53 protein-coding genes (1 of these 53 running past the window's edge) are annotated in these 57,671 nt (G+C 46.5%); 26 read left to right on the top strand and 27 right to left on the bottom strand.

The window, feature by feature from the left end:
- Both QUA36_RS14435 and gloA2 read right to left on the bottom strand, forming a co-directional pair.
- Window positions 1-206: the start of an endonuclease/exonuclease/phosphatase family protein gene (locus QUA36_RS14435; RefSeq protein ID WP_333458172.1), read on the bottom strand. It extends 1,084 nt beyond the left edge of the window; the window shows 206 of its 1,290 coding nt (coding positions 1-206); the start codon lies at window positions 204-206; the stop codon falls past the left edge of the window.
- A 110-nt stretch (window positions 207-316) separates the two neighbouring features.
- Window positions 317-703, bottom strand: a complete 387-nt coding sequence (gene gloA2, locus QUA36_RS14430) for an SMU1112c/YaeR family gloxylase I-like metalloprotein (protein ID WP_333458171.1) — start codon at window positions 701-703, stop codon at window positions 317-319.
- A gap of 179 nt (window positions 704-882) precedes the next feature.
- Here gloA2 and ilvC point away from each other — a divergent pair, with 179 nt between their 5' ends.
- Window positions 883-1,932, top strand: a complete 1,050-nt coding sequence (gene ilvC, locus QUA36_RS14425) for a ketol-acid reductoisomerase (protein ID WP_333338932.1) — start codon at window positions 883-885, stop codon at window positions 1,930-1,932.
- An 834-nt stretch (window positions 1,933-2,766) separates the two neighbouring features.
- Here the strand turns inward: ilvC and QUA36_RS14420 are convergent.
- From QUA36_RS14420 to QUA36_RS14410, 3 genes are all read right to left on the bottom strand, one after another.
- Window positions 2,767-4,425, bottom strand: a complete 1,659-nt coding sequence (locus tag QUA36_RS14420) for an alpha/beta hydrolase (RefSeq protein ID WP_333458170.1) — start codon at window positions 4,423-4,425, stop codon at window positions 2,767-2,769.
- A 614-nt stretch (window positions 4,426-5,039) separates the two neighbouring features.
- Window positions 5,040-7,043: a cation:proton antiporter domain-containing protein gene (locus QUA36_RS14415; RefSeq protein ID WP_333458169.1), complete on the bottom strand. Its 2,004-nt coding sequence runs from the start codon at window positions 7,041-7,043 to the stop codon at window positions 5,040-5,042.
- Between the two features lie 271 nt (window positions 7,044-7,314).
- Window positions 7,315-8,712 (bottom strand): amidase, encoded by a 1,398-nt coding sequence (locus QUA36_RS14410; protein ID WP_333452523.1) that lies wholly within the window; start codon window positions 8,710-8,712, stop codon window positions 7,315-7,317.
- Window positions 8,713-9,017: 305 nt separating this feature from the next.
- Between QUA36_RS14410 and QUA36_RS14405 the strand changes: the two genes are divergently transcribed.
- Both QUA36_RS14405 and QUA36_RS14400 read left to right on the top strand, forming a co-directional pair.
- Window positions 9,018-10,277: a type IV pilus twitching motility protein PilT gene (locus QUA36_RS14405; protein ID WP_333158853.1), complete on the top strand. Its 1,260-nt coding sequence runs from the start codon at window positions 9,018-9,020 to the stop codon at window positions 10,275-10,277.
- A 68-nt stretch (window positions 10,278-10,345) separates the two neighbouring features.
- A complete protein-coding gene (locus tag QUA36_RS14400) occupies window positions 10,346-11,146 on the top strand; it encodes a circadian clock KaiB family protein (RefSeq protein ID WP_333458168.1) in 801 nt (266 codons plus the stop codon).
- 172 nt (window positions 11,147-11,318) lie between these two features.
- Here QUA36_RS14400 and QUA36_RS14395 read toward each other — a convergent pair whose 3' ends face one another.
- The 6 genes from QUA36_RS14395 to QUA36_RS14370 all read right to left on the bottom strand — a co-directional run bounded on the left by QUA36_RS14395 (window position 11,319) and on the right by QUA36_RS14370 (window position 18,482).
- Window positions 11,319-12,959, bottom strand: a complete 1,641-nt coding sequence (locus tag QUA36_RS14395) for a thioredoxin-like domain-containing protein (protein ID WP_333458167.1) — start codon at window positions 12,957-12,959, stop codon at window positions 11,319-11,321.
- Between the two features lie 180 nt (window positions 12,960-13,139).
- Entirely contained in the window at window positions 13,140-14,138 is a 999-nt protein-coding gene (locus QUA36_RS14390; protein ID WP_333458166.1) for a type II restriction endonuclease, read from the bottom strand.
- A complete protein-coding gene (locus QUA36_RS14385) occupies window positions 14,119-15,552 on the bottom strand; it encodes a site-specific DNA-methyltransferase (protein ID WP_333458165.1) in 1,434 nt (477 codons plus the stop codon). The genes QUA36_RS14390 and QUA36_RS14385 overlap by 20 nt, the downstream gene beginning before the upstream one ends.
- A 118-nt stretch (window positions 15,553-15,670) precedes the next feature.
- The gene (locus tag QUA36_RS14380; RefSeq protein ID WP_333454020.1) at window positions 15,671-15,796 is read right to left on the bottom strand and encodes a hypothetical protein; all 126 of its coding nucleotides are present in this window, start codon (window positions 15,794-15,796) and stop codon (window positions 15,671-15,673) included.
- 7 nt (window positions 15,797-15,803) lie between these two features.
- Entirely contained in the window at window positions 15,804-16,772 is a 969-nt protein-coding gene (gene arsM / locus QUA36_RS14375; RefSeq protein WP_333454019.1) for an arsenosugar biosynthesis arsenite methyltransferase ArsM, read from the bottom strand.
- Between the two features lie 81 nt (window positions 16,773-16,853).
- Window positions 16,854-18,482, bottom strand: coding sequence for a hypothetical protein (locus QUA36_RS14370; RefSeq protein WP_333458162.1), 1,629 nt, complete (start codon window positions 18,480-18,482; stop codon window positions 16,854-16,856).
- A gap of 644 nt (window positions 18,483-19,126) precedes the next feature.
- On the opposite strand from QUA36_RS14370, the gene psaA reads away from it, so the two are divergent.
- From psaA to QUA36_RS14345, 5 genes are all read left to right on the top strand, one after another.
- Window positions 19,127-21,421: a photosystem I core protein PsaA gene (gene psaA, locus QUA36_RS14365; RefSeq protein ID WP_333057330.1), complete on the top strand. Its 2,295-nt coding sequence runs from the start codon at window positions 19,127-19,129 to the stop codon at window positions 21,419-21,421.
- A gap of 110 nt (window positions 21,422-21,531) precedes the next feature.
- Entirely contained in the window at window positions 21,532-23,760 is a 2,229-nt protein-coding gene (gene psaB / locus QUA36_RS14360; protein ID WP_333037061.1) for a photosystem I core protein PsaB, read from the top strand.
- Window positions 23,761-23,904: 144 nt separating this feature from the next.
- Complete coding sequence (locus QUA36_RS14355; protein WP_333458160.1) at window positions 23,905-24,936, top strand: DMT family transporter; 1,032 nt, start codon at window positions 23,905-23,907, stop codon at window positions 24,934-24,936.
- 242 nt (window positions 24,937-25,178) lie between these two features.
- On the top strand, window positions 25,179-26,534 hold the full coding sequence (locus QUA36_RS14350) for an AAA family ATPase (RefSeq protein ID WP_333457215.1): 1,356 nt from the start codon (window positions 25,179-25,181) through the stop codon (window positions 26,532-26,534).
- Between the two features lies 1 nt (window position 26,535).
- On the top strand, window positions 26,536-27,072 hold the full coding sequence (locus tag QUA36_RS14345; RefSeq protein ID WP_333457213.1) for a hypothetical protein: 537 nt from the start codon (window positions 26,536-26,538) through the stop codon (window positions 27,070-27,072).
- Between the two features lie 78 nt (window positions 27,073-27,150).
- On the opposite strand, the gene QUA36_RS14340 is transcribed toward QUA36_RS14345, so the two are convergent.
- The 3 genes from QUA36_RS14340 to QUA36_RS14330 form a co-directional block, all read right to left on the bottom strand.
- Window positions 27,151-27,345: a hypothetical protein gene (locus QUA36_RS14340; RefSeq protein ID WP_333458157.1), complete on the bottom strand. Its 195-nt coding sequence runs from the start codon at window positions 27,343-27,345 to the stop codon at window positions 27,151-27,153.
- Window positions 27,346-27,487: 142 nt separating this feature from the next.
- Window positions 27,488-27,706 (bottom strand): helix-turn-helix transcriptional regulator, encoded by a 219-nt coding sequence (locus QUA36_RS14335; protein ID WP_333158825.1) that lies wholly within the window; start codon window positions 27,704-27,706, stop codon window positions 27,488-27,490.
- 76 nt (window positions 27,707-27,782) lie between these two features.
- Window positions 27,783-27,950, bottom strand: coding sequence for a hypothetical protein (locus tag QUA36_RS14330; RefSeq protein WP_333458187.1), 168 nt, complete (start codon window positions 27,948-27,950; stop codon window positions 27,783-27,785).
- Here QUA36_RS14330 and QUA36_RS14325 point away from each other — a divergent pair.
- A complete protein-coding gene (locus QUA36_RS14325) occupies window positions 27,904-28,308 on the top strand; it encodes a hypothetical protein (RefSeq protein WP_333458186.1) in 405 nt (134 codons plus the stop codon). The genes QUA36_RS14330 and QUA36_RS14325 overlap by 47 nt on opposite strands.
- A 41-nt stretch (window positions 28,309-28,349) precedes the next feature.
- On the opposite strand, the gene QUA36_RS14320 is transcribed toward QUA36_RS14325, so the two are convergent.
- The 8 genes from QUA36_RS14320 to QUA36_RS14285 form a co-directional block, all read right to left on the bottom strand.
- Window positions 28,350-28,556, bottom strand: a complete 207-nt coding sequence (locus tag QUA36_RS14320; RefSeq protein ID WP_333458155.1) for a hypothetical protein — start codon at window positions 28,554-28,556, stop codon at window positions 28,350-28,352.
- A gap of 189 nt (window positions 28,557-28,745) precedes the next feature.
- Window positions 28,746-30,068: a CO2 hydration protein gene (locus QUA36_RS14315; RefSeq protein ID WP_333158821.1), complete on the bottom strand. Its 1,323-nt coding sequence runs from the start codon at window positions 30,066-30,068 to the stop codon at window positions 28,746-28,748.
- 174 nt (window positions 30,069-30,242) lie between these two features.
- A complete protein-coding gene (locus QUA36_RS14310; protein WP_333158818.1) occupies window positions 30,243-31,796 on the bottom strand; it encodes an NADH-quinone oxidoreductase subunit M in 1,554 nt (517 codons plus the stop codon).
- Between the two features lie 240 nt (window positions 31,797-32,036).
- A complete protein-coding gene (locus QUA36_RS14305; protein ID WP_333458153.1) occupies window positions 32,037-32,756 on the bottom strand; it encodes a carbonic anhydrase in 720 nt (239 codons plus the stop codon).
- Between the two features lie 96 nt (window positions 32,757-32,852).
- Window positions 32,853-34,712, bottom strand: coding sequence for an NAD(P)H-quinone oxidoreductase subunit F (locus tag QUA36_RS14300; RefSeq protein WP_333458152.1), 1,860 nt, complete (start codon window positions 34,710-34,712; stop codon window positions 32,853-32,855).
- Window positions 34,713-35,046: 334 nt separating this feature from the next.
- The gene (locus QUA36_RS14295; protein WP_333158813.1) at window positions 35,047-35,991 is read right to left on the bottom strand and encodes a glycosyltransferase; all 945 of its coding nucleotides are present in this window, start codon (window positions 35,989-35,991) and stop codon (window positions 35,047-35,049) included.
- A gap of 326 nt (window positions 35,992-36,317) precedes the next feature.
- Window positions 36,318-37,433: a phospho-N-acetylmuramoyl-pentapeptide-transferase gene (mraY, locus tag QUA36_RS14290; RefSeq protein WP_333458150.1), complete on the bottom strand. Its 1,116-nt coding sequence runs from the start codon at window positions 37,431-37,433 to the stop codon at window positions 36,318-36,320.
- 129 nt (window positions 37,434-37,562) lie between these two features.
- Window positions 37,563-37,802 carry a DUF3134 domain-containing protein gene (locus QUA36_RS14285; RefSeq protein ID WP_006631296.1) on the bottom strand — a complete coding sequence of 80 codons (240 nt, stop codon included), beginning with the start codon at window positions 37,800-37,802 and terminating at the stop codon, window positions 37,563-37,565.
- Between the two features lie 412 nt (window positions 37,803-38,214).
- Here QUA36_RS14285 and QUA36_RS14280 point away from each other — a divergent pair, with 412 nt between their 5' ends.
- Together QUA36_RS14280 and QUA36_RS14275 are read left to right on the top strand one after the other, a co-directional pair.
- Window positions 38,215-39,891, top strand: coding sequence for a glycosyltransferase family 4 protein (locus QUA36_RS14280; protein WP_333458148.1), 1,677 nt, complete (start codon window positions 38,215-38,217; stop codon window positions 39,889-39,891).
- 140 nt (window positions 39,892-40,031) lie between these two features.
- Window positions 40,032-40,616, top strand: coding sequence for a PAP/fibrillin family protein (locus QUA36_RS14275; protein ID WP_333248249.1), 585 nt, complete (start codon window positions 40,032-40,034; stop codon window positions 40,614-40,616).
- Window positions 40,617-40,760: 144 nt separating this feature from the next.
- On the opposite strand, the gene QUA36_RS14270 is transcribed toward QUA36_RS14275, so the two are convergent.
- Complete coding sequence (locus QUA36_RS14270; RefSeq protein ID WP_333228438.1) at window positions 40,761-41,000, bottom strand: helix-turn-helix transcriptional regulator; 240 nt, start codon at window positions 40,998-41,000, stop codon at window positions 40,761-40,763.
- A 164-nt stretch (window positions 41,001-41,164) separates the two neighbouring features.
- On the opposite strand from QUA36_RS14270, the gene QUA36_RS14265 reads away from it, so the two are divergent.
- The 6 genes from QUA36_RS14265 (at window position 41,165) to QUA36_RS14240 (ending at window position 43,837) form a co-directional block, all read left to right on the top strand.
- Window positions 41,165-41,425 (top strand): hypothetical protein, encoded by a 261-nt coding sequence (locus QUA36_RS14265; RefSeq protein ID WP_333458147.1) that lies wholly within the window; start codon window positions 41,165-41,167, stop codon window positions 41,423-41,425.
- A 230-nt stretch (window positions 41,426-41,655) separates the two neighbouring features.
- The gene (locus tag QUA36_RS14260) at window positions 41,656-42,324 is read left to right on the top strand and encodes a Uma2 family endonuclease (RefSeq protein ID WP_333204657.1); all 669 of its coding nucleotides are present in this window, start codon (window positions 41,656-41,658) and stop codon (window positions 42,322-42,324) included.
- Window positions 42,325-42,509: 185 nt separating this feature from the next.
- The gene (locus tag QUA36_RS14255; RefSeq protein WP_333158800.1) at window positions 42,510-42,764 is read left to right on the top strand and encodes a type II toxin-antitoxin system ParD family antitoxin; all 255 of its coding nucleotides are present in this window, start codon (window positions 42,510-42,512) and stop codon (window positions 42,762-42,764) included.
- Window positions 42,761-43,066 carry a type II toxin-antitoxin system RelE/ParE family toxin gene (locus tag QUA36_RS14250; protein ID WP_333158798.1) on the top strand — a complete coding sequence of 102 codons (306 nt, stop codon included), beginning with the start codon at window positions 42,761-42,763 and terminating at the stop codon, window positions 43,064-43,066. Before QUA36_RS14255 ends, QUA36_RS14250 begins: the two co-directional genes overlap by 4 nt.
- A gap of 136 nt (window positions 43,067-43,202) precedes the next feature.
- Window positions 43,203-43,496: a DUF433 domain-containing protein gene (locus QUA36_RS14245; protein ID WP_333027232.1), complete on the top strand. Its 294-nt coding sequence runs from the start codon at window positions 43,203-43,205 to the stop codon at window positions 43,494-43,496.
- Entirely contained in the window at window positions 43,493-43,837 is a 345-nt protein-coding gene (locus QUA36_RS14240) for a DUF5615 family PIN-like protein (RefSeq protein WP_333158795.1), read from the top strand. Before QUA36_RS14245 ends, QUA36_RS14240 begins: the two co-directional genes overlap by 4 nt.
- A gap of 5 nt (window positions 43,838-43,842) precedes the next feature.
- On the opposite strand, the gene QUA36_RS14235 is transcribed toward QUA36_RS14240, so the two are convergent.
- Window positions 43,843-43,992, bottom strand: a complete 150-nt coding sequence (locus QUA36_RS14235) for a hypothetical protein (RefSeq protein ID WP_333458144.1) — start codon at window positions 43,990-43,992, stop codon at window positions 43,843-43,845.
- 6 nt (window positions 43,993-43,998) lie between these two features.
- On the opposite strand from QUA36_RS14235, the gene QUA36_RS14230 reads away from it, so the two are divergent.
- The 5 genes from QUA36_RS14230 (at window position 43,999) to QUA36_RS14210 (ending at window position 52,233) form a co-directional block, all read left to right on the top strand.
- Complete coding sequence (locus QUA36_RS14230; protein WP_333458142.1) at window positions 43,999-44,814, top strand: PD-(D/E)XK nuclease family protein; 816 nt, start codon at window positions 43,999-44,001, stop codon at window positions 44,812-44,814.
- 119 nt (window positions 44,815-44,933) lie between these two features.
- Window positions 44,934-47,489, top strand: a complete 2,556-nt coding sequence (locus tag QUA36_RS14225; RefSeq protein ID WP_333458140.1) for a DHH family phosphoesterase — start codon at window positions 44,934-44,936, stop codon at window positions 47,487-47,489.
- 408 nt (window positions 47,490-47,897) lie between these two features.
- On the top strand, window positions 47,898-50,180 hold the full coding sequence (locus tag QUA36_RS14220; protein WP_333458138.1) for a serine/threonine phosphatase: 2,283 nt from the start codon (window positions 47,898-47,900) through the stop codon (window positions 50,178-50,180).
- Window positions 50,181-50,567: 387 nt separating this feature from the next.
- Complete coding sequence (locus tag QUA36_RS14215) at window positions 50,568-50,774, top strand: hypothetical protein (RefSeq protein ID WP_333450946.1); 207 nt, start codon at window positions 50,568-50,570, stop codon at window positions 50,772-50,774.
- A 217-nt stretch (window positions 50,775-50,991) separates the two neighbouring features.
- On the top strand, window positions 50,992-52,233 hold the full coding sequence (locus QUA36_RS14210; protein WP_333450947.1) for a protein kinase domain-containing protein: 1,242 nt from the start codon (window positions 50,992-50,994) through the stop codon (window positions 52,231-52,233).
- Between the two features lie 152 nt (window positions 52,234-52,385).
- Here the strand turns inward: QUA36_RS14210 and QUA36_RS14205 are convergent, their stop codons facing one another.
- Window positions 52,386-52,604 carry a DUF4327 family protein gene (locus tag QUA36_RS14205; RefSeq protein ID WP_193973492.1) on the bottom strand — a complete coding sequence of 73 codons (219 nt, stop codon included), beginning with the start codon at window positions 52,602-52,604 and terminating at the stop codon, window positions 52,386-52,388.
- 638 nt (window positions 52,605-53,242) lie between these two features.
- On the opposite strand from QUA36_RS14205, the gene QUA36_RS14200 reads away from it, so the two are divergent.
- Complete coding sequence (locus QUA36_RS14200) at window positions 53,243-54,223, top strand: aspartate carbamoyltransferase catalytic subunit (RefSeq protein WP_333158785.1); 981 nt, start codon at window positions 53,243-53,245, stop codon at window positions 54,221-54,223.
- 137 nt (window positions 54,224-54,360) lie between these two features.
- Here QUA36_RS14200 and QUA36_RS14195 read toward each other — a convergent pair whose 3' ends face one another.
- Both QUA36_RS14195 and QUA36_RS14190 read right to left on the bottom strand, forming a co-directional pair.
- Window positions 54,361-54,744: an SH3 domain-containing protein gene (locus QUA36_RS14195; protein ID WP_333458136.1), complete on the bottom strand. Its 384-nt coding sequence runs from the start codon at window positions 54,742-54,744 to the stop codon at window positions 54,361-54,363.
- Between the two features lie 439 nt (window positions 54,745-55,183).
- Window positions 55,184-55,411 carry a hypothetical protein gene (locus QUA36_RS14190; RefSeq protein ID WP_333458134.1) on the bottom strand — a complete coding sequence of 76 codons (228 nt, stop codon included), beginning with the start codon at window positions 55,409-55,411 and terminating at the stop codon, window positions 55,184-55,186.
- On the opposite strand from QUA36_RS14190, the gene QUA36_RS14185 reads away from it, so the two are divergent.
- The 3 genes from QUA36_RS14185 (at window position 55,380) to QUA36_RS14175 (ending at window position 57,366) form a co-directional block, all read left to right on the top strand.
- Window positions 55,380-55,871, top strand: a complete 492-nt coding sequence (locus QUA36_RS14185; protein ID WP_333228440.1) for a molybdenum cofactor biosynthesis protein MoaE — start codon at window positions 55,380-55,382, stop codon at window positions 55,869-55,871. The two genes, QUA36_RS14190 and QUA36_RS14185, sit on opposite strands and share 32 nt — an antisense overlap.
- Window positions 55,872-55,978: 107 nt before the next feature.
- Window positions 55,979-56,638 (top strand): sigma-70 family RNA polymerase sigma factor, encoded by a 660-nt coding sequence (locus QUA36_RS14180; RefSeq protein ID WP_041622468.1) that lies wholly within the window; start codon window positions 55,979-55,981, stop codon window positions 56,636-56,638.
- A gap of 140 nt (window positions 56,639-56,778) precedes the next feature.
- Window positions 56,779-57,366 carry a transcriptional regulator gene (locus tag QUA36_RS14175; protein ID WP_333458132.1) on the top strand — a complete coding sequence of 196 codons (588 nt, stop codon included), beginning with the start codon at window positions 56,779-56,781 and terminating at the stop codon, window positions 57,364-57,366.
- The last annotated feature ends 305 nt before the right edge of the window (window positions 57,367-57,671 follow it).

Raw genomic sequence — 57,671 nt, 5'->3', positions numbered from 1 at the left:
TCTACCACAAAATAACTAAAATAATTGGCAACAAATCCTACAAATACCAACACACCTAAACCGATCAGCATACCAAAGGAACCGCCTACTTTCCTCAAAGCCGACCAAGTGGCTGCGTCACCTGTTTTACCTGTCGCTACTCTCGCTATTAATAGCATTAAAGTAGGCAATCCGATCGTGATTATGTTTCTGATGATATAGTCCATTATACAATTTTAGATTTTAGATTTTAGATTGGGAATGAATGATGCAGTTTGTCTAGTCAGCACTACGGACTGGTTGACTTAATAACGGCTTGACAAAATAGAGAGACTCCTTAATTTTCATAAATTTCTAACGGTAAGTTATCGGGATCTCTGAAAAATGTAAACCGTTTTTCTGTAATCTCGTCCAGGCGAATTTCTTCTACTTCTACTTGTTGGGATTTTAAGTAAGCAACTGATGCTTCTATGTCCTCAACTGCAAAAGCTAAATGTCTCAAACCGCAAGCTTCAGGATTGTTAACTCTTTCAGGAGGGTGGGGAAATGAGAAAAGCTCTATGGTGTCGCCGTTTCCGACTTGCAAATCTAGTTTGTAAGAATTCCTCTCGGTTCGGAAAGTTTCTTTGATAATTGAACATCCCAATACTTCTACATAAAATTTTTTCGAGGCTTCGTAATCCGAGCAAATAATCGCCACATGATGTATTGCTTTTATTTTCATCTTAAAAAAGTTAGTTAGTTGCGTTTTTGCAAATGCACAGCACGCTATTGACAATTATATTTGACGATCGCAGACTCTGCGAGAAACCCTGCTAAATTCAGGGCGAGATCCCTTTATTTTCCCCCGCCCAAATCTTAATCGGAAAAATTTCTGCAAAAAAAGTACCCTACTTTGATAAAATGAGAGTTTTGCAGTCAATCACCCAATTTGCATCTCAGGAGACAAGCATTATGGCCCGTATGTATTACGACACCGACGCGAACCTAGACCTCTTAGCCAACAAAACGATTGCTATCATCGGCTACGGTTCCCAAGGACACGCCCACGCCCTTAACCTCAAAGACAGTGGCATGAATGTCGTTGTCGGTTTGTATCCCGGTAGCAAATCTGCCGCCAAAGCAACCGACGCGGGTTTAACAGTTCACCCGGTAGACAAAGCAGCAGCCGCTGCTGACTTCATCATGATTTTATTGCCCGATGAAGTTCAAAAAACTATTTACAAAGAACAAATCGAACCGAACCTTTCTGAAGGAAATGTTTTAGCATTTGCTCACGGTTTTAACATTCACTTCGGCCAAGTTGTTCCCCCTGCCAATGTAGACGTAGTAATGGTTGCCCCCAAAGGCCCCGGACACTTGGTGCGACGGACTTATGAACAAGGGGAAGGTGTTCCGAGTTTGTTTGCAGTATATCAAGATGCTTCCGGTCAAGCGCGCGATCGGGCAATGGCCTATGCTAAAGGTATTGGCGGCACCAGAGCCGGCATCCTGGAAACCACTTTCCGCGAAGAAACAGAAACGGATCTTTTTGGCGAACAAGTAGTTTTGTGCGGCGGTTTGAGCGCATTAATTAAAGCTGGATTTGAAACTTTAGTTGACGCCGGATATCAACCGGAATTAGCTTATTTTGAATGTTTGCACGAAGTTAAACTTATCGTTGACTTAGTAGTAGAAGGAGGCCTCGCCAAAATGCGCGACAGCATCTCCAATACCGCAGAATACGGCGATTTAACTCGCGGCCCCCGCATCGTCACGGATCAAACCCGCGCCGAAATGCGTAAAATTCTCAGCGAAATTCAATCCGGTCAATTTGCCCGCGAATTCGTTCTGGAAAACCAAGCCGGCAAACCGGGCTTTACCTCCATGCGCCGTCAGGAAGCTGAACATCCTATTGAAGAAGTTGGTAAAGATTTGCGAGCTATGTTTAGCTGGTTGAAAAAGCACGCCTAATCAATTTTAGATTTTAGATTTTAGATGGGAAGACCAATCTAAAACAGTCCTGGAGGCATAACCTCTATCTGTAGGGTGTGCAATGCACACCTTACTGGTTTGAGAAAAATCTAAAATCTCAAGTTTAATCGATTTGAGATTGGAGGAAAAATCTCAAATCTACAATCTCAAATCGTCATGGTTGGTTGTGCTTCGCTTAACCCAACCTACAAGAAAATGGCTAGGTATTATTAGAGAAACCGGGTTTCTCGGTGGTAGCTCAAAACTATCGCTTCGGGCTAGGACTTTTTTGCAATTTATCAATATCCTGTTGCCTTTGCTCGTTGAAATCTCTCGGTCTCAACCAATCTGGCCATAACCCGACGAAGAACTTTCGACTGGCCACGCTAGTATCTCTTACAGGTTTGGGGAGAAAAGTTAAAGTGTCACCGTAAAGGGTAAACAGCGCTATAAACAGAAGCAACAGCGGGATAAGATTTTTTTTAAGCATGGCAGTTTGGGAGTAGAGTTTGTGAAAGCGCTTTGTTATATTTTGCCCTTGCACGAACAAAATATATCAGAAACAGCTTAAGAAGAAAATACACCTCTGGGGCTAAGGGGCGCCGCCTACACAAGGAAAAACTGCTAGTCGCAATATCATGTCCCCTCGAACTCCCACTACAAACACCTTTATTATAGGTGTTGGAGCGGACATCAGATTATTAGCTAATGACTAATAGTGGTAAGGTTCGCACTGCGAACCCTACATAATTATGTTCTGGGTCTAGAACTCTACCAAATACTATGGTTTTTTGGCGCTTACCTACTTAACGACTAAGGACTAATGAATAATGACTACTTATTCCCTTGAATAAAAGTTTGTACTACTGCATTAGTTTCCGGGGAAAATTCTGTTAACAGCCGAACCGGGATTACGGATGTGGAAGCAAAGTACGCGTATTCTGGTGTTAGAAAGACTGCATATTTGTCAGCTTCAGCAGTCAGTTGAGCGGCAGTAGCCAAACTTACAGCTTTAATATAATTGCGTATGCTAACAGCTTGGTCGCCGACAACTTCATCGCCAGTAATTATTGTGCTCGGTCTGCGAACTTGGTGTAAAGTTGTACTCGGATCTTTGACGCTTAAGTGGGTTCCTCCTACAAAACCAACTAGCCATTTAGGAGATGGAATTTTCGGAAAACCGGCAATTTGTTCGGCTAAGGCGGGAGTTGTTTTGTCGGCAGAAGATGCTACTATTAAGGTAGGAATTTGAATTGTACTTAAACCCGTTTCTCCAAATAGTAATGATGTGATCGGATTCATGGCGATCGCCCTTTTAATCCTCCCATCCCGCAATTGATAACGTTCTTCGGGCAATCCGGCCGCCGCGCACTGAATGCCTTCGCCTAAGCTGAACCCAATCAAATCCCCCTGACACCGCTGTTTGAGTCCGCTCAATTGCAGTTCGGCGCCGGCCAAGGACAAGGCTGTAGCGCCGCCGAAGGAATAGCCAATTATTACCGATCGGTCGATCGCGATTTTCCCCTGCAAATTATCATCAGTTTGGTTCAATTTTGTCAGTTCGTCGAGTACAAAACTGATGTCTTTGGGACGGTCTAAAAACTCTTGAGGAGCTAACAAGGGAGACTTCCCCGCCATCGCAGCATTGGTGTTAGTCTCGTTGCTGCCCGGATGTTCTAAAGCTGCTACCACATAACCGTGAGACGCCAAATGCTCGGCTAAGTAGCGCAAATCCGTGCGGACGGAACCCAAACCGTGAGAAAAGACGATCGCCGGTTTGTCGGCTGTGGCAGCTCTCGACCAGTACACATCAACCGGAATATGTCGATTGCGGGCGCTATCGTTCAAATCTAGCGCCCGTACCTGCACCGAATTAGGGCCTGGCTGGGTAGGATCGAAAGGCAGGTTAAACGCGGGTTTAACTGGTGCTAACTGAGGTGCGATCGCCGCCATAAAGCGCTGAGTTTGCCAAAAACTAGCGTTCATATTTCCCAAAACTGCGAAAGCTCGATCGAGATCCACCACGACCCGCGAGCTGGGATAAGATTCAATGAAACTCAGTACCGATAAGCCTTCCGGCGCGTTTGCTCCCTGCACCAGAGCGGCTCGCAGCGCTTCCACACCCCCACCGTCGCGCCTGGGTATCACAGTAGTCAAATCCGTCAGGATGCCAGTGCCGATGCCCGTATTTAGCAAGTTGCTCAGGCCGACTACATTTAGGGGAATTTTTGCTTGCAGCGCCCGAAAAATTTTACTCCGCTGTTCCTCAGACAGGAGATTGGCATAAGCTTGCAGTTTGGCGGGGACTTTTCCTGTTTCTGCGAGTTCACGCAAATCCGCAACCGATATTGACGATTCTAAAATACCTTTGCGGACAACAACCGTTTCTGCTGCTTTTACAGAGGATGTCGCGCCGCTCAAAGGGCCGATCGAAATCGAACCCAAAACACTCGCCACTGAAGAAAACCATCTGAAATTTGGTCTAATGCTCATTTTTACTTTATTGAACTAGAGGGGGGTAGATCACCATATTCTCAAAATTCTCCCAGATACCGAGATATTGTTCTAGATGCCGAGAAATTGGCGGCATCGGAGTGCGATCGTCAAGGCCTCTACGCATATTTACTTGCCGAGCTCACATTCCGTACCTAAGTGCACTTCTTATGCGGGTGCTAATGATGATGAGTTGAAGGATTTTTTAATCGGCAGCCCAAAAAATACAAACTTCGCGAGTAAAAAGAGCCATCTAGTATATTTCCAATCCGCGCAAAGGTGCGGAATTTTTCCTAGCAATTCCGTTGAATTAGGATTAAATATAGGACTTACACAATTGTCACAAATAGGGCTTAAATTTTAGGTATATAGTTGCACTTGTGCGCTCTTTGTTAGGAAAAAGCGCACAAGCGCAACTATAGCCGTTCTCAAGCTTTGTGAGGTAGAGGGGCGAGCCCTATGCCTATGTCCTATGCCCTATGCCCGCGAGAGAACCTCATGTTACTGAGAAAGGCTATACATACCTTTGTTTAATGTGCCAGTTGGCTTTAGTCCTAAAATATTAACTGCAGATGAATGCAGATTCATAACATCATCTGCGGTTAAAATATTCCTCAAGATACAGGAAAATAAACAACCAGCATCGAAATATTTGGGTGAGTCCGGGCGATCGCTTCCGGTTCTTTGAGAGTTCCCGGTTTGTCCCACATATTCTGTTGCTGAGAAATTGTTGTTAAAATCAGCAAATCATGTTCTAACAAATTCTGCGAAACTAGCTTGATAAAATTTCCCCGCACCCGATTTACTGGTATCTCAGCAAGAATTGCCAACTCCGCCGCACTTTTCTCGCTTTTTTCCCGTTGTGCCGTCACCAACAACACTTGCAAATTCGCCTTAAGTTCCTCGGCCAAACTCTTAGCAATATCCACGGTTTCCTGAAATCCAAACCGAGTCAACTCGCTGTCAGTTACCGCCAAAATAATTCTGGCTGTATTCTGGAGAGGATCGGGAAATCGAGCAATCAGTACGGGTACGGGCGCTCGCCTTACCACATTGTCAATGATGCTGCCAAAAAAATTCTCGCGAGTCGTGGAAAATCCCTTCCAGCCGCAAACTATTAAACTAGCCTCTCGTTCGGTTGCACTCCGCAGAATTCCGCGATCGATCGCATCATCTATCCTCGCGATCGGTTCAACCGCACAAGCAGCGGCATGGGCGACAGTTTCCGCAGCCGTCAAAAGTTGAGTTTGCTGCATTTTATCTGCCGGTGAAATTGCTTCGCCGCGATCGGACAAAATATGCAGCGGTAGCAAAGTTCCCTGAGATGTTTTTGCTAAAATCAAAGCCAAACGCAGCAAATTATCTTCCGTATTCGGATTAGCAACAGGCACTAAAACTCGATCTCCCCATGAATGCTTTCCCGAAGTAGGAACCGGCAAACTCGACCCCGGCGGCTGCATTTCTTGACCCCACCGAGATACAATCCAAGGAGAAGCGACACAACTTACTAAAATCATGGCAATGATGCCATTCACCGTTACGCGATCGACCAATTTAATCTCAAAAGCAACCGTAATCGCCGCCAAAGTAGAAGCAGCTTGAGCAACAGAAAGACCGAACATTACCATAATGTTGGGAAACTCAAAACGAAATAATTTCCCCGGTAGCCAAGCTGCCAAAAACTTGCTCACCACCTCTGCCAAAATCATCACCGCCGCCACCAACAAAGACTGCGGCTGCTTTACCAAAATTAGCGGGTCAATCAACATCCCCACAGAAATCAGAAAAAACGGCACAAACAGCGTATTGCCAATAAACTCAATCCGATTCATCAGCGGACTCATTTTGGGAATAATTTGAGTTATGGCAATTCCCGATAAAAATGCACCAATAATTGCCTCAATTTCAATTAATTCTGCTGCGTAAGAAACTAGAAATAGGGTAGCCAATACAAATATAAATTCGGCATTCTCGTCATGTCCAAATTTCTTAAAAAACCAGCGACCGATTTTGGGGACTCCCCACAAAGTAGCAAAAGTGTAGATAGCAAGAGATGGAATGAGAACCAGCCAAAAATCGAGAGTAAGATTTCCTTTGTAAGCTTTGACAACAATTGCCAGCACCAACAGTCCCAACACGTTCGTAATTAAAGTCCCGCCCAAAGTTGCAGTAATAGTCTGAGTTCGCATCAATCCCAATTTTGTGAGAATTGGCAGCGCTAAAAGCGTGTGCGTAGCAAAACAAGAAGCGACTAAAATTGCAGCCAGCCAGCTATATCCCAACAGCAGCATCGCTCCTGTCCCCAATATCATCGGTAGCGCAAAAGTAGCCAGCCCAAAGATGACCGCTTTGTCCGCATTGAGTTTGAGGTCGTCGAGGCTAGTTTCCAGTCCCGCTAGGAACATCAAAAATAGCAATCCTACAGTACCTAACAAAACAATAGTAGCGTCCCGTTGCAGCAAATTGAGACCGTTGGGCCCGACAATTACGCCAGCAATAATTAAACCAACTATTCCCGGCAGTCGCAAGCGCTCAAATAACAGCGGCGCAAGTAGCATGATTGCTAAAAGAACTAGAAAAACGGGAACGGGAGCGGTAATCGGCCCGGAAGTTAACATGAATTTTTCACCCTACATATTGGCAGCGAACTGCTACCAGTTTTAAAATAAAACCATCAAAATATCTATCAATCTAAAGAGGTATTCTCAATATTTTACAGCGTAATTGGTAATAAGTAAGACTGGGCGGGAGTAACTCGGTTTATTGGTAAAATATGGGTTGAATGACTAGAATTTTTTGCAAAAAAACGGGTTTATAGTTCCCCGCGCACAAGTCTTGATTTGGCATACCCATAAAAAAGGAAAACGTGTTTTTATCCCTTGCTATTGCCTATTTAAAATCTAAAACGGGGAAAGGTTTTGCCGCTTCCATCTGCGCCGCTAAAGCAATTAAAGTTGCTTCTGCCGCTGGCCGCCCGATAATTTGAATTCCCACGGGCAAACCGTTGTTATCTAAAATAGCAGGAAGTGCGATCGCAGGCAAACCGCTAGCATTAAACGGCGGACAAGGAGCTACCCAATTAATAATGCGCTGCAAAGTTTCTTCAAAACTCAAATCCGCCCACTCCCCAACCCGGATTGGCGAGTGCATATAAGTTGGCAAAACTAACACATCAAATTTTTCAAAGAATCCCACAATTCGCCGTGAAATAACCTGCATTTGATTCACCGCCCGCAAATATTCCCCAGCGGAAATAGTTCTTTCTAACAGCCAGCGATTCATCGGTTCCAAAGCAGGGCCTGGAATGCCACTTGCCGCCGCCCCCGACTGCCAAATTGCGATAAACGGTTCGATTAAACCTGTAAAATCTGGGCATCCAGGTTCGACATCATGACCCAAATCTGTCAGTAACTTGACGGTTTCGAGTACCGCTTGCTGACAGATAGGCGCAGCCTCGCCCACAGGGGAAATAGTCGTAGAAAACGCAATTCGCAGCTTGGCTTGCTTTTGACGGGAAGCCTCTAAAAATGTCGGATTTGAATCAGGTAGCCAATACGGATCGCCTGTTGTGTAGCCTGACATCACATCCAAAAGTGCGGCGGCGTCAGCTACTGTGCGCGCCAATGGGCCGTTGGCAGAAATGCCGCTGAGGTAATCTCCGACAGGTGCCCAGGAAACTCGCCCCCGCGAGGGTTTAATGCCCACTAAACCGCAGCAGGAAGCTGGGCCTCGAATCGAACCGCCGCCGTCTGAACCTTGGGCGATCGCGCACAAACCCGCCGCTACAGCGGCCGCTGAGCCTCCACTGGAACCTCCGGGCGTATAGTCTAAATTCCAGGGATTGCGCGCCGGTGGGAAACCTTCTGGTTCGGTGTAAGGTAATGAGCCAATTTGAGAGGTTGCTGTTTTGCCCAGAATGTTAAATCCCGCTGCTTTGATCCGCCATACTACTGACTCGTCGTAGGCAGAGATGTTACCCAGCAAAGCCTGAGTGCCGTAAGTACAGGGAAGGCCGGTAACGGGTGTCAAGTCTTTAATGGCGATCGGCACTCCGAAAAAAGGTGGCAATTCCTGTGGCTTGTTTAACCCAGCTAGTTTTTCGGTTTGAGATTTAGCCAGGGCGATCGCCCGCTCGGCCGTTACAGTAAAATAACTGCCCAGCTCAGGGTTTAATCGCTCAATGCGTTCCAAGTAGAGATTGACAATTTCTAAAGGCGACACTTCCAGGGTGCGGATCGACTCCGCCAACGAGAGAGCTGGAGTAAAAGCCCGATCGACAGAATTCATCGGTTTAAGTCCTTAATAGTTGGATGAAGTATCAATTTATACTGCTTGCTTGCGGAAAACTCTTTTCATTAAAAAAATTATCCAAAAAAGTCGAAAATCCATATTCGAGCGTATATCGAAAGTGATCGCATCCTCCAATTGGCAGAATATTTCCTTAGTAGTGCAGCATTATGACCCCCTCTTAGGATAGACTGAGTACAACAGTTAAGCTTTTGTGCAAGACGCGCACAATGGCGATCGGCATTGTTCAACTCCCACAAATCATCTGTTCGAGTCAGCCTTCTCACCAACTTAAGGTAGCGCATATGACACAACAGCATCCGCCAGCTCCTCGGCCGCCCGTACCCGGAGCCCCCCCACCGCCAGGAATGCCCCGCCCTCCAGCTCCCGGAATGCCCCCCAGAGCAGCAGGAATGCCACCAGCACCGCCCCCCGCACCAGCGCCAGCACCAGCACCCCCGCCGCAATCATTCGCCACACCTAAAGGCCAGAACTCTAGCGGCGGAGTTCCGAGTTTGAAAGAGCTAGTAATCCGAGCCAAAGATGAAGGAGTATCCGACCTTCACCTGGGAGTAAACGAAGTTCCCCGCTTCCGCACCCGGGGAGAGATTGCCGACATCGGCTATCCACCGACCGATTTAGATACGTTTTTTGGCTGGTTGCGGGAGTGCATGAGCGATGAAGAAATTGAAATTTTCCAAAAAACCCTAGACTTTGACGGCGCTTTCGACTTCGGATTCGTGCGGATTCGGATCAGTTGCATGGACTCCTTGGCCGGCCCGGCAATGGTGCTGCGGCTAATTCCTGCCAAAATAATGACACTGGAGGAATTGAAGCTGCCGGAGGTATTTAGGAAAATATGTGGCTACCACAAAGGGCTGATTTTGGTGACAGGCCCGACAGGTTCGGGTAAGTCTACCACGTTGGCCGCGATGATCGACTACATCAATAAGAATAAAGCCTACAACATCATCACGATCGAAGACCCGGTAGAATTTGTACACGAAAGCAAAAAATCCTTGATTAAGCACCGGGAAGTCGGCAGGCACACCCTCAAGTTTATGAGCGCTCTCAAAGGCGCTCTGCGACAAGACCCGGATATGCTGCTAGTAGGAGAAATTCGGGACAGAGAGACGGTGGAAATCGCCCTCAAAGCCTCTCAAACCGGTCACTTAGTTGCAGGAACCCTGCACACCAACAGTGCGGTTAAGACCCTGAACCGGATTCTTGATATGTTCGGGGCGGAAGAACAGGATGCCATACGGGTTTCAATTTCCGAATCCCTAGTGGCGATTATTGCTCAACTGCTGTGCAAAACCACAGACGGAAAGCGGGCTGCTTTCCACGACGTTATGATCAATACCGACGTGGTTAAGGAATACATTCTGAAGGGGCAGAATGAGGAAATTAATCAAATCATGATCAAAGATACTTATGAAGGCATGACGACGATGAATAAGTCGCTCTACGGCCTTTATCAAGAAGGTCGGATTACGGAAGAACTTTGTGTAGAGAACTCGCCGTTCCCGAACGAAATGGCTCAGATGCTCCGAGGTCGAGTCTAAAGGTCGAGTGTTAACAGTTAGCAGTTAAAAGTTAACTGTTAACTGTTAACTTTTATTGGTGTACTGAATTGAAAGTCGATCGCCCGATTTTGCCGGAATTTTTCAAAGGCATTGCCCTGTTTACACCCGGGGGAGACTTAATCTATTGCATAGACCCCCGCAAGCAGACTCAGTGGCATTTGCAGTTGTGCGTAGCTCTACAGGAGATCCTCGGTTTGTCGGAACCGCCACATTTTCTGATACCTTGCTACACGGCAACCGTTGACTGCTGGCTCGATCCAGGCGATCGGCAGGTGCGGCTTGCTGCCGAGGCTTACCCCCCCGTGCTGCGACATCAAACGCTGCTGAACGCCATTTTTGGGACTGGCGACTTAGTGTGGCATCCCCGGAGCGAAGAAATGTGCGAACCGATGGCGATTGCTACTTATCACGAACAATTCCCCGAACTTTGGCAAAATCACGACTTAGTTGTACAGTATGCCAGCCCCGAAGCTCGATCGGACTGGAGCAGTTCGACAGTAACTCCCTTGGGCTTTCCGCAATCGCAGCAGACTCGGCTTCCCAAACCAACAGCACCCACCCCACCGCCACAAACTCAAGGGTACGTTTTGCGTCTGTTTGTTTCCGGCAGCAACCCCAGTACCGAACGCACCCTCGAAACTTTACACCAGTTCTTAGAGAAATGCCTCGATCGTCCCTACACTTTAAAAGTAATTGATGTTTTGAAACATCCAGACCAAGCTGAGGCAGATCAGATTTCAGCAACTCCTACTTTGATTAAAATCTGGCCGAAACCCGTGCGACGAATTGTCGGGGAACTGAACGATGATGAAAAAATAGTGCGGCTGCTGAGCTATTCGGAATTTTAGATGGGGGCGAGGATTTTTGCGATTATTTAATACGGGCGATCGCGGTTTTAGGTTAACTTACTTGGCTTTAAAATTGTGGTAAGGTGCGCCGAAGAGCACCCTACTTTACCACAATCAATCTGGCAATCAGGAGAATTGAAAACCTTGCCTGATGTCAAAAAGGTCGATCGACTTAATCAGGAATACAAACATCCGGAGCGCACAAACTGGGGAAATCCAAAGTTGTGACTTCCAGCGTATCCAACTCAACTCTCCGAATTACATGATTGTTCGTATCAGCAACAAACAAATGAGGCCCGATCGCACTCAACCCTGAAGGTTCAAAAAATCGAGCCTTGAGACCTTTAGCATCAACCAAACCTGCTTTACCGTCTCCAATCATTGTTCTGCACGTACCGCCCCGGTGGTCGATCCGCTTAATTTTGTGATTGTAAGTATCAGCCACCCAGAGGTAATTTTGAGCGTATTCAACACCCAAACAGTGCTGCAACCTGACCTCATCACCGCGACCATCTTTATCCCCAAAACCAAACAATTCACCGCTACCGCAGACTGTACGCACCTTCGGGTCTTCATCAATACCAACAGCGCGAATCGAACTAATTTCGCTGTCAGCAACAAACAACTCCGATCGATCGGTCGCGAGGCCGCTGGGCTGAGAAAAAGCAGATTCTGCAAGATTCCCGTCCACACAGGATTCTCGGCCAATACCTGCATAAGTGCCGATCGTGCCAGTGTCTAACTGCATTTCCCAAATTTGGTGGGAACCCGCCATTGCAATAAAAAGTCTATTTCCAACTCTTTCTAAATCCCAAGGCGAATTCAATTGCGTTTCTAAACCCTTGCCGCTGCGGGGTGAAATTTCGTGACTTTGTTCGCCCGTACCAGCAACAGTTTCTACCCGTTGAGTCGTAAAATCAATTTTTCTGAGAGCATGATTTTCCGTATCAGCAACATATAGAATTTGACTTTCTGCATCAAAAGCCATACCTTGAGGTGCAAAAAACTCAGCCTCTTCAAAGTCCCCATCAGTTAAACCCGGTTTGCCGCTACCGATGACGTGCAGCACCTCACCTTCGAGGGTGCTGACAACAATCCTATTGTGTCCTGAATCGGCAATAAATAAGCAAGAACCGACTAAGTTTTGTATAACTGAATTAGCAGGCCCGGGCAATACAGTTTCATCTACAGATTCATTCTCCTGACTCATTTCGCCCAAAAGCGCGCCCTGTTGGTGAAGCTGTTTTGCCTCCGTTGCAGCGATCGCAAATGCCAGCACTTTACCGGGAAAAGCCAGCGGTGTTGATACAGGTTTGCGCTGTTTTTCTAACCTAAAACTGAGTTGTTTAAAGTTGAGCACCTTTTTATCTTTGTATTCAGCAATTAACTTGCCAACTAACTCATCAAGTGCTTCTCTATTGCCTTCGCCGGAAACAAAGCCGACGACATAACTTTCAGGATCGATCACCATTAAAGTCGGCCAAGCGCGAACCGCGTAGCTTTGCCAAACTTTCATGCCGCTGTCTACGATTACGGGATGTTCGATATCGTAGCGGAGGATAGCTTGGCGGATGTTTTCTACTTCTTTTTCGTTTTCAAATTTAGCAGAGTGAACGCCGATAACCGTTAGGGAATCTTTATATTTTTGTTCGAGGTATTTTAAGTCGGGCAGGACGTGCAAGCAGTTGATGCAGCAGTACGTCCAGAAGTCGAGGAGGACAACGCGCCCTTTTAAGGATTCAATGGATAAAGGTTTGTCGGTGTTTAACCAGGGGTAGTTTCCGGGGAATTCTGGTGCTCTGACGCGGGGCATGGCATCTCCTGGGTAGGATGTGAATGATTTTTTTACTTCTTTAATTTAGCGGGAAGTTTGGCAGGATGGGGAGAAAGCTTACTAAAGCAGGGTTTTTCGAGACAGCCAAGATGGCTGTGTCACAAGAGGGGGGCAAGGGAGGATGTTAAAACAGACACTGAGTCAAAACGGTTTTTGCTTTTATAAATTACATAACCAACGACAAATAGATGCAACTTGATTCTCCTCATTCAGATTGGCAGCATTAGTGAGAGTCCCGTTTTCCAGTTGATGCCAAATTTCACCCGCCATCCTTGTCGCCACCGCTGAACCCACAAAGAAAGTCAGAGGTGAATGTCCAACCCGGAAAAAAGCTTCGCGTATGCGATTTAGTGCCGCTTGTGCCGTTTTCCAATGCTCATCTGCACCGGCAGGATCGATTCCGCCTTTAAGTTCGCCCAATGCAATAACATAAGGTGCCACTATAGATGGGTCAATTGCGCTGGATTGACTGGCTACCAACTCCGTCGGGGCAAGATTAAATAAACATAAATCCACATTGCTCCTGACTAGCGGAACAGTTAGGTTATAAATCAATGTGCGATTACCCAGCTCGCTCTCCCAACTTATTCCACGTAAAGACAACTCAATTTCTGTGTCATCATTTGTCATTGCTATCCACTTTTTTGTCTTTGAGTGTTGCCAGTAATATTTCTTACCAGCAATGGTGAGAGTCGAGAGGATAGCACGAGTTAGTTTTCTTTGTGCTAATGCTCCGCCAACATTACGCATTGAGCCACCAAGCGTGTCACCACGAGTCAGTAGAAATCTAAAGACCAATTCCTCCACAAAATTTGTGCCTGCTGGCTCAAGAAAATTCCTAATTAGACCATTGATAGCTTCAATTTTATCATTTGGCATCAAATGAGCAAGAGACTTGTCAGATAATCCTGCTGCAGTCAACAATCCCATTTCAATGCCCTTAACATTTAACAAATCAGTAGGACTCTCAGCTTGACCCGCAGCTTCTTGAAGTGCTCTTGCTTGGGCGACGTAAGGGGTAGCGCGTCGATTTTTTTCAAGGGCAAGTGCAACAAAACCCGCACGAGTGTCTTCATATGTTGTGACAAGATCGTCACTGGATTGAAGGTGGTTACGATAAACACACATAGGTTTCCAGTTATTGTTTTTTCCATACATAAACGCACTTCCTCAAAGGAGCGCGTCCATAGTTGCCCATCTGTTGACTACTATTCCCCTTATCACCTGGTAAGACGAGAATATTTTCCGTAAAAAAGCCTAGCTTTTCAGCAAAATCAGAAAGAATCATGTCCACTGAAATGCTTATACCTGCGTAGCGCACATTGTCATTAACCATAAACAAAAATGCCCCAGGTTTAAGAATACGACAGCTTTCTTGTATTACGCAAGCCATTTCATAGAAATATCCTCTTACCATTCTTGGTATACCATTGTTGTTCAATATACCCTGTGACTTTTGGCTGTCCAAATATCTTAATATAGCCTGCAATAGAGTTTGCGAATTAGCAATACTTAAAGCTACTTCCCAAGCCTGATTGATAGCCAATAAATCTTTGGGGTGATTCTCAACCGTACAACTTAGCATTTCCTGACGCAGATTAATTAATTCCTTTTCAGAAATTCCTAGTAAAGCTAGCTCTAGTGCATAGGTGCGAGTATAGTCATATCGATTGCAGTAGGGTGGAGATGTAATGATTGCATCGTATGTAGAGTCCGGCAAACCGGGCATTATCTTCAGACAAGAACCTTGATGCAAATTAATTTTGCCTTGATTATTCTGAGTTTGAAAAAGCTCAAGTTGTTGTGTAGGAGGTTCTAAGTCGTTAACAAGTTCATTGAATTTTTGGGTAATAGCTTTACTGAACTCAAGAACCTCACCTTTATTGAAGGACTTCTTTGAATGACCATGATCTGAACGGTAATCCCAACGAAGATACTGTCCATCTTTGCGTGTATAGCTTACGGATTCTAAAACACACAGTAAAATCAAGACTAAAACTGATTGAAGCTTAATATTTTCTTGATAACAAGCTCCCAGATATTGCTCAATTTCTATTTTATTTTTTTCGGGGTAAGCTCCCTTAGTGATTCTCAATTCTGGCAGAGTGACTTGGCCCTCAAATTGTTTCCATATTTGCCCATTAAACCATGTCTTTAGCCGCTCAAAATCATCAAAAGTGAATGCAGTGTCTAAAAGGATTTTGGTATTAATTATATGCTGACCGATAGGTAACAATTCAATACCCTCACCATCTATTCCCAAGTCACTAGCAGCAAATAAAGCAGTTCCACTACCTGTAAAAGGATCAAAAATCTTGCCTTGAATGACTTGATATTTTTTAAATAAAAACTCGACCAGAGAAACGGAAAAAGCTTCCTTGTACTTGTACCATCGATAGATTGGTCTAGTTTTGTTAGCCTGAAAACTAACCAAAAGTCTGGTCAGGGTGGGCTGGACTACAAACTTGTCTTGAAAGCGATCATGTAATTGCCTGTCAAGGTTATCAATCTCTCCCAGAAAGTCACTTTCCACTTCAGAGGCCATATTGGAGATGCTTGACATATTTACCATGACTACAAATTATTAAATAACTAACTGTCATCGTAGTATACCAGTATGTCCAATCAAAGAACCGGCAGAGGTCGCTACCCTTGTAAATTCTCTCTGACGAACCAGAGAATTCACCGCTTCAGAAATTCGACCCTCTTACTGAACCCCAATTTTCTCCTTGGTTTTCCCGGCTGCTATTTTCCAGCATCACCAATACACCGTTAATTTTATTCGGGTCGATCGCACTTGCGATCGACTTAACCACATAAAATCTAACAGCAACCGCCGCCGTTATAATGCCAAGTCGAATCAGTAATCAACACCTTATCCGGCATTAATCCGCCCAACTTCCCAGCAGTTTTATCGCACACCGCCGCAGGAACTCCCCGCTGCAAAACGTGACCCGCCCCATCATCAAACAGCTCTTCAGACCCGGTATAAATCGCCGTCTTGCCCGTGAAAATGCAAGCTCCGTCATCCGGTACATCCACTTTGAAAGACACCGAATCCAGGCTTTCTAACAGCAAATCCGCTTCCAATTGATAATTGTGTTTGTCAAGCAATCGGTAAGGACGGCGCGCCCGCACTTCGACTTGCCCAAAACCCACGTCTACAAGGTGTTGAACGTATTCTGCGTATGTCAAAGCGCCGGACAAACACAAGGCCCGCAAGCGTTGGTCTTCCTTTAAATGCTGCGGAATGGGGCGAGTTGCGATCGGATCGCTCATCAACAATCTGCCACCCGGTTTTAACACGCGATAAGTCTCTTTTAATGCTTTAGCTAAATCCGCCGGTTCAAAGATATTAAACAAGCAATTTTGGGCTACAACATCTACAGAAGCATCGGGCACCGGCAACGCAAAAGCATCGCCTTCTATAATTTCCACAAAATTAGCATCAAACCAATCATTTTCGTGGGCGGCTATTTGCAAGTTTCGTGCCGCCGCGTCTCGCATTGCTGGAACCGGATCGACGGCAATAACCGCTCCTTTGTGTCTAGAAAAATAGGCAAATTGTAGTGCTTCCAAGCCGCCGCCGACGCCTACATAAAGCACGAAGGGATTGCCTACAAGTTCAGCGGCGTGAACGGTTGTGCCGCAGCCGTAATTCATTTCCTGCATTTGTTCGGGAATTTTTAATCCTGGCAATTGCAAGGGATTGCTTTGGACGCAGCAAAGTCCGATTTGGGGTGTTTCGGCAACATCACTGTAGAATTTGGCTGCTGTTTCGAGGTAGGTCATTTTTTAGTGTTCTTTAATTGTTAACTGCAGATAGATCACGGGCGCGACGCCGATGCAACGAAGAAGCCCAGAAAGTTTTTGTTAGGTGGCAAATTCGACTTTTTGTTCGGATTTGGGCGGATTTTCGGGTTCGGAAACAGTTGTTTCGGGAGGGGCTAATTCGCTGGTTGGCTGGCTAGGAGTTTCAGCGGCAACTGGTGGCGTTGGCGGTACAAGATTGGGAGACTCTTCTGGTATCGCGGGAGCGACTACTTTTGGTACTGGAGCTTTTCCTGTTATTTCTGGCAGGGTTGGTGGCTCTGAAAAATTAGCAGGTTGCGGTTCTTCACGCAAGAAGTTGCGGAACCGATTGTAGTATCCTTTATATTCCTGTTTTTTTGTTTGGGGAGATGCTGTTGGGGTCGGTTCTATTACTTGAACTGGTTCTACAGTTTTCGGGATTTCTAACTGTGGAGTTGCTACCGGTGTCGGTTCTATTACTTGAACTGGTTCTACAGTTTTCGGCGCTTCGAGTTGAGGGGTTGCTGTCGGTGTCGGTTCTATTTCTTGAATTGGTTCTACAATTTTCGGCGCTTCGAGTTGGGGGGTTGCTGTTGGTGTCGGTTCTATTTCTTGAATGGGAGGAACTTCGGGAGCGACTGTTGGCTCTAAGCTGGGTTCGGTAACAGGGGTTTCTGGAACCGCTGGTGAGGGTTGGACAACTGGTGTTTTTTCTAATGCAGGTGTCGGTGTCGGTTCGGGGGTTGGGGTTGGTGTCGGATCGGGGGCTTGGTAGGTGCGATCGACTATACCGCGAGTTTCTGCTGCTGTTAGTTCGCCCCGCACTAATTTTGAAAGAGGATCTTGACCGAGCGGTTGGAAAATGATCAGTCTGACTGTATTATTAAAGGCGTTTTTGACGATATTTCCCCGTTCGTCAATTAATTCTAGCTGTACCCAGTTTTTCCCTGGTTTAAATCCTTTAAGGTATATAGGTTGCCACTGGTCGATCGCAAAGCTTTGGCCGTTGACTGTGGCTCGAATTTTCCAATCGAGTATTTCATCTTGGGAATTTTCTTGCGCCACTTCGTGCGGAGGGGCATTTGTCAAGTAAAAGTCGAGCAGGATGGGTTCTGCCCCATAGCTGCCTTGGGGGCTGTTGTACGTTAATAGGGGCAATGTTCGATCGGGATTATTGTCGTCTGTTTTGGTAAAAACGTGAAAGGTGGTTTGAGCTGCGGCACCTTCGTTTTTAAAGCTTTCTTCCCAAGGGCGGGCGGCGAACACCTGCAGGGTATGGGTTCCGGGTTCTAAGTCGGAGAGCGTTAAAGGTTGGTTGATGTCGTAAACTGCTGCATAAGGTTGGTTGTCTAATAAAACTTGCAGATGGGGGCCCAAACCCAAGTTTGCATCTTTGAAAATGGGCAAGTCCTTCACTTGGAACTGAACAGACACATTTATATCCTGAAGCACTTCGTCAGGTTTTGGATTCAAAATACTAATTTGAGGCTGGTAGATTTCTAGAGCCTGACGCAGTTGTTGGATGGCTTCTGGGGGAGAAACCTCTGAGATTCTGTTTACTGGGGCGGTAGCTGAGCCGCTCTTGTTCCCTGATTTGGGCAATTCGGGATGGCCGGCGCCACAACTTGCTAAACCCAAAATTAATACTGCTACTGCGAACAATGCCAGCAGCCTGCCCACAACCGTTCTGTGCCAATTGATCCCAATCACGCAACGATACTCCTAGAAGCCTTCTCATAGGGAACTATAGCCCAAAAATGAATTTAGTATTGGGGAATTCTACCTCATGAATTCCAAAGCCGCGTAGGAACCCGGATTGAGGCAGCAGCGGGCAACCCATCCTCTCCCACTCTTAATTCCCGCAGCCTTTTTCCAAAACATATATCTACAAATGAGTAATCCTAAATTACCTTATCTTTGAGTTTTGTAAAGTTAATGGCAGTACCCCTTGACTTTTTCGAGGGACTGTGGGATTTAAAGGCGTTATTACATCAAGAATTGAGCCTTTTTTAAGTATTGTTAACAAGCGATTAATACTTCTCTAGCAAGCTTATAATTCATAAAACTCCCTCAAAAGAAGCAGCCGTATCAAGTCTGAATCAAGGACGCGATCGGCGGCTGCAGATAGCGAGAAGAGTTAGCAGTACCCAGTCACATTGTTAGCGACACTGGGAAACTGGCTTCTTCACAGAAGCAAAATGCTTGGGGAGACGATGCACCTGCGTCTAGCTCTGCAAAGAGTAAAGTGCAGTGAAGTGTCGGCTTTTTCGAGAATCCCCCGCCTAATCAAGCGTGGGGAGTGTCCGGTACAGTGTTCAGTTCTCGTTCCTTGTCTTACCGAGAGGAGAGTCTTCATGACCATTAGTCCTCCAGAGCGAGAGGTAAAAGCTAGGGTAGTAGTCGATAAAAATCCGGTTCCAACTTCTTTCGAGAAGTGGTCAAAACCCGGTCATTTTGATCGCACTCTAGCTAAGGGGCCAAAAACCACCACTTGGATTTGGAACCTCCACGCTAACGCTCACGACTTTGACAGTCATACAAGTGACTTAGAAGACGTTTCGCGCAAAATCTTTAGCGCTCACTTCGGCCACTTGGCAGTAATCTTCGTATGGTTGAGCGGCGCATATTTCCACGGCGCTAAATTTTCCAATTACGAAGCTTGGCTGACAAATCCTACAGCCATCAAGCCCAGCGCTCAAGTGGTCTGGCCGATTTTTGGTCAAGAAATTTTAAATGCAGATGTAGGCGGCGGCTTTCACGGGATTCAGATCACCTCTGGTCTATTCCAATTGTGGCGCGCCAACGGCATCACTAACTCATACCAGCTATATTGCACTGCGATCGGCGCCCTGGTAATGGCAGCTTTGATGCTGTTTGCCGGTTGGTTCCACTATCACGTCCGCGCTCCGAAACTGGAATGGTTCCAGAACGTGGAATCGATGATGAACCACCACTTGGCAGTTTTGTTAGGCTGCGGGTGCTTGGGCTTCGCAGGACAACAAATTCACGTTGCTCTGCCGATCAATGCTTGCATGGACGCGATCGATGCAGGTGCACCGCTGACAGTCGGCGGTAAGCTGATCAAAACAGTTGCCGACATCCCCCTGCCGCACGAGTGGATTTTGACACCGGGCTTGATGGCTGACATCTACCCGAGTTTCGCTAAAGGTTTAACCCCCTTCTTCACCCTCAACTGGGGCGCATATACAGACTTCCTGACCTTCAAAGGCGGTCTGAACCCCACCACAGGCGGTTTGTGGCTGACTGATACAGCACACCACCACTTAGCTTTGGCAGTGCTATTCATCGTCGCTGGTCATATGTACCGGACGAACTGGGGCATCGGCCACAGCATGAAAGAAATCCTAGAGAACCACAAAGGCCCCTTCACTGGTGAAGGTCACAAAGGTCTCTACGAAATCCTGACTAATTCTTGGCACGCGCAACTGTCGATTAACTTGGCACTGATGGGCTCTTTGAGCATCATCGTAGCCCAACATATGTACGCGATGCCTCCCTATCCGTACATCGCGACCGACTACCCGACTCAGCTATCCCTGTTCACCCACCACATGTGGATTGGCGGATTCCTGATTGTTGGAGCAGCCGCTCACGGAGCAATCTTCATGGTTCGGGATTACGATCCCGCTGGAAATGTCAACAACTTGTTGGATCGCGTGATCCGTCATAGAGATGCGATCATTTCCCACCTGAACTGGGTTTGTATATTCTTGGGCTTCCACAGCTTCGGTTTGTACGTTCACAACGACACGATGCGCGCTTTCGGTCGTCCTCAAGATTTGTTCTCGGATACCGGGATTCAGTTGCGTCCGATATTTGCCCAGTGGGTGCAAAACATCCACGCTTTGGCTCCGGGCACAACAGCGCCTAATGCTACGGAAATCGTTAGCCACGCTTTTGGCGGCGGTGCAGTAGTAGTAGCCGGCAAAGTAGCGATGATGCCGATCGAGTTGGGTACGGCGGATTTCATGATCCACCACATCCACGCTTTCACCATTCACGTTACAGTCCTGATTCTTTTGAAAGGCGTGTTGTTTGCACGCAGTTCTCGCTTGGTTCCTGACAAAGGCAACTTGGGCTTCCGGTTCCCTTGCGACGGCCCCGGCCGTGGCGGCACCTGCCAAGTTTCTGGTTGGGATCACGTGTTCCTAGGCTTGTTCTGGATGTACAACTGCATCTCGATCGTGATTTTCCACTTTAGCTGGAAAATGCAGTCGGACGTGTGGGGAACAGTATCGCCAGACGGCACAATTTCTCACATTACCGGTGGCAACTTCGCACAAAGTGCGATCACGATTAACGGCTGGCTGCGGGACTTCCTTTGGGCGCAAGCTTCTCAGGTCATTCAGTCCTACGGTTCGGCACTGTCGGCCTACGGTTTGATGTTCCTAGCTGGACACTTCGTCTTCGCCTTCAGCTTGATGTTCCTGTTCAGTGGCCGTGGCTACTGGCAAGAACTGATTGAGTCGATTGTTTGGGCTCACAACAAGCTCAAGGTAGCTCCGTCGATTCAGCCTCGCGCTCTGAGCATTATTCAGGGTCGGGCTGTGGGTGTAGCTCACTACCTCCTAGGAGGAATTGTCACTACGTGGGCATTTTTCCTAGCGCGAATCATTTCGGTAGGGTAAACTACCCCTAGGTTTTGGATTCTCGATTTGGGAGGAATCTCAAATCGAGAATCCAAACTCCGAACCGAATCCCTTCAATTTTGTTCAGGATTCAGGATTAATCAAGGCTTATGGCAACGAAATTTCCAAAATTTAGCCAAGACCTTGCCCAAGACCCGACCACACGGCGGATCTGGTACGGGATTGCCACAGCACACGACTTTGAAAGCCACGATGGCATGACCGAAGAAAATCTTTACCAAAAGATTTTTGCTTCTCACTTCGGCCACCTAGCAATCATTTTCTTGTGGACATCGGGCAGCCTGTTCCACGTAGCATGGCAAGGTAACTTTGAACAGTGGATTAAAGACCCTCTAAACGTCCGCCCGATCGCTCACGCGATTTGGGACCCGCAATTCGGCGCTCCTGCTGTAGAAGCTTTCACTCAAGGGGGCGCTTCTAACCCGGTGGATATCTCTTACTCTGGTGTCTACCATTGGTGGTTCACCCAAGGGATTCGGACAAACGCCGACCTGTATCAAGGAGCTATCTTCTTGCTACTACTGGCGGCTGTCTTCCTGTTCGCAGGTTGGTTGCACCTCCAGCCCAAGTACCGCCCCAGCTTGTCTTGGTTCAAAAACGCTGAATCTCGCCTCAACCACCACTTGGCTGGTTTGTTCGGTGTCAGCTCTTTGGCTTGGACTGGTCACATGGTTCACGTTGCTATCCCCGAATCTCGCGGACAGCACGTAGGTTGGGACAACTTCTTGTCTACCCCGCCTCACCCGGCCGGTTTGGCTCCGTTCTTCACTGGTAACTGGGGCGTATACGCCGAGAATCCAGATGCAGCGAGCCATGTCTTCGGTACTTCCGAAGGCGCTGGAACCGCAATTCTGACTTTCTTGGGTGGCTTCCACCCTCAAACAGAATCCCTGTGGCTGACAGACATCGCTCACCACCATTTGGCGATCGCAGTTCTGTTTATCGTTGCCGGTCATATGTACCGGACTAACTTCGGTATCGGTCACAGCATCAAAGAGATGTTGGATTCTAAGGCTGGTTTGGTCGGCGGTAAGAGTGAAGGACAGTTCAACTTGCCTCACCAAGGCTTGTATGAAACCTACAACAACTCGCTGCACTTCCAACTGGCATTTCACCTAGCTGCTTTGGGCGTAATTACCTCCCTGGTAGCACAGCATATGTACGCGATGCCTCCCTACGCTTTCATAGGTAAGGACTTCACGACTCAGGCTGCGCTTTACACCCACCACCAGTACATCGCTGGATTCATCATGGTCGGCGCTTTCGCCCACGGAGCTATCTTCTTGGTGCGGGACTACGATCCTGAAGCAAACAAAGGCAACGTGCTCGATCGCGTGTTGCAGCACAAAGAAGCGATTATCTCTCACTTGAGCTGGGTGTCGCTGTTCTTGGGCTTCCACACTCTCGGCTTGTACGTTCACAATGACGTTGTAGTTGCTTTCGGAACTCCTGAAAAGCAAATCTTGATTGAACCAGTGTTCGCACAGTTCATCCAAGCTGCTCACGGAAAAGCTCTCTACGGCATGGACGTGCTGTTGTCTAACCCTGACAGCATTGCTTCTACCGCTTGGCCCAACTACGGCAACGTATGGCTCCCAGGCTGGTTGGATGCGATTAACAGCGGTACTAATTCTCTGTTCTTGGCGATCGGACCTGGCGATTTCTTGGTTCACCATGCGATCGCACTAGGCTTGCACACCACCACCTTGATCTTGGTCAAGGGCGCTCTGGATGCACGCGGTTCTAAGCTGATGCCGGACAAAAAAGACTTCGGTTATGCTTTCCCTTGCGACGGCCCCGGCCGTGGCGGTACTTGCGACATCTCTGCTTGGGACGCGATGTACCTGTCTGTATTCTGGATGTTGAACACCCTAGCTTGGGTAACGTTCTACTGGCACTGGAAGCACCTGGGCATCTGGCAAGGTAACGTGGCTCAGTTCAATGAGTCTTCTACCTACCTGATGGGCTGGTTCCGCGATTACCTCTGGCTGTATTCTTCTCAGTTGATCAACGGTTACAACCCGTATGGTACTAACAACTTGTCAGTCTGGGCTTGGATGTTCTTATTCGGACACCTTGTTTGGGCAACTGGTTTCATGTTCCTGATCTCTTGGAGAGGTTACTGGCAAGAGTTGATCGAGACTTTGGTTTGGGCTCACGAGCGCACTCCTTTGGCTAACTTGGTTCGCTGGAAAGACAAGCCTGTTGCTTTGTCGATCGTCCAAGGTCGTTTGGTTGGCTTAGTTCACTTTACTGTGGGCAACGTCCTCACTTACGCGGCCTTTGTAATTGCCTCGACGGCCGGGAAATTCGGGTAACTCTGAACTCTGGTTTCTAGGTAATTAAATGAAATCCCCTGCCTTCTGGCGGGGGATTTTTTTGTATATTTCTGTAAGGAATTACCGCATAGGAAACAGTGGTATAAAGAAGAGAAGGCATCATATATTCATGTTCCTATTATCGTGTCTCAATTATTCAACCGCATCCCTGGACGAACCTATTTATTACTAGCAATCATTATTTTTGCTGCCTCTAACTCTGTCATTCGCAAACTGACCGATTTAGGAGCCCAGAACGCAATCGACGGCAGAAATGTGATTTCACTTTGTAATGTTTTATTTGTAGGGAATCTCTGCGCCTTAGCAGTTTTATTCCTGGTTTATCGCCAGCAATGTACGGTGCAAAATTTCCGATCGATTCCCAGTAAAACATGGTGGGGATTGATCGGAATTTCTTTGCTCTCTGGGGCATTGGCTCCAGCCTTAACTTTTATGGCGTTGGATTTAACCGCTGTCAATAATGTGGTACTGATTGGACGCATCGAGCCGCCTCTGATTTTAGCGCTGTCCATTCTAATTTTGGGCGATCGCGTCAATCTTTGGGTGATTGCGGGGGCGATGGTTTCGTTTGTCGGTGTTGCACTGACTATTTTATTGCAAGCACCGACTACCGATATGATGGGCATGGGCGGATTGACGATCGGCCGAGGCGAATTCATGGCAGCATCCGGGGCGATCGCGTTAGCTATTTCGACGATTATTAGTAAAGTCACGCTCAAGCAAATTCCGTTAGGATTGTTCTCTATTATCAGAACAACACTGGGAACAGTTGTTTTCTTTATTGCCGTTTTAATCTTATATACTCCCACCCACTTTATCGATGTTTTTGCGCCCTTCCTCTGGCAGTGGATGCTCGTCTATGGTGCGATTATTGTTGTTGGCGGACAACTGTGCTGGTTTACCGGACTAAAAACGACGGGCGCTGCAGATGTATCCCTCGCCAGTTCGTTTAGTCCGATCGCCGGGATTTTAACCGCCTATTTGATTTTATCGGAAACGCCAACCACAGCTCAATACATCGGCGGCAGCATCATTTTAATCGGGATCGTTCTCAATCAAATTGGCGTTTTTCGCAAGCAAACCCAATCCGCGCCTCAACCTCCTGTAAGTCCGGCAAAAGAGATGGATCTGGAAGTGGGATTCAAAGGCATTTAATGGTTACTACCCAGCTTTAGTTCAGGGGCGATCGAGTCAAAATTTAAAAGGGATTGGAACATACTACAGATTCTTAGTTACAATAAGTAACCCTAGAAGTTGATATTCGCAACAGTCCGATTAATGTTCGTCGGCGGGAGAATGCGAAGCGGTTGGCTGAGTCTGTCAAGCAGAAATAAAAGTGCGATCGATCCTTTAAACCTCTTTTTGCGTAATAATAGAGAAAAGCCTGAGTCTTCAACATGGTTCAACTGTCTTCTGACTGGAATAATGAGGCTTATGTGTCTCTGCATCTGGTTCAGACCATGCTAGAGATGACGGGTTTGCCTCGCAAGAGTAGTTATTCTCACTGGATTCCTGAGTTTAAGGTGAAAGTACCTAGGCTAACTGCCAACGCTCTGATAGTTTGGACTCAAAAAGAAGTTGATTTCTTAGTAGAAGACGTGAGCCGGTATATTAACTTTCTGGTTGAAATTAAGACAGCTAAAACTAGACTTGATGAAGCAGCTCGCACTCAGTTAGGAACGTATCTGAAATACTCTCATACAAGATTTGGGATACTAATTGACCCATTTTCAGTAGAGATTTACGAATATACACAAGGGTCAGCGACTCTAAAGTGCAAGCACAATATAGAAAACCCAGAACAAGTTCAACCAGTAGCAAATTTCGTTAGAAATTTTTTGGATACAGTTAAAATGCGTACAATTGCAATTTACACAGCTAAGGGTGGAGTTGGCAAAACCACCTTAGTCGTTAACATAGCTTATGAATTAGCCAAAATGGGTAATAGAGTTTTAGTTGTTGACTTGGATGATCAAGCTAATGCTAGTTTATCTTTAGGAGTTAATAAAGCTGATGAGTTAGATAATGCTACAAATTTGAAAGAGTTTGTCACAATTTTGGAGTCCTTTAAAGAGCGAAAAGAACTCATTGAATTTTTAGAATACTACTCAGCCAATTTGAGCTATAAGGAATGTATTCAGCCTTCATCTTTAAATAAAATTATCAGTATTGCTAATGCTACAAAGGGAAGAATAGATGTTATTCCAAGCAGTTACAAAACGACAGACAGTAACATTTTAAGATTAGGTGCTTTTTCGCATAAAAAACTTGACAATGCCCTTTGGAAATCAGGTTTGTCAAACGATTATGACTATGTAGTTATTGATACGCCCCCTAGTTTTACTGCTGTTACTCAGAATGGTCTCATTGCTGCTCAGTATGTCATTATACCTTCGCAAATGGAGTATCTCTCAGTATATGCAATTAGGAAACCCATAAAAGAGGCAAAAGAAATTCAAGACAATACCAATGGTACGAGAGGCAATATCTTAGGAATAGTTCCTATGATGGTTGAAAATGTCAAGCTACACACTACTATAAAAGCTTTAGTTTCTAAGATATTCCGAGATATTCCTCTTCTTCCAGAGATAAAGCGAGCTACCGCTGTTGGTCAAGCTTCTCATGCTCGCCAACCTCTTTCTTTATTTGCTGAGCAGAATAAAGCAGCGAGTAGTGTAGCAACACAATTTTCAACTTTGACCGAACAAATCGTCAAACAAATAGATCACTTAGAAAGGAATAGCAGTAAGTAACATGGTCAACTTTTACAAAAAACTTGAGAGCCAACCTGCTCTTTTATTCTTAAATCAGATAGAAGTTTCTCAAGAAAAGTCAGGCACTTCAACCTCACTCCTCAAAAAAATTTCCCAATCTGTTAGAGATTGGAACTTTAACCTGTCTCTGCCTATTGTTTGTCTCACCGATGAAGAAGATCAATACCATTTACTCACAGGTTTACCGATTTATGAAGCAACTAAGGAAGCTAATCTAATCAGGCTGTGGGTGTTTGTGATTGCGACCAAACAACCAGAAGCAGAAAAGGCTATTGAACAAGCTGTTTTGCAGTCAAAGCTGAACGAAAGAGTTGTTGAGCCTCAAGACGTTACAGATTTCTTGGATTTCATTAACAATCCCCAATCTGACCTTACCTCAATCCCTGGAGTTAAAGATGGATACGCAAAGCTGATCCGCGATAAGCGTGTTTACAGTTCTCTGGAAGATATGCAGAAAAAACTAGGTGCTAAGCGGGGCTTAAATTGGCTAAGAGCATACAAGCAATCAAAAAGCTAACTCGCCAGTTATTGAAGTTTTGAGAAGTGCGATCGCCCCGAACCTCACTTCACCAAAATGGCGATCGACCTCATCGCCTCAAATTTCACCATTCACCTGCATCTGATGCGCCTGATCAGCCAATTCTTGCAAGCGCTTTTCGTCCAACTCGTCGATCGCCAGCATCCCGACATAGATGATTTCCTTCAGCGTTAGCCGGGTTGCTAGCGCCTTTTTCTGCACAAGTTCCTTAATTATGGGGCTGACTCCAATGGCGGTACTGGCTCTAGTCACAAAACTAACCGGAGATTAACAACTTTGACTAAATCTTAGCACCTTTAAGCTGAGCTTTTATCTGCGATGCAAAATGCTTAAGCGCGTCTTGACAAGACGAAACAAAAAAGTTTATAGTAGAAACGTGGAAAGGTCGATCGACCTACTCCTCTAAAATCTCCACCAAATCCTCAATCATAATATCGAAAATGCGAGCCAGCCTGTGCAAGTAGGCAAAATTAACGGTTGTCATGCCTTGACATTGGGCGTAGTTTCTAATGGTGCTGTAACCAACACCCGATCGATCTGAAACTTCCTTAAGTGTCCAGCCGTTCTGGTCTGCAAACTCCCGAATCCGCAACCTCACCAAGCCTTTGCTCATACTTACTTGACAAATGACAATCTGCTGTCGTTTAATATTAGATATCTGAAAAAGCGATCGCCTCACGTCTGGACAACTAAGGGCGATCGCCTTCAAAAATTAAATAGACAGTTACTAGCTGTCTACCAGCAATGATAGCATCATCCCAGCTAAAATCAAGCACCCTCACCTGCTCAAAAATTCTCCACAAATCGCCAATCCTGCATCCGCTGGCGAGATTCGTTACCGAAGAAACAGTGGCCATGCTGTTCAATATCGCAGCAGATGAGATTTACCGCATCGAATGCTGCCGCTACATGGTTTACGTGCACGCCAAAGGCATCAGCCGCTTTGTCAGCTACGCCGATTTTCCCCCTATTTTAGAAGTACAGCCGATCGCACTTCAAGATTTTGGCAGATGGTACAAACGCTGGAAAAGCAAGCAAGCACCAGCATTTTGGACGAAATTCTACACATATAAGTTCAAAAAAGCTGTTTCAGTTGATAGCTTGCTGGAGTGGGGCCAATTGGTAGCTACTGTTAAATCGGTCATTTCTGGAACCGCGCTGCAACAGCTACGAGATGTCTATGCCCAAGAAAAAAATTTGATGGATAAATTTTAAAGTGCGATCGACTTAATCCTACTTGAACTTTCAATTAAATTTTAAAACACTTCATCCTCGATTCCCAGCCACCATTCCCCCAGATTCATTAAATCTTTGTGAAGGTCTGTAAGTTCTGTCATATACTCTTCAGCAGAAATCTCCGATCGCCTTTCTTGCAATTTTTTTAGTCGCAGTTGCACCAACAGCCAAGGTTTGGAAATCCCATCGGTTGCTTCGATATATTTGGCTAGCTCTTTGCTGTCCATAGTTATTGGGGAATGGGGCATAGGGCATAGGGCATAGGGCATTGGACATTGGACAATTTTACATTTTAGATTTTAGATCAATTAGTAATTTTAATCTAAAATCGGATGGGGCATAGTAATCGGTAATCATTAGGAGTTTTTGCAATAACAAATTTCCGATTACTATGCCCCATTCCCAATGCCCGATGACTACCTATAATCTGAAGTCTGAATGTTCTTCAACTTCGCTGCGTATTTCATGCCGTATTCCGGGCGGCAGAAGCGATCGATCTGAGACTCGAAAAACGCCCGATTCGCCTTCAAATGCTTCGGATTTGGATCGTCCAAAGGATACAGTAGGGCAACCCGCAAAGCTTGAATCACCCCCGAAGTAACGCAGTACATCGATCGCTGGAACGTTACGCCAATTTGATTTAGAATATCATCCTCGCCGCGACACCGCTGTTTGTAGAAATCCATCAAATAAGGCGGCAGGAAGTGCAGCATATCTTGTGCTAGCAAAGTCGGCGGAATTCCGGCAGTACCTACTGGGAATTTATCTGCATACAAAACTCCGTAGTGGAAGTCTTTTTGATCGTCGGGAACTTCCTTGGCTTGCGCGTTGTACGATTTGGTTCCCCGGAACGGCGAAGTGCGGTAAAATATAGCTTCTACATAAGGTAGCGCTGCTTCGTACAGCCAAGTGAAACCTTTAGATTTCGGGATTATTTCGTAGGTTTCCCCGTCGATGACAACGTGGTGGTAAATCGGGCGACCGGCGATCGCAAATATGCCATTTGTGATGAAATCCATCGCCTGCGGGACTGTGGTAACTTTGCCTTCGTCGTACAAGTCGGAAACTTCAAAAAACACCGGGGCCATTACTTCCCAAAACAAGCCGAGATTGCTGTAATAAGACATTTGGCGGCACTGTTCTAAAAACAAATCCGGGAATGCTTTGTGCAGCGCCAGCATGAACGGATCTTTTTTGAAGTAAGCTTTAATGGCGCGATCGGCATTAGCTTTGTATTCGTCGGTGTCGAGATAAGGGTCAAATTGATTGACGGGAACGTACATCCCCCGGTGCCAAAGCATCGACCTCATGACCTCTTCGGCAAATTCCATGTTAATGCGATCGTGCCACAAATGGTGCATAAATCGAGGAAGTTTACCAGTTTCTCCCTTTTCCATGAACTCCAAAAGTTCCGGGTGAACGCTTCCAGTACCGCGCCAGATTCGCAAATCTGCACCGTCGCCTGCATAGTGATTTTGCAAGTCTAAATACTCTTGGGGTAAAAAGTATTTAAAGAAAGGAAGCGGGTGTAAAAATACTCGTTCGGCGATGTAGAGCAAATCCCGCCAGTAAAAGTCCATCGGCACCGCGTAAGCTTTCCAGATAGCGATGATTTGCATCAGATTTTCCGGCGTATCTGGAATCATCGCCCCACCAGCTTCCAGCCTGTGAATTACTTCGGCAAATTCGTGTTTTGAAGGGGGTAGTTTAGTTGCTGGTTTATTAGGGGTTTGTACCATTGTTTCTTCCTTTGATTGAGTGAATCTAAATATTTTGAAGTATTGCAAAAAGCTGCGATTCTTTAACGTCCAGGCTAGAGCCGGGGAACCGATATCCAGGCCGGCGAGCCGGAAAATTGGAGGCAGAGCCTCCGGACTTGCGTTCCCAGGTAGAGCCTGGAAACGAGTAGATTCTTAGTCTGCGGAGGCGGACTTCGTTTGTGTAGACGCGATTTCAAGATCCGAGTGTTCTAGGCGATAGCTAATAGCAACTTGGGTATTTCTGTCAGCCGGCAGAGTAGCAACGATCGCATTTGTAGTCGATTCGCTCCACTTGAGCAGCCAAGCAGGTTGAATTCCCAACACGAAAATGATGCCCGCCAAAACCAGCGCCGGCATATTTTCAGCAAACGTAACTGCAGGGTAGTAAGCCGTGGCATTGTCCAACTTTCCAAAACAGGTGCGGTTGAGCAGAATCACAAAGTAAACTGCTGTTAAACCAGAAGCTAAAATGCAGAGTAAAGTTGGAATTGGAAAGATCGAGAAACTGCCTTGAAACACTAAAAACTCGGCAATAAAACCCACCAAACCAGGAATTCCGGCGCTTGCCATGCCGCCCAAAACTAACAGGGAACTGGCAGTGGGTAAACCCCGCATCGGGTTCATCAAACCGTTGAGCACGTCCAAATCCCGCGTGCCAACTTTGGTTTCGATGATGCCTACCAAATAAAATAGCAAAGCTAAAATCAAGCCGTGGCTTACCATTTGCCCGACAGCACCGATTAAGGCGAGTTTCGTGCCGGCGGCGCAAGCAACGAGGATGTAGCCCATATGCCCGATCGAACTATAGGCTACCATGCGTTTGATGTCTTTTTGGGCGATCGCGCTCAAAGCCCCGTACATCACGCTCACAGTCCCGATAATCGCTAAACCGGGAGCTATAATCGACCAAGTTTCGGGAAACATCTGCAAGCCAAACCGCACTAAACCGTAAGTTCCCAACTTCGCCAGAATCCCTCCCAGCAAAATTGCTGTTGCTGGCGAAGCTTCGACGTAAGCATCTGGTAGCCAAGTGTGCAGCGGCACTAAAGGAATTTTAATTCCCAACCCAATTAGCAAAATTGTTAGCAAGATTAACTGCACATTTCTCGGCAATTCTTGAGTGGTAATCGCACTGTAATCGAAATTTAAAGAACCACTCAGCCAAGCCACACCCAAAAATGCTGCCAGCACTAAAAGTCCCGAAACTGCCGTGTAGATCAAAAACTTCATGGCAGCGTATTCCCGCTGCTTTCCGCCCCAAATCGCAATCAACAGGTAAAAAGGAATTAATTCTACTTCATAAAACAGTACAAACAGCAGCAAATTTTGAGACATCAAAGCTCCGGCAACACCCGCATTGATTAGCAAAATCAAAGCGTAGTAAAGCTGGGGGCGCTCCATCTTTTCGCCAGTGCCATAAATGACTAATAGCGTTAGCAAAGCACTTAAAACCAGCAGCGGCAACGACAAGCCGTCAATGCCTAAGTTGTAGCTCAAACCTAATTGTGGAATCCAAGGCAAATATTCTTGAAATTGCAGTCCGGAATTGGTTGTATCGAATTGAGTCAACAGCCAGATATTCAAAATGAAAATAGCAGAAGCAAAAGCCGAGGCTATTGAACGCAGGCGCATCCCATTGATATTTCCGGGCAGGAACCCGACTACCGCAGCGCCCAACGTGGGCAACCAGAGCAAGGCACTAAGCATAATGTGTCAAGAGTAAAGAGTAAAGAGTAAAGAATCAATTTTTCTGGTTTTTGTGTTTGATAATTTCAGTCCTGAACGCAAAGGACACAGGTGGTAAGGTGCGTCCGCTCGCCAAACCCTCGCTAATCCATCTATAACTCGGTATGACGCACCCTACAAGTCGTCGTCTGCCTGGGGCTTTGAGCCTGAATTTGAGAGTTTAGATGTTAACTTTTCCCAAATTATCAATCCCAAATTGCATCACGGCACAGTAACCATACTGACTGCACCCGTGTCTAAATCGTAGTATCCACCAACAACTTTCAGTTTACCCTCTTGAATTAACTGAGAGATAACTGGAGACTCTTTCAACCTCTGAGCTTGCAGAATAACATTCGCTTTGACGGCATTTTCTACATTATCGCCCGGTTGGTTTTTCGAGCTTTCTACAGCCGGCTTAATGGCATTGGTCAAACTGCCAATTTGACCGGGAAGTTCACCTCCTTTGATGGTTGCGGTTACCGCACCGCACCTTTCATGTCCGACTACCATAAGCACTTTTGCTCCCAGTACCAGCGTGCCAAATTCCAGGCTACCCTTTTCTTCTGGGGTAACCACATTTCCGGCCACGCGACAGACAAATAAATCTCCAATTCCTTGATCGAAGATAATTTCCGAAGGAAAGCGGGAATCTGCACAGCCGAGAATACAAGCAAAGGGTTTTTGAGTTTGGGCAACTTCGGTGATGCGCGCAAAGTCTTGGTGGGGATTTTGGCGTTTTCTGTCAACAAACCGCTTGTTCCCGTCCATTAACTTTTGCAGAGCAGCATCGGGAGTCGAGTCATTTTGAGCAATTGCCGATTCGGGTGCAGCCAACTCAGCGCCTGCTCGTGCTGCGAGTATCCCTGTACCAATCGCACCTGCGACAAATTTGAGGGAATTGCGCCGGGAAAGATTCAATTTGTCGTTATTTTGGTTCATTTGTGCTGCCTGGAGTTGGAAATCTTTGTTCAAGACTTCATATTTTTAAGATTTTAGATTAAAACTGTAACCTAAAATCTTAAAAATTATATCTCTTTACCCGCCTACAATCAGCGACAGGCGAGCTAGCAGCGGCCAGCTTATCAGCAGTCCCAAAAGCGCCACGCCGAACAGAATTGTCAGGGCGTAAAACTGAGTTTGACCGTTAACGTTGTATTTGAGGCTTTGCCCGCTGAAAACAGTTGCAAAACCGATTAAATTCACGAATCCGTCAACAATATTGCGATCGACCCAGGAGATAAATTGAGCAACTAAACCAACTGCAAATATCACTGTCACCCGGTACAGTTTGGCGGTGTAAAAGTCGTAGGCAAAAAAGTCTTGCAGGCCTTGAGAACCAATTCGCACCGGTTTTTCCCATTTCTCGTTCAGGTAAACAAATGCTCCTGCACCGATGCCGATCGTCGTTGACAAAACTAGCAGTCCACTTGCGGTATAATTCAAACTTGCCCCAGGCAATAAATGCCACGCAGCCAGCAAGTGCGGAACGTGCAAAGTAAAGCCCATCAAAACAGTCATCGGCAAGATAAAAGGCCAGTGAACTTCCGGCGAACGTTCGGTCATTTGCTTTGGTTTGCCCCCGAAAACTAAACCGAAGACGCGCACCAAGCCAAAAGCAGTGACGGCGTTTACAAACAGCACTATTCCTAACAAGAAAGGGTGAGCTGCCCAAAGCCCGGATGTGAAGTCTTCTAAAGCCCAGAAACAGCCGAAGGGCGGCAGTCCCAGCAATCCAGCGCTACCGACAATAAACGATATGGCCGATATCGGCCGCTTTCTCCACAAACCGCCGAGAGCTCGGACATCCTGAGTGATGCTGTTCCAAACTACCGAACCGATGCTCATCACCAGCAAACCCATTGCCAAGCTGTAGGCAAATATCAATGTCAGGGCTGTCTGGGCTTGCCCGGTGCCGACGGCGATAAATACTAAGCCCATGTAAGAGCTGACTATATAGGAAAGCGTGCGCTTGATGTCGATTTGGGCGATCGCAATTAATGAAGCACCAACCGCCGTCGCAGCGCCTACAATAATAGTTGTCTTCACGCCCACGGGCGACAAAGCAATCACCGGCTGCAACTTAATCAATATCCAAGCACCAGTTTCGACAACTACGGTGTTCCGCAAAATCGTCGCCGGCAGCGGGCCTTCCATCGCCTCATCCAGCCACAGGTGCAAGGGAAACTGAGCGCACTTACCCATCGGCCCGGCAATCAAAGCTAAGCTCAACAGCGTCGCTACAGTAGGGTCAAGCTTTGCAGTCTGAGCCCAAACAGCCAACTCGTCAAAATTCCAAGTTCCAGCCAGTGGAAGAATTGCGACTACTCCCATCAGCAGGAATAAGTCTCCCACCCGCTTGGTTAAGAAAGCGTCGCGGGCTCCTGTCACCACCAAAGACTGATTGAACCACAGCCCGACTAGCAGGTAAGTACCCAAAGTCAGAACTTCCAAAATCATGTAGCTGAAGAACAGGGAATTGCACAGTACCAAGCCGCACATCCCGGCTTCAAACAGCCCCATCAGCGAAAAGAAACGAGCCCAGCCCCAGTCCATTTCCATGTAACCGAAAGCATAAATCTGCGCCAGCAAGTTCAGTCCGGTAATCAAAACTGTCGCCCCGACGGTGACAGCAGAGATTTCTACGGGAATGGTTAAGTCTAAACCTGCTACATTCAGCCAGGGAATCAACTGGTGTTGGGCCGGTTGGTTCCAGATAGCTGTGAGGGCGATGACGCCGTGTAGGAAAGCGAACAAGGTTAATATGGCGTTCACGTAACCGGATGGTCTTGGCCCCGTGCGGCGGGTAACTGCTGGAAACCACAGCATCGACAGAACTCCGCCGATAAGTGGATAGCAAGGTATAAACCAAACGGTCTGGAGTAAGATTTGAGCCATTGGCATTACCTGTAAAGGTTACAAAAATTTAAAATTCTGAGAATAATTACGATCGCGCCAACGACAGCACTGAAAAGCCAGAAGGCAGAATTAGAGGCTATTTTGGCGTCAGTATTCGAGTTACTCGTTGTTTTGAGACTAGGCGGGAAGAATAGACTTATTAATTTTATATTAAGTATTGCGTTAAATTTTCATATTTCTGATTCAGCATACTTATCTATACCGATAACCTCTACTTATAGGTATATAGAGGGGCGGATTGTGTACAAACGAATATTTGTGGATCGCAAGTGCGATCAAACAATAATTTATTGCTCTAAAATATTAAAACCTATTAAAACCGCTCAATCTGCCAAGCTGATTCGGGAAGTTTGGCTTGGCGCTGTCCGATCGCCCTTGCCCTAACATTCAAAAGACCGATCGGCGTATTAAACAAATCTACCATATCGGATCGGCTGCTCGCACTTTTGGCAGCAGCAACCGGAAATTCCTTGAACAGCCACCTAGCCAGCCGGTAAAAATATTCCCCTGTTGTGAATTCTCGCATCAAATCGACACCGTAGAGTTCGTGCAAATATTTATTAGATTCGCCGTACCGATACCATTGACTTTGCAACTGTTTTATTGTAGAACGGTGGCGGTGTCGGACGATCGCATTTTCGGCAAAATACATTTTATAGGATGTTTCCCGCAAAATCCGCCAGCATAAGTCAGCATCGCCGCCGCTGGTGAGGTAAGGGCGAAATAATCCTATTTGTTGTAAAACTAGCCTCCGTACAGCTAAATTGGCGGTTTGGCCGTAAGCACAAAAAGGGTGAGCGAGAGTATGTTTTTGAGATAAAGTATTTTCGCGATCGGCGTGTTGTTCTAAGATAGTTTTACCGGGCAATGCGAGTATTTCCCCAGCGCTAATTCCTACTTCTAAGTCAACAAATGGCTTAACTAAATTTTCCAGCCAGTCAGATTCCGGGCGACAGTCTGCATCGGTAAATGCAATGATTTCGCCTGTTGATGCGCGAATTCCTTGATTGCGGGCGGCGTAGGAACTTTGAATTTGGTTTTCGGTGAGGTGGCGAATGGTTATCTGATCCAACTTAGCTGCTGTTTCGAGGATTGCTAAAGTGCGATCGCGACTGTTGTTGTCTACTAAGAGATATTCTACACTGTCGATCGGATAAGTTTGCGATCGCAGGCACTCGATCAACTCCGGCAAATCCATCTCGCCGTTGTAAACAGGCACAACCACCGAAACTTGAGGTAAAAACCCATCACTGTTCATTAGCCCTCTATGCAGCTTTTTGAGTCAATTAGGAGTAAAGTCATTATTACTAACAAGTTTTATGGCAACTTAACTTATCGAATAATGTCTACTTCTGTGCCTTTCTCCACAAACTGATACAACTCCTCAACATCCTTATTTTCAAGCGAGTGGAACAGGCCGGAAAGCCAGTTTTTTGAGTTAGTTTTTGAGCCTGAAACGGGCAAGATGCCCGTTCCACAACTGCATTGAGTTCCTGTAGAACGGGCATCTTATTTGTTTTTGAACATTGCACAAAATATCTCTTGCATCCCCTGCACAATCCGTTACCGTTACCAAATCCGCTGTTAACTGTTGCTAGTAAACATCAAAATCATTAACACTAACGCCCCGTTAGTTAAATAAAAGATCCCAACAACCTGAGTTTCCAACCAGCCGCACAACTCTAAATGATGGTGCAGTGGAGCCATTCTTAACAGACGCTTGCCGATTCCATCAGGCCCTTTTGTAGCTTTGTAATAACCTACTTGAGCAATTACTGACAGCGTTTCAATAAAGAAAATCCCGCTGATAATTAATAATATCCAAAGGCTATTTGTTAATAAAGCTACTGCACCCAACGCACCGCCCAAAGCTAAAGCACCTGTATCGCCCATAAACACCTTGGCTGGATTGCGGTTGTGTGCTAAGAAACCGAAACAACTGCCGCTGATGCAAGCGCAAAATATCATTAATTCTGGCGAAGTTGACGCTACAGATGCGCCCAATCCCAAAAGTGCGATCGCCCCCAAACCGCCCATCAACCCGTCAACACCATCGGTAAGATTAGTAGCATTGCTTTCGGCAACTAGCACAAAACAAGCCAGCGGCCAGAACAGCAAACCTAATGGCAATACCCAACCGAAAGGCAAAGCAACATTCGTATAAATTGCAGGTTGATGAAACATCAGCCACAGACAAAATAGAGCAGCAAAACTTATTTGCAAAGCCAATTTCATCCGAGGTGAAATACCTTTGTTCGACTTGCGTCGCAGAATTTGCCAGTCATCAATCCAGCCAATGAAACCGTAAGCTAGAGTTAAAGCCGATACGGCAACAACATCTGAGTTAAACTTAGACCAAAGTAAAGCGACTGCTACCCCTGCGGGTATAAAAAAGATGCCTCCCATTGTCGGCGTTCCCGCTTTTTTCAAATGGGCTTGGGGGCCGTCTTCGCGAATAATTTGTCCTGCTTTTAGTTGCTGGAGTACGGGCACAACTGCATAGCCCAACCCCGACGCAACTAAAGCACAAACAACTAGCGGCATAAATAGCGATGTAGGTAAATTCAAAAATCTACCCGCTACTACATCTAAACCGATCGCTACAGTGCCGAGCCCCAAACCCAGCAGCAGGAATAAATTCTTGCCTGTAAGTTTGAAAGGCAGACTAAAAGGGATTTTCTCATCCAAAAAGTTATCCATAACACTCCTCACCACACACTATTTGAGAATAAGCAATTGACAATGGGGAATAGGGTGCGATACAGGAGATTGAGAAATCTCTGAGTTTTTCTTCCCTGTTTCCGGTTGATTTCTTCACCCTTCTACCCGTTATTCTTCGCCTACACTCACATCCTCTTCTACTTCCTCTTCTAAATCATCGTAAGGACTGTCGTCAACTGCCATCAGTTCAGAAATTTCTTCTTCGTGCAGATAGTCGGGTTCTTGGACATCCCTTGCTAACAGGCGATTGTTAGATTCCAACCAGTCTAAAAGAGAAGATTGCTGTTTTAATGGAATTACATCCGCAGGTAAGTGGCGAGGAATTTGACGCAGAGATGGGTTGTACATGATTATCGGTTTTTAAAGACAAAGACGCGATCGAGTAGAGGTAACGTTTTGCCGACGAACTGCTCCTTTGATCAAGCACTTGCAAATCGGGCATTTAGCAAGGCTAAAGCATTATACCACAGGCACTGTTTGGTTCCGGATCGGATAAGATGGGAGACCCAAAAGGCGATCGCCCCCAAGCATGGGCATGAGGATAGCACTAAAATCCGCTCTTGCCAATCCTTCTTTAGCCGTAAGCATTGTACTCTAAGACGATCGTCTTTAAGATATCGCGGGACACGAGGCGATCCTATTCTGCAAGCTTCTTTAACGGCAAGGGTTTGATTCACAACAGTCTCCTGGTTTTTCATCAAAGCCTGAGCCCGAATGCCCTCTGGCTTCTTCAGTCAACTCTCAAGCAATAAATCTCAGAATGGATATAACAGCAGCGGTTTTATATAACAAAGAGGGCTACCACACCGGAGGCAAAAAACTTCTGGGGCGTCATTCAGCCGGAGAAGGGTTTCTCAAAAGCTTAGTCCAACACGGAACCGCTGACTCTCTCTACTGTTGCGCCGATAGCGAAACAACCTTTAAGGAGTTTTGTTCGCACATCCAACCTTGGCTGCAAAAACCTCGGAAAGTTCGCTGGATTCCGATGGAACGACCGGATTTGCTATCTCAACCGGGCACACTTTACCGACCAGATCCGGTTCTGTCGCAGATGGTGTGGGCGCGCAGATTTGTCGATCAGCGGGCCTACAGCGTTTGCGGCGTTACTCACACGATCGGTACACAATACATCATGGAGGCGATCGGCGATTTAATCACCGCACCCATGCAGCCTTGGGACGCCCTGATCTGCACCTCTGCCGCCGTGAAAACAGCAGTAGAAGGAGTTATGAGGGAATGGTCTGAATATTTAGCCCAGCGCAACGGCGGTAAACCGGAGATTTTGGTCAAATTCCCCGTTATTCCCCTAGGAGTGGATTGCAGCGCGTTTCCGCAGGGTGTGGAAGCACTTAATAGTCGCCGCCAACTGCGACAAGAACTCGGCATTTCTCCCGAAGATATTGTTGTGTTATTTGTCGGTCGATTGACTTTTTCTGCAAAAGCTCATCCAGTACCCATGTACATCGCCCTAGAACGGGCCGCACAACAGACAAAAGCCAAAATCCACTTAATTCAAGCCGGTTGGATCGAAGATCCGAGAGAAGAACCCGACTTTAAAAATAGTGCACAAATATTTTGTCCCTCGGTGAATGCTATTTTTTTAGATGGGAGACAGCCGGAAATTAGAATAAATATTTGGTCGGCCGCCGACATTTTCATTTCGCTGTCCGACAACATTCAAGAATCCTTCGGACTGACACCAATTGAAGCTATGGCGAACGGACTCCCGGCCATAGTCTCTGATTGGAACGGATACAAAGAATCTATACGCCACGAAATAGACGGATTCCGCATTCCCACACTCATACCGCCCCCGGAATCTTGTTTAGATTTAGCCCTAAATTATCTTGACGGCAGCTTAAATTGGCCGACTTACATGGGTCACACTTCCCTCGCCACAGCAGTAGACATTGATGCTTGCACCCTGGCATTGTGCCAATTAATTGAAAACCCCGAATTGAGAAAGCGGATGGGGGAAAATGCCAGACAAAGGGCGAGGGAAATTTATGATTGGAAAGTAGTAATTGCTGCTTACGAACAATTGTGGCGGGAATTAGCAGAAATTCGCCTCGCGGCACCGGAGTCAGCACCTTTAAAAGCCGGGAAGCCGCCTTATCCCCTAGGCGACGATCCGTTTCGGGTATTGGGTAATTATGCGACTAGAAGTTTAAGCAATGAGATGATGCTGAGTCTGGGTGCGATCGCCACACCAGAACTTTTAAAGCAGGTACAGACAATTAGGTTTACCAGTTTTGGTGAAGATAGGAGAATATCTGTTAACATTCAGATGGAGATATTGGATACAATTAAGCAGGAAGGTGCGATCAGCGTGGGGGAAGTTATCCGACGCTACGTTAAAAACGAGCAAGAATTAGCATACCTATATCGGACGATGCTCTATCTGGTGAAATTTGGTATCTTAGTTATTAGTCATTAATCAATGTAGGGTGCACACTGGACACAGACAAACCCAATAATAAGCGCGCTAAAAACGACTTGTCGCGTAATTTATAAATAATATTGAACGCGAACTCAAGAATATTTTTTCCTTCTTCATCCCTCTTCCTAAAAAAATCTATGCTGAGAAAATCTGCACTCTTAGAGATAATTGCTGGTAAGAATCGTGGTTTGCTGGCGACTCCCAGCGACAAACAAGCGATTTTAAGTGCGATCGCCCAATTGGAAGATTACAACCCCACAACACGCCCTGTCGAAGCTGCAGAGCTTTTAAATGGAGATTGGCGGTTATTGTACACCACCAGCCGCGAACTGCTGAATCTTGACAGTTTTCCCTTGGTCAAATTGGGTCAAATTTATCAATCTATCCGCGTCAAAGAATCTAAAATTTACAATATTGGCGAACTTTACGGATTGCCTTATTTGGAAGGAATTGTCAGTGTAGCAGCGAGATTTGAGCCAACTTCGGAACGGCGAGTGCAGGTGAAGTTTGAGCGGTCTATAGTAGGTTTAAGCAGGTTGATTGGCTATGAATATCCGGGGAAGTTTATCGATGAGATTGAGTCGGGGAAAAAGTTCGCTGCTGTAGATTTCGGGCTGGATACTCGCGAACAGCAGGGATGGCTGGATATTACTTATTTGGATAAGGATTTGCGGATTGGACGGGGAAATAAAGACAGTGTTTTTGTCTTGACAAAAGAGTGATTTTGTGAGGTGTGATTAAGTGCGATCGCCCCTTAACTCATTCTCAATTTATCTTTCCTTCATCCGCGTTTATCCCCGTTCATCTGCGGTTACAAATCAAAAATATATCCCTTTTGCAAACAGTTCAAGACTTCATAAATATTGTTACTCCGTCAGTTTTGTCTGTTCTTTCTTTTCCGTCGGCATTGACTTTCTGACAGCTAGCATCAACTCCGCCTCGCTACATCGATACAAATCTCGCATTCGGAATACTTGCCAAACTTCCATCTTTGGCAAGGTTCGGCTTTTTTCCCAGTTGCGAATTGAAGACTCCGCGCATTCTAGTTCCCGTGCTACGTCTAAGATTGTCAGCCCTGCACGTTCTCTCAAGGCTCTCAAATCCATAGCTGAATAAACCTTTCAATATAAGAAGTGTTAATATTTAGCGCCAAGTATTGACACATGAGGTGAGTTTGGTGTTTAATCATAGTAGTAGAGGCGTTAGTCGATTTCCGGCAAGAGACTTACTAACGCCCTTTCCTGTAGTCCATAGAGGATACTAAACCATCATGCCACAAAACGGTTATCAACAGGGATTCGCTGCGAATCCTGGGGCGATCGCGTACCAAAAACGCCTTTACCCTTGGGCGATCGCCAAACTCATGCCCAGTATGCAGCGGGCGATTGTGGGGCGATTTCGCAGTCGATCGGATGCTGACGGGCACTTACTGTGTCTGCGTCAACTGATGCCTCAAGCAACGCTTGTCGTAGTCTTTGACTTGCAACCAGACTTAGAAGTACCAATGGCGGCGCCCACAGCAATTCGATAAGCACAAGGATGGCGATCGCCATTTGTAGGGGCGGTGCCCCCGTGCCCGCCCCTTCGTCTGACTGCAAGTCGATCTTTCTTGTATTTTCCTTCTTCCTTTTTAAGAATGACTCAGACTCGATAATTCATCCGTGTATCCGTCTCCTCATCCGTGTAGTGCCTTCCTTCTTTCTTCTGCTATAAATAGCGACTTAAGTTAGGATAAAAATATCCTAAATTTGCTTTTAAATCATGACTTCTACAACTGCAAAATTCATCGTGTCTCAAGTGGGCGAAATTCCCCAATGGCAAGCCGCGACGTGGGAAGATTATGTAGCAGCCTGCGAAGATCCATCTTTGGAGGAAGCCAGAATATTTTTTTATGAAGGATATCTTTGGATAGACATGGGTAATGAAGGGCCTCAGCACGCCAGATTTAACAACCTCTTGACGCTGGTATTTTACGCCTGGTTTGTCAGCAAAGGAGGACAAGCTTTCGATGATTTGGGCGGATGTGTAATTGAGAAGCCAAAGGTGGGAGGAGGTGCGCCCGATCGCATTTTATATGTCGGCGGAGAATTCATCCAGTGGCAAAAAGGGGAACCGCGCCGACTTAATCTAAATAAATCGCGAATTCCCGATTTAGTGATAGAAACTTCCGATACGACTTTGGCCAGTGATTTAGATGAAAAAAAGCGGTTGTATGCTGCTTTGGGAATTCCTGAGTATTGGGTAGTAGATATTAAGGGCGAGAGAGTTTTGGCATTTCGCTTGCAGGAAAACGGGAAATATCAGGAATGCGAGATTTCCGGTGCGCTTGAGGGATTGCCAATTGCTTTGCTGTCGGATACTTTGAAACTTTTGGGTGAGGGAAATGGGACGGCGGCGATGTGGTTTGCTCAACAAATTGGGAAGTTGTAGAGAGGTTGGCGAAAAGTACGTTAGCGAAGCCCTCGAAGAGGATCGCACGCGATTCACAATAATTTTTTCAAGCTCGACTCTAGGGCTGCCACAATCTCTGAGAATGTTGATATTTGTGCTAAGCTAATCTACAAAAGATGTCACGATCGTGCAGTAACCTTTCTGTGATTTAAAGGAGCAAGTCAATGAATATTGTCTTAAAGCCGGAATACGAAGAGTTTATTCAAGCGCAAGTTCAAAGCGGAAAATATGGCAGCGCTGAAGAACTAATTGGAGAAGCGATCGCACTTTTAAGAGAACGAAAACAACGCATCGAAGAACTCCGCCAGAAAATAGCAGTGGGAACTGCACAAATTGCTAAGGGACAAGTGACAGATGGAGAACTCGTGTTTGCCAAAATTCAAGAAAAGATCGATCGAAGAGAACAGTCAGGGGCATGAACAGTTATACATTTTCAGATGAAGCCGTCCGAGACTTGAATGAGATTTGTGAGTACATTGCTGGCAATAGTTCCAGGGCAGCCAGCGAGCTTTTTGATGCAATTCGTCAAAAATGTAAACTTGTCGCCGAATTTCCCAATATGGGCAAACGCTATGAGAGGTTATCCCCCAACTTGCGCGGATTTATTGTTAGGGATTATTTAATTTTTTATTACCCGAGATCGGACGGGATTGATATTGCTCGCGTTCTGCGGGGTGATCGAGACTTGGAATTATTGTTTTTAGAGTTAGGGGAAGATTAATTAGCGTTGGATCGATCTGAACGGGCGATCGCACTTGTAAAAAAGGGCGATCGCGCTTAATGCTTCTCAATTTTTGGCACACTTTTAGCTTAAATAATAACATATAATAAAAATATATCTGCCCTGTTAATCTGCCATGAATGTACAATCTGTTTCGCGTTATGTCGCACGTCACCCTGAAATTTTGCAAAGCGAACCAATTATCGCAGGAACCAGGACTTCCGTTCGGGCGATCGTGGAATTGTGGCGTTTGGGTATTACTCCTGAAGAAATCCCCATGCACTTACCTCACCTGAAATTAGCTCAAATTTTTGACGCGCTGAGCTTTTATTTGGATAACCAAGAAGAAATAAATACTTATATTGAGCGCAATCGAATTCCTGAAGAATTGATTCATCCTGCTGTTAAATCTGCAATGAGAAAGCCGTGAAACTGTTTGCAACTATTTATACAGATGAAGATGTTTCAAGGCTTGTAGCTACTTTACTGCTGGCTAGAGGGTTCGATGTGACGACAACCAGCGAACAGGGAATGCTGAGTAAATCCGATAGCCAACAATTAGCTTACGCAGCATCTATGGAGCGATGTTTGCTCACCCATAATCGCGTAGACTTTGAGCGACTGCATCTAGATTATATGACAGAAGGAAAACAACATTCTGGGATTATTGTGATCCCTCAAAAGAACCCCTATGAGATTGCTCAACGGGTTGCCATTTTATTGAATACGCTAACGGCTGATGAAATCGCTAATCAGCTTTTATATGTATAAAGCGATCACACTTGGAAAAAAGGGCGATCGCACTCTTGCCCAAAAACGCGATCAAAATTATCGGCGTCCATCTGCATCATCAGCCTCAATCTGCGGTCAAAAGAAAGACCAGTCGCCTCCCTTACAATCATAAAAAATATAAAATATAAAATCATAAAAAAATGCTCCGACTCTCCCAAACCCAACTCAAAATCCTCGAAGAATGCCCCCGCAAATTCCAACACAGCTACCTAGAACTACTCGCCACCACCGCCTCCCCAGAACACAAAGAAAAACTCACATGGGGAAGCCACTTTCACCTATTAATGCAGCAGCGAGAACTCGGACTTCCCATTGAATTTATCATTCAACAAGACCCGGAACTGGGACGCTGTGTAGCAGCATTTATCAACACCGCACCCGAACTTTTCGCCGATTCAGAAAATAGCGATAGAATTTTCCGCCAAGCCGAACATCCCCGCACCCTAATTTTCCAAGACTACCTATTCACCGTTATCTATGACTTACTAATAGCAGAACCAAACGCCGCTCAAATTCTCGACTGGAAAACCTATCCGCGCCCTCAAAAATCAAAATGGATAGCCGAAAGTTGGCAAACTCGCCTCTATTTATACGTCTTAGTAGAAACCAGCGATTATTCCCCCGAACAAGTTTCGATGACATACTGGTTTGTACAATTGCAAGGAGAAGAACCGCCGCAAAAACTCACATTTGATTACAACCAAACAGAACACGATCGCACAAAACAAGATTTAACCCACCTATTGCAGCAGCTAACCGACTGGCGACAGCGCTATACCGAAGGCGGCGAATTCTTACCCCAAGTAGAAATTAGTTCTAATCTTTGCAATTCCTGTCAATTTGCCACTCGCTGCAACCGCACAACAGACAACACAGTTTCCTCATCCAATCTTTCCGCAGAAACTCCCACAGATTGGCTACCCAATCTTGCTATTATTGAGGAAATGTCTATTTAATTCAAATCTTTTACTATGCCAACTATTAGTCGCCCGGTGGGGGCGGGTTTATAGATATTGTGGATGTGAATGAAAGATTGTTGGTGAACCCGCCCCTACAGGAATTAATGAAATAACTTATGACTGAACTACTTCAAATTTTGCCAAGTCAACTCCTATCCCAACCCCCAGATTGGCTGATCCAAGCTGTCAGGAACCATGCACCAGAACTACCCGGAAACTATGCCGCCACACTTCTGTGGTATAGAGGAATTCAAAACCCCGAACAAATACCCGGTTTTTTAAATCCCCAACTTTACCAACCAGCAAGTCCCTTTGAATTCGGACTAGAAATGAACTGGGCGATAGAAAGAATCCAGCAAGCACGAAAAAGCGCCGAAAAAGTCGCAATTTGGGGAGATTTCGACGCCGACGGCATTACCTCAACCTCGGTACTTTGGGACGGACTGGGAGAATTTTTTGATCAAAACGACCAACTAATTTATTATATTCCCAACCGATTAACCGAATCTCACGGACTCAATATCACAGGAATAGATGCCTTAGCAAAAGCGGGAATTCGCTTAATTATTACCTGCGATACAGGCAGTACAAACATCGCAGAAATCGAATATGCGACTAGCTTAAACATCGATACAATTATTACCGACCATCATACATTACCAGACGATCGCCCGCCAGCTACAGCCATTATCAATCCCCGCTACTTTCCCCCAAACCACCAACTATTTAACCTGTCAGGAGTTGGAGTAGCTTACAAATTAGTTGAAGCATTATATCACACATTACCCGATATTCCGCAGCGCCCGCTCACAGATTTATTAGAATTAGTAGCGATCGGCTTAATTGCCGATTTAGTCCAACTTACAGGAGACAGCCGCTACCTAGCACAAATCGGCATCCAACAACTGCAAAAACAAATCGCAAATCCCACCCGCCCAGGAGTTGCAAAATTGCTCGAACTGTGCAAAAGATCGGGCGATCGCCCAACCGACATTTCCTTCGGGCTCGGCCCCCGAATCAACGCCGTCAGCCGCATTCAAGGCGACGCTAGCTTCTGCGTAGAACTCCTCACCAGCCGCGACAAAAAACGCTGCGATGAATTAGCAAATTTAACCGAAATTGCCAACTCCCGGCGCAAATCTTTACAAAAAGATGTTGCCAAAGATGCCGCCGCCAAATTAGCCAAACTTGACCTCTCAACCACCAGCGTCATCGTCCTCAGCGACCCGCAATGGCCGGTAGGAGTATTAGGATTAGTAGCGGGACAAATCGCCCAAGAATACGGCCGTCCCGTGGTTTTATTCTGCACAGAAGGAAGCGAACAAATTAACGAAAATTCCCCGGAAACGCAATTTACATCCTTATTAGATTTAGAATCACCAACACTTTCCCCATCCAAAATTGCTAGGGGTTCCGCCCGTTCCGCCAATCAAATCGACCTTTACCAATTAGTCAAAGACCAAGCGCATTTATTGCACAGATTTGGCGGTCATCCCTTCGCTGCTGGATTAAGTCTCCCCGTTGAAAATATCCCCCTATTTACCGATGCGGTAAATCAGCAACTGCGACAACAATACAGCACCGATAGTTTAACAGCCGCCCCCGTTCAAGCCGACCTAAAAATTACTGTCTCCGAATTAGGCAAGGACTTATTTCAAGAACTAAAATTGCTCGAACCTTGCGGTATGGGCAATCCCGCACCCAAATTGCTGATTGAAAACTGCTGGTTTGAAAATCTCTGGAATCAAAAAATCAAGGATTTGAAAGGGCAAAAAGTAGAATATATCAAAACAGAATTTATAATTAGAGACGAATCTAGCGATACGGGATTTCCAGGTATTTGGTGGGGACACAATCAAAACGAAGTTCCCCAAGGCCGCTGCGATGTCACCGTTGAACTAGATTTTAATACTTACAAATCGCGGTATGAAGTGCGCCTCGTAGCACTACGGGAACGCACGGAAGAAAACCAAATAAATTCGCAGAATAAAATAGATTGGATTGTAGACTGGCGCAATAGAAATAATGATGAAGAGTTGTTAGCAGCCAGCACAAACTTAGAATCTCCAATACCGATCGACAATCTAGTTTACAATTCCGAAATGGTCGATCGCGAAAACTCGATCGTCCTCAAAGAATGCCCCGCAAGCTGGGACGAACTGCGGATCTGGTTTCGCCAAGCACAGCACACTCAGAAAAAACTCGCGATCGCCTACACATTACCCCCACTCGTACCCCCACAGCAAATCTGCCAACAGCTAATCGGCATAGCCAAATATCTCAGCCGCACCAAAAAACCCGTCACCAGACAGCAACTCCGCCAAAAACTCGGCATCAGCGACACATCCCTGCAACTGGGGTTCAAAACCCTAACATATCTCGGTTTCAAAATCAATTATCGCGATCGAGCTTTCCACATCACCAGACAACCCGAAACCGCACAGCAGGAAGACGCGCCAGATCAAATCCCCCAACCGTTATTAGATAGTCAATCCATCCAATCCTCCGTGCCAAATTCCCCCATCGCCGCCCGTTTTGCAGCGCAATTCCTAGCAGCAGTCTCCGAAGAACAATTCCGGCGGAAATATTTCTGTGAAGTACCCCTTTCCACCATTGTGTCGATCGCCCGAGAAACCGTTTTCCAAGAAGATTCTACAGCAAATCCCTTCTAACTGATATCTGCCAACATTTTCAGTAACAGGCAAGATGCCTGTTCCACTTATAAGTTGACTTTTTTGGTGGGTGAACAGGCGAAACCCCTGGTGGGGCGGGCTTCTAAGCTGTACAGAATTTAAATTGTATATGTCAATTCCCTATTCCCCATTAGCAAGAATCCTCTGGGCCTCTTCCTCTCTCCCTCTCCCCCTCTCTCCCTGGCAGGGCCTATTCCTGACACGGATGCAACATCTCAGTTCTAAGAAATATCTTAGTTCTGAATTCATCCCGATAAAATAAGGCATAGGGCAATGGGAGTTATCCGTTGCGACTCAGGCCCAAAACTCATAACTCCTAACTCAGAGCCCAAAACCCAAAACTCCCTACCGCCAAACTCGATCGCCCATCTCCCATTTAAAACCCCTATGCTTCTCTGTCCCCGCTGCCAATTTGAAAATCCCAATCCAAACAAGTTTTGTCAACAGTGCGGAAATTCCCTAATTTACAAACCTTGCCACGAATGCGGTGCCCAAGTCGCTTTTAGCGCCAAAGAATGTCAGAATTGCGGCGTCACAACAGGTCAAGTGTGGCGGGCCATTATCTGCGGTCGATCGAATTTTCCAGCAGTCGAGGCAGACGAGTCAACCCTACCCCCAGCCGAGTTTCCACAAACTACATCGCCCCAGAACTCTGCTGAACCAATCACAGACAGCATTCAAACCGAAATCACCACCCCAGCCGAATCCCCAACAGCAGTCGAACCAACTTCTCCACAGCCAAGCGATGGCGAATTCAGCAGCCCAGAAATGGACCCTGTGGTAGCCGTGGGGGCGATCGCACCAGCATCCTTTCAAACAACAGAAAAAAGCTCGAATACAGCACCAGAGAGCGAAATAGCCCCATCAGAGCAGACTTTTACAACCGCACCACAGCCTCAACAAATCCAGGAAGCAACAGAGAACCCCGACAGCCCAAACATAGCTGACATCTCCCCCCAATCTCCACAATTCCCCGTCGCCAATTCAGAATATTTAATCCCTTCCCAGCCAGCCGGAGCTTATTTAGACACTCAACAGCGCTACCAACTCCTAGAAACCGTGCCGCCGAGAAAACGCTCAGACACAGTAGCAGTAACAGTATTGGACTGTCAGCCGCTAGAAATGTCACCCCTCAAAGCCATGCTAGCAGCCAACTCTGCCAGCGTCGCCAGACGAACATCCCCCTATAGCGCAGCAATCAAACGCGGAGAAAATTCAACCAATCCCGCCTTAGCAGAGCTTTGCCAAGGCATAGCCGAACCTTATCTGGCACTCCGGTGGCAATTCTCTCAAAACCTGCCAGTCATTCACGATAGCTGGTCAGACAACGAACAGGCAGTCCTGCTGCTAGAAGACTGCTCCCAATGGCAACTGCTGGTAGAACGGTGGAATCAACCCGAAACTTCCACCCAGCAAATTTTATACTGGCTGCACGAAATGACAGAACTCTGGGCTGCCCTAGAACCCTGGCGCTGTCGGCAAAGCTTGTTGGAACTGACAAATTTGCGAGTCAACCCCGACTCTTCCTTTTCCTTGGCTTCTTTGCGGCTGCAATACCTCTATCCCGAACCCGCCGGCTCAAACCTGCAACTGGTAGATTTGGGGCAATTGTGGCAGGTGATATTTAGCCAGTCAGATCATCGCACTGAGTTTGGCGCATTGCTCGAACTGCTGCAACAAATGTACAGAGGCGAGATTAACACAATCGAAGAATTGCGATCGCGCCTAGAAACAGTTCCCCTCGAACTCCAACCCGCACCTTCACCAAGCTCAACCCCGACGCGCAGGCATTACCACAGCCCCGACGAGTCGGCCCCCGACGTTGGCGAGGTCTTAACCCAGCCCATGCCACTCCAGATTTACAGCTTAGAAGACGCAGGTCTTACCGATGTGGGCCGCACGCGCGACCACAACGAAGACTTTTTTAGCATCTGGACTCAGCTCAACAAACTCGAAAGCTCCTTCGGTCGCATCTTTCAAACCAAAGGGCTTTACATTCTCTGCGACGGCATGGGCGGACACGACAGCGGAGAAGTAGCCAGCCAACTAGCGGCTGAAACCCTTAGAGAATTCTTGCAAAGCAGTTGGGAAAATCAACTACCTCCGGCAGACACCATCCGCGAAGGAGTGCTGCTAGCCAACAAAGCCATCTTTGAAATCAATCAAAAGGACGGACGCTCCGGCAGCGCCCGTATGGGTACAACTCTAGTCGCAGTCTTAGTTCAAGACACCCAATTCGCCGTAGCCCACGTCGGCGACAGCCGCCTCTACCGACTGAGAAAGGGACAAACCCTAGAAAAAATCACCTCAGACCACGAAGTAGGCCAGCGCGAAATTAAGCGCGGAGTTGACCCGGAAACTGCTTATGCCCGTCCCGACGCCTATCAACTAACTCAAGCCATCGGCCCGCGAGACAGTAATTTTCTCAAGCCTGACGTGCAGTTTTTAGACTTGTGCGAAGATACTTTGTTGATTTTAGCTTCCGACGGCCTGACAGATAATGATTTTTTGGAAACTCACTGGCAAAACACTCTCGAACCCCTGTTCAACCCCCAGGCTAATCTCGACCAGGGAGTTGCCCAGTTGATTGAACTCGGCAACAAACGCAACGGTCACGACAATATCACGGCAATTATCATTCGGGCGCAGGTAGGCGCATTTCGATTTTAGAATTTGGATGCTGCCAGCTTTTTCAAAGGTGGTGCTTTCCCCCGTGACCCCCTGGGTTAAACCTGCTATTTTTGCAGAGAAAAAAAACAGCTTCTGCCGTTTCCGGGCAAGGCTTTACTGCTCGCTCTGTTATTAGGTATCCGATGTTAAAACAGCTTCAGTTTGATTGCTCAAAAACTGATTACAGACCCATAAGATTGCAGAAAAGCTTTGGAGTACCAACTATTTATCCGTAGCTTTAATTTTGAGACTCAGTTCAGGGAATCTACCGGAAAAAGTTGCTTGATAGTAAGTGGATTCATCATAGTTGAAAGAGCTTTTACTTACAAAAATAGTTAGTCTAATGAAAAAAATCCACTAAAATGAAGTGAGTCGGCAGGCTGGCTAATGCGAAATCCGTTTGATACTCGATCGCTATCGTGGCAATGTGGGCATAGGTGGGAAGTGTCCGCCCTAGACATATATGTGGGGCTGACATCACAATCTGCTGCTACATCAAATTTACGTAAAAGTTTAGCGATTGTTTACCTAGTGTTTGTAGTTTCAAGTGTTAAATCGATCGACTGTGTTTTAATGAGCGATCGACTCCTCTGAGTTTTGACGAATAATTGTTCCCCAAAAACTATTTATAACTTCATGGTTTATGGAATCTTTAATCACAATCAGGATATTATAAAGTTTTAGTGAAACTAACCTGTGAAGCTCATAATTAATTTTTAATTTCTAATTTTTCAAAGCCCTACGTCCCTAATCTGTAAATTCCCGCCAACTCTCACTGCCACATCAGGGAGTTCAACCACATCAATCGAAAATGCTGCTGACTCTTTTAGATCCAGACAAACAGACCCCCCTGCAACAGTGGAGTTTCGAGAGCGAATCCATTATTCGCATTGGCCGCTCTCCAGACAATCACGTTGTGATCCCCAATGCTTTAGTGTCACGGCAGCATCTGGAATTGCAAAGAGTTAATAGCGGGAGCTCAAGCCAGTGGTACTTAGTCAATTCCGGGACAAATGGCACTTTGGTGAACGGTATTCTCATGTCTCAGGGTTGGATATCCGACGGTGCCCTGATCCAGTTGGCGCGGGGCGGCCCAATTCTGCATTTCCAAGTGATTACTATTGAACTCGGCGGCAAAATTAAGGCTAACCCTACCCTCAATCTCGTGGCACCGAGGTGTACCCACGCGGGAAACCCGGCGGGGAATTTATTCTGCATCCACTGCGGCGAACCGATTAAAGTCGATCGCACGGTGCGTCACTACCAAGTGCTGCGAACTTTGGGCCAAGGCGGTATGGGGACAACGACTTTAGCCTGGGATCGAGATAAAGCAAAAGCTCAACAACCCGGAAGTTCCCCTGCAGCTTCTCTGGTAGTCCTCAAGGAAATGAATGCTGATATGGCTCAAATAGTCAAAGCTCAAGAACTCTTTGAACGTGAAGCTAAAACTCTCAAGGCCCTCCACCATCCGGGAATTCCTCAGTTTTTTGACTTTTTTGTAGAAGGGGGGAAAAAATACTTGGTGATGGAAATGCTCCACGGCGAGGATTTAGAAAAACGCATCTACAACCGCGGGCCTGTTACTCCCCAACAAGCAATAGAGTGGATGATCCAAACCTGTGAGGTTTTGGACTACATTCACTCTCAAAAACCCCCGATCGTCCACCGGGATATTAAACCTGCTAATTTGCTGGTGCGCCACCGCGACAATTGCATTACAGTGCTGGATTTTGGTGCCGTTAAAGAAATCGGCACTCCTCCAGGGACTCGCATCGGCGTTGAAGGCTACACCGCACCAGAACAAGACCGGGGACAGCCTCTCCCTCAGTCGGATTTATATGCTATTGGGCCTACTTTGATTTTTTTGCTGACGGCCCAAAGCCCTCAAAACTTTTACGGGAAAATAGCTGGAGGTTACGGGTTTAAGCTCGAAAATATTCCGACGATCGCCCCCAAGCTGCGGGACACAATTTTGCGAACCACGGCAGCTAAGCCTGGGGATCGCTTTCAAACTGCTCAACAATTAGCTCGAGCTTTAGCAGCTTCGCTTTAACAGAAGTCATTAGTCATTAGTCATTAGTCATTAGCAACAGAGCAAAAGTCCGAGGGAAGAGGGAAGAAGCTAGCAACGGAAAATTTATCAAAGAAAATTTACCCGATCGCCTCGAAATTTCTCTCCGACACCCCAGTCCTCCGTCTTCTCTGTTATTCTTCGTCCCAAGCTTCTACAGCTATCAACTCGCTCACGGGATCTTGCATAGAAAAATCAAACTCTAGCAATTGCTGTTTCCAGTACGGCCATTCGTCGCCGTAAAGCAGAGCAATTTTCCAAATACTGTCTGTCGGCTTGATAATGTCAGACGTGACGAGAGAATGCACCTGACGCTGGAACTTAACCATCGGCTGTATAACCTTCTGGCTCATAATACCTCTTGAATTGTTTAAATTTTGTGAATTACCACTTCCGATCTCACACTTTTTACCGCAGTTTCGCCAAGAACAGTCTCGCCAAGATACGTGTAGATTTTTGTCGGGAAGCTACATATTCAACTTGTATCTTAACACAGTTCGTTTTGACAAGGGCCTATAAGCAGGACTGAAGAGTCAAGACCGACTTCAAAGAATTAATCATCTTTAAAATGTCCCGCTATATGCTGTCGATCGACAGTGGGAGGTTTGTCGCCTCGATTGTTTCCACATAGGGGCAGATGCAAGGGCTGCGTTCGGCTTGTTCTTGACAAGGCTGAGTTTGCGTAGGAGAAACTGTAACTACTGCGCTTTCGTTGCTACAGCGTAATTTCCGCTTTCCTGCGGGTAAACCACACCTGTTTCACCTTCGACCCTGGGTTCGCTGTGAGAGTGGGGTCTGAGCTACATAAACTGATTATAACTCTACTGACCGCAAAAGCGATCAAAAATTGTTAGATACTGTTGATCGCCACCCCTAAATGTCGATCGAACATTCAAAGGCGACAGCAGAGCGGGCGTACAAGCAAGTTCCCAACCCATCGTCCGTCCTGATTGAGTCAATCTAAAATCTAAAATCTAAAATCTAAAATTGTATGACTTGGACAAGGCGACACATTCTCACTCTGGCTGATTTTACCTCGGACGAATACGATACCGTGCTGCAAACAGCAGCCAGTTTTCGGGAGGTACTCGGCCGCCGCACGAAGAAAGTGCCGGCCCTGCAGGGTCAAGTGGTCGCGAATTTGTTTTTTGAACCTTCTACCCGGACTCGCAATAGTTTTGAGTTGGCGGCGAAGCGGTTGTCAGCGGATACGCTGAATTTCACCCCTGGAAGTTCTTCTCTAACGAAGGGGGAGACTATTTTGGATACGGCTAAGACTTATCTGGCGATGGGAACGGATTTGATGGTAATCCGGCACGAACAAGCTGGAGTTCCCAGCACGATTGCTTCGGAAATGGATCGCTTGGGGTCAAGAGTCAGCGTTCTCAATGCTGGAGACGGCCAGCACGAACACCCATCGCAAGGTTTGCTAGACTTATTTACTATTTGTGTTCTGTTAGATAACGAAAATCCGCGGCTGGAACTTTTAGCGGGCAAAAAAATTGCTGTGGTGGGGGATATTTTGCATTCGCGGGTGGCTAGGTCTAATATTTGGAGTTTAACGGCTTCTGGGGCAGAGGTTCATTTGGCCGGGCCGCCGACTTTGCTGCCGCTGTTGTTTGCTGAGTGTGGCGATGGTAGGGAAGGCAAGTTATTTTTGCACTGGCAGCTTGAACCTGCTTTGGCTGATGCTGATTTTGTGATGACTTTGCGGCTACAAAAGGAACGGATGAGCGACCATTTGCTGCCAAGCTTACGAGAGTACCATTCTTTGTACGGGATTACGCGCGATCGGCTCAAACTCTGCAAGCCGGATGTGAAGGTGTTGCACCCTGGCCCAGTTAACCGTGGCGTGGAAATTAGTTCTGATTTGATGGACGATGCCCAGTTTAGCCTGATATCTCAGCAAGTTACCAGCGGCGTAGCGGTGCGGATGGCATTACTTTATTTAATCGGCGGCGGTAAAGTTTAGGCTGTTAGTTGTTAGTCATGAATTTCGGATTTTCCATGATTTTCAGGATCGATCGCAGATTTAAAATAATCGTTACCCAGTACGGCCGGGTAACGATTAAAACTCTTTCTAGAAATGTCAAGTGCTCTAGTTAAGAGTTAGGAAAGCCAGGACGCAGACACCCAGCCGCCACCTTTGACTTGGGCCCAGCCGTTTCTGTAACGACCGGTCAATTTGATGTGGTCTCCATAATATAACTTGCCGATTACATGAGAACAGCCATTGGGACGGTTGCGGATATTCAGTCGGCCGCCATTAGTGACAACTTTGGCGTAGCTGTGATGGCCGTGATGGCTTTTCTTGCCGCAGCGGGAGTAGCAACTTGCGGCCTGCGCTTCACCACCGACACTCAGAACAGACAGGGCTACTGCCATACCTGCAACGCCTACCATTGCCGATTTAGGAATTTTAAATTCCAGTTGAAGTTCGGACTCTGGAGATTCATAAGCAACAAAAGAGTGGCTCAATGCTAGTGCTTCCATAGTTTCCTCGTGATTGTTGTTAACCTTTATTGGTGCAGACTCAGGTTGAAACGTCAATTAACAGCCCAAACTATTAACTTATGTTTCAGAAAAGGCACATCAGGGCGTTACTGTTTTGCTTTGGCCTAGTATCCGCCAATTTGCCTCAACCCTGCACAGGTATATCATCTCATCTAAGTAGCTTTCCGGAACAAAAAAACAAATAAAGTTTACATCTGCTGCTAAAAAGTTGGGTGGCGCCGATAAGTAGGAGGGCAGAATTAAACTTAACTGTGTCCTTGAAAAGGGAACGAAGTTATCGCTTGGGGTTTGAGATTTATTGTACTGAGTTGCGAATGACACTACTTATTTGCGTGCTTATTTATTGAATTGCTACACTAAGATCGGCAGTTAATTCTATCGAACAAGCATCCTGCTTGTCTTCAAGCACGCTCTTAATTTAGTTCGGGTCAGTCATAGTGTAGCCGATCGCACTCGTGCAGAAGTTCGGGGCGATGGCTTCGGGCCCTCGGCCGTGGTACGAGATTGGTCTCAAGATTAGCCACGCCGTTTCCCGGACAAGAATGCAAGACAAATCCATCGCGACTTGATTTGTGTCAAGATCGATCAAGTTCTCCAGCACCACTTCTTCCGCAATGAACTCCTTCGCTGCACTTTCGATCGGCACAATTCCTCAACGCCATGAATCAGACAGCTTCGCCATTACCTTAGCGCCGTTGTCTGTAGAGGAAATATACGCTTTGGCAGATGACCCCGCGAACGGAGCCGTGGTAATGATGAGCGGTACAGTCCGCAACCAAACTGACGGTCAAGCTGTAGTTTCCCTAGAATATCAAGCCTACGAACCGATGGCAGTGCGAGTATTCCAGCAAATTGCTACTGAAATCCGCCGCCAGTGGGCTGATGTCAATCGGGTCGCTATTCACCACCGTGTCGGACACTTGCAGGTGGGCGAAATCAGCGTATTGGTGGCTGTTGGCTGTCCCCACCGGGACTCAGCCTTTGCAGCTTGCCAGTACGCCATAGATACGCTCAAACACAATGTACCGATTTGGAAAAAGGAACATTGGGCTGACGGTTCTAGCAGTTGGGTTAGTATTGGAGCGTGCGAGGTTGTCGGGCATTAATCAAGGGATTTAAGATTTGAGATTTCAGATTTGAGATTGCAGAGGGGAACTTGTTACGATCCCCTAACGTCAAAAAGTGTGGAATGTTCGATGAGCCAATTCCACCGATGAGCGACTTTATTTCCGTGTCCTGGTCTGCGGTTGTGGCGACCGTTCAAAGAGTGCAATTGCCAGCCGAAAAACTCTCTAATTATGACTTGGTGTTGCGGTGTCAGGAAGGAAATCGACCTGAGACCACGGCCTTTTCAGAACTGTTGAAGCGGTATCAGTCCCACGTAGACAGGGTTCTCTATCACTTGGCCCCTGACTGGCAAGACCGAGCAGACTTGGCTCAGGAAGTCTGGATTCGGGTCTACCGCAATATTAACCGCTTGCAAGAGCCTGTTAAATTTCGGGGCTGGCTCAGCCGCATCGCCACTAATTTGTTTTACGATGAGTTGCGGAAGCGCAAACGGGTGCGAACTCCGCTGTCGCTCGACGTACCCCGTACTTTGGAAGATGGCGAGGTTGATTGGGAAATTCCGGCCGACAGTCCGGGGCCTGATGAAGATTTGACGACCAGAGAATTTTACGACCAGTTGCGGGTGGCGATCGCAGATTTGCCGGAAGTATTCCGCACAACAATTGTGTTGAGAGAAATAGAAGGTTTAGCCTATGAGGAAATAGCCGAAATGACCGGAGTTTCTCTGGGAACTGTCAAGTCGAGAATTGCTAGAGCTCGCCAAAGATTGCAGTTGGAATTGCAAAAATATCTCGATGGTAATTAGCAAGAGTAATTTCAGAGGCGGGTTAAGAAGATTTGGTGATGTTTGCTGTGACATCAAAACTTCTCTTTTAAAATATAAATAAGCAGTAAATCCTTCTAATAGCGAGTGCGTGATTCCCCAATTAGAGCAAGTCTGAAATTATGAATGGTAACTTTGAATCGGATAAAAATCAGAATCAGCAAGGTGTTGGGGATTCACTCGCTGAAACTCAAGTTAACAACAATTATGCCCAGGGCAATGTAACTACTATGATGCGCGATCGCTTTGAATTGCTAAGTGCTTACCTCGACGGCGAAGTGACGGCGACAGAACGTCGGCAAGTTGAGGACTGGCTGACAAATGACCCCACTACGAAGCGTTTGTACTCGCGACTGCTGATGATGCAGCAGAGTTTTCAGGCAATGCCGGTGCCTGCTGCCGAACAATCTGCACAGGAGTTGGCGACGAAGGTTTTGCAACGGGTGGAACGCAAGCCGAAACAAACTTGGATTGTGGGTGGAGGTGCGATCGCAGCTTTGTTGGTTGCGGTGGTGTCCGGTGTCGGTGGCGGCCGCCAATTGTTTGCTCCTCAGTTTGCTGGATCGCCCGTTCCTGCTGAATCTGACGGTTTAATTATGGCTTTGAACGAGCCTCTGGTGGAGATGGTTAATCCCAACGATTTGATGCTTGGGGTGAATGCACCGATCATGGATATTCCCAAAGTTGGTGTAGCAACCCCTCAAAAGTAATTGCCAAAGCCGCAGTAGGATTTCTGTACGGAAGTAGCAAAGCTCCCTAAAAAAGGGGGCTTTTTGCTGTTTTTCCCAGTTTTTCAAGGTGGATATATCCTTTGACGCTTTCCCGGCTTTGAATGACGAACTGTGGGGCGATCGCATCTTAATATCCTAGTATGTAGCGAGTGGAATTAGAGCGGGCGATCGCACTTGTCATCGATTTTTTGCAGATGTGCGATCGGCCTGGGGGGGTGACAAAGAGGTCTACGAGATAGACTGTATAAGGGTTGCAGCCCGCATACCTTGTTGATAAAAGCGGC

The sequence above is a fragment of the Microcoleus sp. Pol10D4 genome, from assembly GCF_036701555.1.
In the GTDB taxonomy this organism is placed as follows: Bacteria; Cyanobacteriota; Cyanobacteriia; order Cyanobacteriales; family Microcoleaceae; genus Microcoleus.
The sequence above is the reverse complement of the archived record's forward strand: the minus strand, read 5'-3'. Positions and strand labels throughout refer to the sequence as shown.

What these genes read in the sequence shown, in the direction of transcription:
- QUA36_RS14315 (WP_333158821.1), bottom strand. Translation starts at nt 30,068, where the DNA reads ATGGTACAAACCCCTAATAAACCAGCAACTAAACTACCCCCTTCAAAA.
- QUA36_RS14300 (WP_333458152.1), bottom strand. Translation starts at nt 34,712, where the DNA reads ATGGCTCAAATCTTACTCCAGACCGTTTGGTTTATACCTTGCTATCCA.
- QUA36_RS14320 (WP_333458155.1), bottom strand. Translation starts at nt 28,556, where the DNA reads ATGGACAGCAAAGAGCTAGCCAAATATATCGAAGCAACCGATGGGATT.
- QUA36_RS14270 (WP_333228438.1), bottom strand. Translation starts at nt 41,000, where the DNA reads ATGGATTTGAGAGCCTTGAGAGAACGTGCAGGGCTGACAATCTTAGAC.
- QUA36_RS14280 (WP_333458148.1), top strand. Translation starts at nt 38,215, where the DNA reads ATGGATATAACAGCAGCGGTTTTATATAACAAAGAGGGCTACCACACC.
- QUA36_RS14305 (WP_333458153.1), bottom strand. Translation starts at nt 32,756, where the DNA reads ATGAACCAAAATAACGACAAATTGAATCTTTCCCGGCGCAATTCCCTC.
- QUA36_RS14395 (WP_333458167.1), bottom strand. Translation starts at nt 12,959, where the DNA reads ATGCCCCGCGTCAGAGCACCAGAATTCCCCGGAAACTACCCCTGGTTA.
- QUA36_RS14285 (WP_006631296.1), bottom strand. Translation starts at nt 37,802, where the DNA reads ATGTACAACCCATCTCTGCGTCAAATTCCTCGCCACTTACCTGCGGAT.
- QUA36_RS14275 (WP_333248249.1), top strand. Translation starts at nt 40,032, where the DNA reads ATGCTGAGAAAATCTGCACTCTTAGAGATAATTGCTGGTAAGAATCGT.
- QUA36_RS14335 (WP_333158825.1), bottom strand. Translation starts at nt 27,706, where the DNA reads ATGAGCAAAGGCTTGGTGAGGTTGCGGATTCGGGAGTTTGCAGACCAG.
- QUA36_RS14235 (WP_333458144.1), bottom strand. Translation starts at nt 43,992, where the DNA reads ATGATTTTATATTTTATATTTTTTATGATTGTAAGGGAGGCGACTGGT.
- arsM (WP_333454019.1), bottom strand. Translation starts at nt 16,772, where the DNA reads ATGACCTACCTCGAAACAGCAGCCAAATTCTACAGTGATGTTGCCGAA.
- QUA36_RS14195 (WP_333458136.1), bottom strand. Translation starts at nt 54,744, where the DNA reads ATGGAAGCACTAGCATTGAGCCACTCTTTTGTTGCTTATGAATCTCCA.
- psaA (WP_333057330.1), top strand. Translation starts at nt 19,127, where the DNA reads ATGACCATTAGTCCTCCAGAGCGAGAGGTAAAAGCTAGGGTAGTAGTC.
- ilvC (WP_333338932.1), top strand. Translation starts at nt 883, where the DNA reads ATGAGAGTTTTGCAGTCAATCACCCAATTTGCATCTCAGGAGACAAGC.
- QUA36_RS14200 (WP_333158785.1), top strand. Translation starts at nt 53,243, where the DNA reads ATGACTTGGACAAGGCGACACATTCTCACTCTGGCTGATTTTACCTCG.
- QUA36_RS14350 (WP_333457215.1), top strand. Translation starts at nt 25,179, where the DNA reads ATGGTTCAACTGTCTTCTGACTGGAATAATGAGGCTTATGTGTCTCTG.
- QUA36_RS14295 (WP_333158813.1), bottom strand. Translation starts at nt 35,991, where the DNA reads ATGAACAGTGATGGGTTTTTACCTCAAGTTTCGGTGGTTGTGCCTGTT.
- QUA36_RS14205 (WP_193973492.1), bottom strand. Translation starts at nt 52,604, where the DNA reads ATGAGCCAGAAGGTTATACAGCCGATGGTTAAGTTCCAGCGTCAGGTG.
- QUA36_RS14405 (WP_333158853.1), top strand. Translation starts at nt 9,018, where the DNA reads ATGACACAACAGCATCCGCCAGCTCCTCGGCCGCCCGTACCCGGAGCC.
- QUA36_RS14415 (WP_333458169.1), bottom strand. Translation starts at nt 7,043, where the DNA reads ATGTTAACTTCCGGGCCGATTACCGCTCCCGTTCCCGTTTTTCTAGTT.
- QUA36_RS14260 (WP_333204657.1), top strand. Translation starts at nt 41,656, where the DNA reads ATGACTTCTACAACTGCAAAATTCATCGTGTCTCAAGTGGGCGAAATT.
- QUA36_RS14385 (WP_333458165.1), bottom strand. Translation starts at nt 15,552, where the DNA reads ATGGTAAATATGTCAAGCATCTCCAATATGGCCTCTGAAGTGGAAAGT.
- QUA36_RS14310 (WP_333158818.1), bottom strand. Translation starts at nt 31,796, where the DNA reads ATGCTTAGTGCCTTGCTCTGGTTGCCCACGTTGGGCGCTGCGGTAGTC.
- QUA36_RS14175 (WP_333458132.1), top strand. Translation starts at nt 56,779, where the DNA reads ATGAATGGTAACTTTGAATCGGATAAAAATCAGAATCAGCAAGGTGTT.
- QUA36_RS14220 (WP_333458138.1), top strand. Translation starts at nt 47,898, where the DNA reads ATGCTTCTCTGTCCCCGCTGCCAATTTGAAAATCCCAATCCAAACAAG.
- QUA36_RS14330 (WP_333458187.1), bottom strand. Translation starts at nt 27,950, where the DNA reads ATGGCCACTGTTTCTTCGGTAACGAATCTCGCCAGCGGATGCAGGATT.
- gloA2 (WP_333458171.1), bottom strand. Translation starts at nt 703, where the DNA reads ATGAAAATAAAAGCAATACATCATGTGGCGATTATTTGCTCGGATTAC.
- QUA36_RS14265 (WP_333458147.1), top strand. Translation starts at nt 41,165, where the DNA reads ATGCCACAAAACGGTTATCAACAGGGATTCGCTGCGAATCCTGGGGCG.
- QUA36_RS14410 (WP_333452523.1), bottom strand. Translation starts at nt 8,712, where the DNA reads ATGAATTCTGTCGATCGGGCTTTTACTCCAGCTCTCTCGTTGGCGGAG.
- mraY (WP_333458150.1), bottom strand. Translation starts at nt 37,433, where the DNA reads ATGGATAACTTTTTGGATGAGAAAATCCCTTTTAGTCTGCCTTTCAAA.
- QUA36_RS14255 (WP_333158800.1), top strand. Translation starts at nt 42,510, where the DNA reads ATGAATATTGTCTTAAAGCCGGAATACGAAGAGTTTATTCAAGCGCAA.
- QUA36_RS14245 (WP_333027232.1), top strand. Translation starts at nt 43,203, where the DNA reads ATGAATGTACAATCTGTTTCGCGTTATGTCGCACGTCACCCTGAAATT.
- QUA36_RS14345 (WP_333457213.1), top strand. Translation starts at nt 26,536, where the DNA reads ATGGTCAACTTTTACAAAAAACTTGAGAGCCAACCTGCTCTTTTATTC.
- QUA36_RS14390 (WP_333458166.1), bottom strand. Translation starts at nt 14,138, where the DNA reads ATGTATGGAAAAAACAATAACTGGAAACCTATGTGTGTTTATCGTAAC.
- QUA36_RS14185 (WP_333228440.1), top strand. Translation starts at nt 55,380, where the DNA reads ATGAACTCCTTCGCTGCACTTTCGATCGGCACAATTCCTCAACGCCAT.
- QUA36_RS14225 (WP_333458140.1), top strand. Translation starts at nt 44,934, where the DNA reads ATGACTGAACTACTTCAAATTTTGCCAAGTCAACTCCTATCCCAACCC.
- QUA36_RS14180 (WP_041622468.1), top strand. Translation starts at nt 55,979, where the DNA reads ATGAGCGACTTTATTTCCGTGTCCTGGTCTGCGGTTGTGGCGACCGTT.
- QUA36_RS14210 (WP_333450947.1), top strand. Translation starts at nt 50,992, where the DNA reads ATGCTGCTGACTCTTTTAGATCCAGACAAACAGACCCCCCTGCAACAG.
- psaB (WP_333037061.1), top strand. Translation starts at nt 21,532, where the DNA reads ATGGCAACGAAATTTCCAAAATTTAGCCAAGACCTTGCCCAAGACCCG.
- QUA36_RS14230 (WP_333458142.1), top strand. Translation starts at nt 43,999, where the DNA reads ATGCTCCGACTCTCCCAAACCCAACTCAAAATCCTCGAAGAATGCCCC.
- QUA36_RS14420 (WP_333458170.1), bottom strand. Translation starts at nt 4,425, where the DNA reads ATGAGCATTAGACCAAATTTCAGATGGTTTTCTTCAGTGGCGAGTGTT.
- QUA36_RS14250 (WP_333158798.1), top strand. Translation starts at nt 42,761, where the DNA reads ATGAACAGTTATACATTTTCAGATGAAGCCGTCCGAGACTTGAATGAG.
- QUA36_RS14215 (WP_333450946.1), top strand. Translation starts at nt 50,568, where the DNA reads ATGCGAAATCCGTTTGATACTCGATCGCTATCGTGGCAATGTGGGCAT.